Annotated in this window: 45 protein-coding genes, 3 tRNA genes and 1 CRISPR repeat array (1 of these 49 only partly in view); of the genes, 22 read left to right on the plus strand and 26 right to left on the minus strand. The window is 45.9% G+C overall.

All coding sequences use genetic code 11. The annotated features are described in order from the left end of the window. Nucleotides 1–53: 53 nt before the first annotated feature. On the plus strand, nucleotides 54–884 hold the full coding sequence (locus JNN12_10970) for a hypothetical protein (protein ID MBL7978852.1): 831 nt from the start codon (nucleotides 54–56) through the stop codon (nucleotides 882–884). Nucleotides 885–1,090: 206 nt separating this feature from the next. Continuing rightward, nucleotides 1,091–1,744, plus strand: coding sequence for a hypothetical protein (locus JNN12_10975; GenBank protein ID MBL7978853.1), 654 nt, complete (start codon nucleotides 1,091–1,093; stop codon nucleotides 1,742–1,744). Nucleotides 1,745–1,756: 12 nt separating this feature from the next. On the opposite strand, the gene JNN12_10980 is transcribed toward JNN12_10975, so the two are convergent. Both JNN12_10980 and JNN12_10985 read right to left on the minus strand, forming a co-directional pair. Then, nucleotides 1,757–2,809, minus strand: coding sequence for a DUF72 domain-containing protein (locus JNN12_10980; protein MBL7978854.1), 1,053 nt, complete (start codon nucleotides 2,807–2,809; stop codon nucleotides 1,757–1,759). Between the two features lie 954 nt (nucleotides 2,810–3,763). After that, nucleotides 3,764–4,828, minus strand: coding sequence for a flippase-like domain-containing protein (locus JNN12_10985; protein ID MBL7978855.1), 1,065 nt, complete (start codon nucleotides 4,826–4,828; stop codon nucleotides 3,764–3,766). A gap of 243 nt (nucleotides 4,829–5,071) precedes the next feature. On the opposite strand from JNN12_10985, the gene JNN12_10990 reads away from it, so the two are divergent. The 4 genes from JNN12_10990 (at nucleotide 5,072) to JNN12_11005 (ending at nucleotide 8,204) form a co-directional block, all read left to right on the plus strand. Beyond that, entirely contained in the window at nucleotides 5,072–5,542 is a 471-nt protein-coding gene (locus JNN12_10990; GenBank protein MBL7978856.1) for a 6,7-dimethyl-8-ribityllumazine synthase, read from the plus strand. A gap of 81 nt (nucleotides 5,543–5,623) precedes the next feature. Further along, nucleotides 5,624–7,942, plus strand: coding sequence for a hypothetical protein (locus tag JNN12_10995; protein ID MBL7978857.1), 2,319 nt, complete (start codon nucleotides 5,624–5,626; stop codon nucleotides 7,940–7,942). 103 nt (nucleotides 7,943–8,045) lie between these two features. Then, a tRNA-His gene (locus tag JNN12_11000) sits at nucleotides 8,046–8,122 on the plus strand. 10 nt (nucleotides 8,123–8,132) lie between these two features. Then, a tRNA-Glu gene (locus JNN12_11005) sits at nucleotides 8,133–8,204 on the plus strand. Between the two features lie 128 nt (nucleotides 8,205–8,332). Here the strand turns inward: JNN12_11005 and JNN12_11010 are convergent. The 3 genes from JNN12_11010 to JNN12_11020 form a co-directional block, all read right to left on the minus strand. Continuing rightward, nucleotides 8,333–10,216, minus strand: a complete 1,884-nt coding sequence (locus tag JNN12_11010) for a class I SAM-dependent methyltransferase (protein MBL7978858.1) — start codon at nucleotides 10,214–10,216, stop codon at nucleotides 8,333–8,335. Between the two features lie 86 nt (nucleotides 10,217–10,302). Then, a complete protein-coding gene (locus JNN12_11015; protein MBL7978859.1) occupies nucleotides 10,303–12,438 on the minus strand; it encodes a helix-hairpin-helix domain-containing protein in 2,136 nt (711 codons plus the stop codon). Nucleotides 12,439–12,466: 28 nt separating this feature from the next. Beyond that, entirely contained in the window at nucleotides 12,467–13,303 is an 837-nt protein-coding gene (locus tag JNN12_11020) for a hypothetical protein (GenBank protein MBL7978860.1), read from the minus strand. Between the two features lie 166 nt (nucleotides 13,304–13,469). On the opposite strand from JNN12_11020, the gene JNN12_11025 reads away from it, so the two are divergent. Continuing rightward, nucleotides 13,470–14,324: a DUF4835 family protein gene (locus JNN12_11025; GenBank protein ID MBL7978861.1), complete on the plus strand. Its 855-nt coding sequence runs from the start codon at nucleotides 13,470–13,472 to the stop codon at nucleotides 14,322–14,324. Between the two features lie 34 nt (nucleotides 14,325–14,358). After that, nucleotides 14,359–16,740 carry an alpha-glucosidase C-terminal domain-containing protein gene (locus JNN12_11030; GenBank protein MBL7978862.1) on the plus strand — a complete coding sequence of 794 codons (2,382 nt, stop codon included), beginning with the start codon at nucleotides 14,359–14,361 and terminating at the stop codon, nucleotides 16,738–16,740. An 86-nt stretch (nucleotides 16,741–16,826) separates the two neighbouring features. Here JNN12_11030 and deoC read toward each other — a convergent pair whose 3' ends face one another. Then, nucleotides 16,827–17,768 carry a deoxyribose-phosphate aldolase gene (gene deoC / locus JNN12_11035; protein MBL7978863.1) on the minus strand — a complete coding sequence of 314 codons (942 nt, stop codon included), beginning with the start codon at nucleotides 17,766–17,768 and terminating at the stop codon, nucleotides 16,827–16,829. Nucleotides 17,769–17,834: 66 nt separating this feature from the next. On the opposite strand from deoC, the gene JNN12_11040 reads away from it, so the two are divergent. Next, nucleotides 17,835–18,566, plus strand: coding sequence for a hypothetical protein (locus tag JNN12_11040; GenBank protein MBL7978864.1), 732 nt, complete (start codon nucleotides 17,835–17,837; stop codon nucleotides 18,564–18,566). A 59-nt stretch (nucleotides 18,567–18,625) separates the two neighbouring features. On the opposite strand, the gene JNN12_11045 is transcribed toward JNN12_11040, so the two are convergent. Next, nucleotides 18,626–19,501, minus strand: coding sequence for a DUF3078 domain-containing protein (locus JNN12_11045; GenBank protein MBL7978865.1), 876 nt, complete (start codon nucleotides 19,499–19,501; stop codon nucleotides 18,626–18,628). 91 nt (nucleotides 19,502–19,592) lie between these two features. After that, nucleotides 19,593–19,772: a histone H1 gene (locus tag JNN12_11050; protein MBL7978866.1), complete on the minus strand. Its 180-nt coding sequence runs from the start codon at nucleotides 19,770–19,772 to the stop codon at nucleotides 19,593–19,595. A 247-nt stretch (nucleotides 19,773–20,019) separates the two neighbouring features. Between JNN12_11050 and dnaE the strand changes: the two genes are divergently transcribed. Then, complete coding sequence (gene dnaE, locus JNN12_11055) at nucleotides 20,020–23,472, plus strand: DNA polymerase III subunit alpha (protein ID MBL7978867.1); 3,453 nt, start codon at nucleotides 20,020–20,022, stop codon at nucleotides 23,470–23,472. After that, the gene (locus JNN12_11060; GenBank protein MBL7978868.1) at nucleotides 23,472–24,023 is read left to right on the plus strand and encodes an NUDIX hydrolase; all 552 of its coding nucleotides are present in this window, start codon (nucleotides 23,472–23,474) and stop codon (nucleotides 24,021–24,023) included. The genes dnaE and JNN12_11060 overlap by 1 nt, the downstream gene beginning before the upstream one ends. A gap of 79 nt (nucleotides 24,024–24,102) precedes the next feature. Here JNN12_11060 and JNN12_11065 read toward each other — a convergent pair. The 7 genes from JNN12_11065 to JNN12_11095 form a co-directional block, all read right to left on the minus strand. Next, nucleotides 24,103–24,175 (minus strand) — tRNA-Phe (locus JNN12_11065). 83 nt (nucleotides 24,176–24,258) lie between these two features. Continuing rightward, nucleotides 24,259–25,131: an NAD(+)/NADH kinase gene (locus JNN12_11070; protein MBL7978869.1), complete on the minus strand. Its 873-nt coding sequence runs from the start codon at nucleotides 25,129–25,131 to the stop codon at nucleotides 24,259–24,261. A gap of 2 nt (nucleotides 25,132–25,133) precedes the next feature. Beyond that, entirely contained in the window at nucleotides 25,134–26,567 is a 1,434-nt protein-coding gene (locus tag JNN12_11075; GenBank protein ID MBL7978870.1) for an aldehyde dehydrogenase family protein, read from the minus strand. Nucleotides 26,568–27,191: 624 nt separating this feature from the next. Further along, nucleotides 27,192–27,461, minus strand: a complete 270-nt coding sequence (locus JNN12_11080) for a hypothetical protein (protein MBL7978871.1) — start codon at nucleotides 27,459–27,461, stop codon at nucleotides 27,192–27,194. A gap of 15 nt (nucleotides 27,462–27,476) precedes the next feature. After that, nucleotides 27,477–27,782, minus strand: a complete 306-nt coding sequence (locus tag JNN12_11085; protein ID MBL7978872.1) for a hypothetical protein — start codon at nucleotides 27,780–27,782, stop codon at nucleotides 27,477–27,479. Between the two features lie 12 nt (nucleotides 27,783–27,794). Next, entirely contained in the window at nucleotides 27,795–28,076 is a 282-nt protein-coding gene (locus tag JNN12_11090; protein ID MBL7978873.1) for a site-specific DNA-methyltransferase, read from the minus strand. Nucleotides 28,077–28,185: 109 nt separating this feature from the next. Then, complete coding sequence (locus JNN12_11095; protein ID MBL7978874.1) at nucleotides 28,186–28,458, minus strand: hypothetical protein; 273 nt, start codon at nucleotides 28,456–28,458, stop codon at nucleotides 28,186–28,188. Between the two features lie 386 nt (nucleotides 28,459–28,844). Here JNN12_11095 and JNN12_11100 point away from each other — a divergent pair, with 386 nt between their 5' ends. After that, nucleotides 28,845–29,396, plus strand: coding sequence for a heme-binding domain-containing protein (locus tag JNN12_11100; protein ID MBL7978875.1), 552 nt, complete (start codon nucleotides 28,845–28,847; stop codon nucleotides 29,394–29,396). On the opposite strand, the gene JNN12_11105 is transcribed toward JNN12_11100, so the two are convergent. The 4 genes from JNN12_11105 to JNN12_11120 form a co-directional block, all read right to left on the minus strand. Next, a complete protein-coding gene (locus tag JNN12_11105; GenBank protein MBL7978876.1) occupies nucleotides 29,397–30,797 on the minus strand; it encodes a HAMP domain-containing histidine kinase in 1,401 nt (466 codons plus the stop codon). A 6-nt stretch (nucleotides 30,798–30,803) separates the two neighbouring features. Next, nucleotides 30,804–31,481 (minus strand): response regulator transcription factor, encoded by a 678-nt coding sequence (locus JNN12_11110; protein MBL7978877.1) that lies wholly within the window; start codon nucleotides 31,479–31,481, stop codon nucleotides 30,804–30,806. A 232-nt stretch (nucleotides 31,482–31,713) separates the two neighbouring features. Continuing rightward, complete coding sequence (locus tag JNN12_11115; protein ID MBL7978878.1) at nucleotides 31,714–32,625, minus strand: dihydrodipicolinate synthase family protein; 912 nt, start codon at nucleotides 32,623–32,625, stop codon at nucleotides 31,714–31,716. Nucleotides 32,626–32,630: 5 nt separating this feature from the next. Next, complete coding sequence (locus JNN12_11120; GenBank protein ID MBL7978879.1) at nucleotides 32,631–33,875, minus strand: amidohydrolase family protein; 1,245 nt, start codon at nucleotides 33,873–33,875, stop codon at nucleotides 32,631–32,633. Nucleotides 33,876–34,883: 1,008 nt separating this feature from the next. Here JNN12_11120 and JNN12_11125 point away from each other — a divergent pair. Beyond that, nucleotides 34,884–35,045, plus strand: coding sequence for a hypothetical protein (locus JNN12_11125; GenBank protein MBL7978880.1), 162 nt, complete (start codon nucleotides 34,884–34,886; stop codon nucleotides 35,043–35,045). A gap of 303 nt (nucleotides 35,046–35,348) precedes the next feature. After that, a CRISPR array of direct repeats spans nucleotides 35,349–36,464; the repeat unit is 35 nt; unit sequence GTTTTGATCTCTTCACTCAGAGTAGTTCCCCGCAC. 336 nt (nucleotides 36,465–36,800) lie between these two features. On the opposite strand, the gene glmS is transcribed toward JNN12_11125, so the two are convergent. From glmS to JNN12_11155, 6 genes are all read right to left on the minus strand, one after another. Beyond that, entirely contained in the window at nucleotides 36,801–38,633 is a 1,833-nt protein-coding gene (glmS, locus tag JNN12_11130; GenBank protein ID MBL7978881.1) for a glutamine--fructose-6-phosphate transaminase (isomerizing), read from the minus strand. Between the two features lie 203 nt (nucleotides 38,634–38,836). Beyond that, nucleotides 38,837–39,871, minus strand: coding sequence for a 3-deoxy-7-phosphoheptulonate synthase (gene aroF, locus JNN12_11135; protein ID MBL7978882.1), 1,035 nt, complete (start codon nucleotides 39,869–39,871; stop codon nucleotides 38,837–38,839). Nucleotides 39,872–39,982: 111 nt separating this feature from the next. Next, on the minus strand, nucleotides 39,983–40,879 hold the full coding sequence (lptB, locus tag JNN12_11140) for an LPS export ABC transporter ATP-binding protein (GenBank protein ID MBL7978883.1): 897 nt from the start codon (nucleotides 40,877–40,879) through the stop codon (nucleotides 39,983–39,985). A 1,647-nt stretch (nucleotides 40,880–42,526) separates the two neighbouring features. After that, nucleotides 42,527–43,111, minus strand: a complete 585-nt coding sequence (locus JNN12_11145) for a hypothetical protein (protein ID MBL7978884.1) — start codon at nucleotides 43,109–43,111, stop codon at nucleotides 42,527–42,529. Nucleotides 43,112–43,116: 5 nt separating this feature from the next. Beyond that, entirely contained in the window at nucleotides 43,117–44,361 is a 1,245-nt protein-coding gene (locus tag JNN12_11150; protein ID MBL7978885.1) for an FAD-dependent oxidoreductase, read from the minus strand. Nucleotides 44,362–44,388: 27 nt separating this feature from the next. Further along, nucleotides 44,389–45,390 (minus strand): 4-hydroxyproline epimerase, encoded by a 1,002-nt coding sequence (locus tag JNN12_11155; protein MBL7978886.1) that lies wholly within the window; start codon nucleotides 45,388–45,390, stop codon nucleotides 44,389–44,391. A 237-nt stretch (nucleotides 45,391–45,627) separates the two neighbouring features. Between JNN12_11155 and JNN12_11160 the strand changes: the two genes are divergently transcribed. From JNN12_11160 to JNN12_11200, 9 genes are all read left to right on the plus strand, one after another. Beyond that, nucleotides 45,628–46,278, plus strand: coding sequence for a hypothetical protein (locus tag JNN12_11160; protein MBL7978887.1), 651 nt, complete (start codon nucleotides 45,628–45,630; stop codon nucleotides 46,276–46,278). A 558-nt stretch (nucleotides 46,279–46,836) separates the two neighbouring features. Beyond that, a complete protein-coding gene (locus JNN12_11165; protein MBL7978888.1) occupies nucleotides 46,837–47,508 on the plus strand; it encodes a hypothetical protein in 672 nt (223 codons plus the stop codon). A gap of 268 nt (nucleotides 47,509–47,776) precedes the next feature. Beyond that, nucleotides 47,777–49,261 carry a peptide MFS transporter gene (locus tag JNN12_11170; GenBank protein ID MBL7978889.1) on the plus strand — a complete coding sequence of 495 codons (1,485 nt, stop codon included), beginning with the start codon at nucleotides 47,777–47,779 and terminating at the stop codon, nucleotides 49,259–49,261. 115 nt (nucleotides 49,262–49,376) lie between these two features. After that, nucleotides 49,377–49,823, plus strand: coding sequence for a dUTP diphosphatase (gene dut / locus JNN12_11175; GenBank protein MBL7978890.1), 447 nt, complete (start codon nucleotides 49,377–49,379; stop codon nucleotides 49,821–49,823). 18 nt (nucleotides 49,824–49,841) lie between these two features. Further along, complete coding sequence (locus JNN12_11180; protein MBL7978891.1) at nucleotides 49,842–50,822, plus strand: CDP-alcohol phosphatidyltransferase family protein; 981 nt, start codon at nucleotides 49,842–49,844, stop codon at nucleotides 50,820–50,822. Then, a complete protein-coding gene (locus JNN12_11185; GenBank protein ID MBL7978892.1) occupies nucleotides 50,815–51,666 on the plus strand; it encodes a mechanosensitive ion channel family protein in 852 nt (283 codons plus the stop codon). Before JNN12_11180 ends, JNN12_11185 begins: the two co-directional genes overlap by 8 nt. A 19-nt stretch (nucleotides 51,667–51,685) precedes the next feature. Further along, the gene (ftsY, locus tag JNN12_11190) at nucleotides 51,686–52,636 is read left to right on the plus strand and encodes a signal recognition particle-docking protein FtsY (GenBank protein MBL7978893.1); all 951 of its coding nucleotides are present in this window, start codon (nucleotides 51,686–51,688) and stop codon (nucleotides 52,634–52,636) included. 148 nt (nucleotides 52,637–52,784) lie between these two features. Then, nucleotides 52,785–54,134: a GWxTD domain-containing protein gene (locus JNN12_11195; protein ID MBL7978894.1), complete on the plus strand. Its 1,350-nt coding sequence runs from the start codon at nucleotides 52,785–52,787 to the stop codon at nucleotides 54,132–54,134. A 280-nt stretch (nucleotides 54,135–54,414) separates the two neighbouring features. Beyond that, the gene (locus tag JNN12_11200; protein MBL7978895.1) at nucleotides 54,415–55,926 is read left to right on the plus strand and encodes a bifunctional metallophosphatase/5'-nucleotidase; all 1,512 of its coding nucleotides are present in this window, start codon (nucleotides 54,415–54,417) and stop codon (nucleotides 55,924–55,926) included. Between the two features lie 291 nt (nucleotides 55,927–56,217). On the opposite strand, the gene JNN12_11205 is transcribed toward JNN12_11200, so the two are convergent. Next, nucleotides 56,218–57,671: the 3' portion of a tandem-95 repeat protein gene (locus tag JNN12_11205; protein ID MBL7978896.1), read on the minus strand. Its footprint extends 7,873 nt past the window's final position; the window shows 1,454 of its 9,327 coding nt (coding positions 7,874–9,327); its start codon lies off the right edge, out of view; its stop codon occupies nucleotides 56,218–56,220.

Consider the following 57,671-nt stretch of genomic DNA (forward strand, 5'->3'; position numbering starts at 1 on the left):
ACATTCTTTTTTTTACTCCTGTTTATGCCCAACATCGCGATCTACAAACCGATTTGTTACAGAATCTACTTCCAGAGGTGGCTTATGTGTCTCCCACCCTTCTTATTCCCGCAGCTACACATAAGCCAAAACATGTAGCGATCGCTTTTTTGGCATCGGCGGTGGTTCCGGGAGCAGGTCAAGTTTACAATCGGCAATTTGTAAAATCTGGGGTGTTTTTTGGAGCAGAAATCACCTCGATTGTCCTCCAACAGAAATGGCAGCAAGAAGGAAATCAGCAATATGCGTTGGTCAAACAAACCGCACATCGGGGCTGGAGCATCATCCGATATGCCGAGTGGTTGAATAAATTTTCCGGGTATGCAGGACCTAAAATCCCCATTTCCTCTACGATTCGCCAAATAGACCTCACCAACCCGGCCAAATGGACCGACTCCGAGCGTCAAACCGTGCGGGAACTCTTCAATGCCGTACGAGCCGCCGAAGATCAGTCCAAAAACCCGAAAACGGGTGCTGCATTCTCTCATAAAATCCCCTTCTTTGGCGAACAACAATACTATGAACTGGTAGGTAAATATTATCAATATAGCCCCGGATGGCCCGATTACAACGGTGCGGACGATCCAGATGAGAAAGTGGAGGGGGTTTACGTGAATGCATCGGCTCAATTTTTAGCCTATGCCCAATCTCATGGGGCTTCGCAAGCCCAATTACGAAAAGCCTCACGTACCAGTACGTTGATTGTTTTAAATCATTTTATATCGGCTTTTGAAGCAGGTATCTCTGCACGCCTTCACAATCGTAAAATTTCTGCCACACCCGTTGCCATGTTTACCGATTCCGGAGACTGGGTACCCGCACTCACCATGTCTTTTAAGTGGTAACTATTTATTTACTTCCGTTATGTGAAAATTCCCCCTGCCACATACCAGTAAGGGCCAAAAGATTAAACTGGTTACCTATGCCCATTTGGTATTATTTGCAAATGGACACATTTCTTCTTATCATCTTTTTTCACCTCACCTTGAAAAGTAGTTCATACAGCCTTTCAGCGCGAAGGTGCTAACATTCATTCCAATCTACACTCTCAATGAAAACAAGCGTACCACTCTTCCTTCTTTTCATTTTGGTCGTGCCACTACAAGCACAATGGTACGAAGAAAAGGACGAAACACCAGGCCTCTCTTTTATTGGCGGAACAAGCAACAAGGTCATGTTTGACAACGAAGATGGGACTTTTTACACTGATATGCGAGCTTTTCAAGCCGGAATTGCCAAGGCGACCTTTCGATTTCATGGACATGCACAAGCCAGCAAAATGCTACTCATCACCCATCAGACTGCAAAAGCACAATACCATGATGGGTACAAATCGCTCACCATGACCAATGCGGAAGCCCATTTTCTTGGCGCTCTTTCATTGGGTCATTTGATTTTTGCAGGTGTCGAAGGAGGTATTTATCTCGCTGTTCCACTTGTGGTTAATGGCGAAACAGTACGAACAAGTGTACCTGCTTTTAGTAAAGCATACGAACGTCCCTACTTTTATCAGGGATTTATTGGGGGTGGAACGGTTGGCCTAAAAGTGGGTGGGGTGATTGTTGCTGCACACGGAAGGGTTAATATACCCTTTATAAAGATTTATAAACCCCAACCAGAAGTTGAAGACGGTACCAAGATCACTCCTCAACTCCTTAGGGCGGAAATGTTGCTGTTTTCCATTACGATTAAAGGACGAGAGTAAATCACAACAACTTCAGGCGTGCTTCCTTTCCGCAAAGTCCAAAAATCGGCTGGCGATGGCTTGGTTCAGTGCAGGCGAGTTGCCCCAAGCGCGGTTATTGGCAATAATGTGCAAAACCTTCGATTGTCCAATTGCCTGATACGCCAAGGCCGTTGCTTCATTAACCATTGCAAAGGCTCCAGCCGTCTGGGAAAGTTCCGGAACCGCCTTCTCGAAAGGGTACGCCAACCGGAATGCCTCGGCATAATTCATTTTGAGTGGGGTAAGCAACCGAAGTACGGCCTGACCATCTGCGGCAGAAAACGCACGGCCACAACGATCCCATTGTTCGCGAATAGGGGGCAAATATGTCCAATGACTAAAGACAAATCCAATCCCACGACGATGCAACAGATCAAAATAAGGGGGTAACAAAAGGTGTTCTGAACGAATTTCGATGTGGTGCTGCACGTCATCCGGCACGTCTCGAAAAAACGCATCTAACTCAGCAATAAACGTTCCCGGCAATGGTGCTTCTGATTTTCTTTGATATTCCTGTTGCAACAATACGCCTGCAATCCGATCGCCAAGCAAGTCCATCAATGGCGCTAAAAACATTTTTACATACCCTAATGCGTCTAAATAAAATGGATTCTTTTCGTACATCACAGGCCCACCTTTCCGCGACCGCCGGATGATACGAGCAAAAAATTGTTGCGGTGCTTTTACCAAAAAACGGGCTTCGGGTGGTGCATGTTCAATGTATTGTAATAAGTTATAATATACCGCTGTGGGCTTTCCATCTGGTTCTAAAATGGCACGATAAAACGTAAAATCCGTTTCTAATGTAGAAAAGTGCTGAAAATAATCAGTGACTGAGGCGATAGGAAGGGTACGCTCGGTAAAACTTCCGGTATCCAATTTTTTGGTACGTGTTTCTACTTGGTCCTGCCATATTTCGGGATAAATTTGTCCAATCCATGCCGCATAACGGTCGCTCGCCGTTCCAAATTTCAGGTTGGGATGGACGTCATTCAGTTTATACTGCAAAACTTCGGCACGTCTTTCGGAAAGATCACGATACATTAATTACGATTTTAAATTCCTTTGTAAATTGTCTCGCTATAAGCCAATAAATACATCACTTTTTGCGCTCCCGCCACCCATAAGTGTAGGCTCCTTGATGTCAATCTCGATATCAATGGCTACACAAGGATTGTGCATGGAAAATAAGAAGAAAAGTGGCTATTAGAAATATTAAACAAGAAAACGATAGGCGATTTTCCTTTTTTACCATTCATCAGTCGAAGATCGTCCATAAATTTAGCCTTGTCCAAGAAAGTTACTTTTGCAAGTAGAAGCGCAAATAAAAGATTTGATTGAACCTATTTGAAAATGGTAGCCATAAGGTTGCCGTTTTGTATTTTGTGCGGTTGTGGAGCGGTGGAGCATGGTGCAGCGGCGTGGCGTTCAAAAAAAGTAACGCTACACCCTACTAAACAAGTCATACTAAAGTAATAGACCGAGTAAAATGTTTCTCTGAAGAAAAAGTGTGCCCTAAACTACTAACATTTTTCCGACATCAAGGCATCGGATTTGATGTATATATAAAGCGAAATAGACAATTTTTATTATAAATTAATTTATTATTAATAGGTGAAAGTCATTCGATTGCGGTAAAAGTAGATAGTGTGCCTCATAAATGCCACATTGATGACCATATTGAGCGACTGAAAAAGTTACAAAAATCGCCAAGCTGTGCAGTGAAGGGTTCAACCATGTATGGCGCGGTTGCGGGTATGATCGTGAAGGACGAAGTAGAGCAATATGCCACCAAGAAAGGTTTTTATCTAATCAAAACGAAGAATTAAAATGTAAAAATTAGCAATCAACCTGACTTCAAGCCTGCAAAACGGGAAATACTGAACGATAAAGCCTAAACCTAAAAACGGTAACCACTTGGTTGCCGCTTTTTATAAGGTAACGAGTCGAGGTTTTATACATACCAACTCTTACGAAAAACCTTGCTTAGCCTCCATATTATTTTCGGATTGATTTTTCCCCCATTGTTTTGGCAGTCAAAAATACACCAATGATAATAAACATGTAAAATCCGATAAAGCGCCAAGCAAAAAGTGTGGGTGCAACATAGGCGGCTCCCAATAACGGTGTCATAAAAACCGTATAGGCTGCCTCAATACCACCTGCACCACCCGGTGTAGGCATAATGATATAGCTTAGTAAAATGGCCATTGCACGGAAAATAATTTGAACCGGATTGTACACCTCGGTAATACTCATCACCACAAACAATAGTAGAAAATAACGACATACCCATAAAGAGGCCGTCATCAATACGCCTTTGACAAAAAACATCGGCTTTTCTTTGCGGATAATGGCGGCACGGGCTTGTAAAGACTCCATTTCGCGATCTGCACGCGCTTTAAAACGGCTTAAAAAAGGCAGGGAAAACAACTTAAGTACTAACCATTCCAAAATTTGAGGCCGTACCAAGGTGGCGTAGGCAAAAATGGCTGCCCAACTCATAATAACCAAGAAATACAACGAAATGGCGCCTTCCCCAATGCTCCCAACAGAAGCCGGAATGATCTCTACAAACATTGAAGCGCCCAACATAATCAGGATCGAAACCGCAAACCAGATCTGATCCAACAACATCAAGAACATCATAATACCCGATGCTTCACCCAATGGGATCCGCTGGTCTTTGTTCATATACAACGCAGCAAAAGGGGTTCCTCCGATTACCGAAGGTGTGATATTGGCATAAAAATCCCATACCAATTGGGTGCGAAGTGCCGGCACAAATGGGATGCGGCCATGTGAAACATATTTAATGCGAAAGGCACCGATTACGACCCGCAATGAAACGGTTAAAAGAGCGGCGATTAACAATCCAGGCTTAAAAACCTTTGCCAAATTTGCCCACATGCCGGGCACATACGTAAGCCAAGTGACAATCCCAAAGGCAAAAGCACTAACGAGCAACGGAATGAGCAGGTTTCGGGCATTCACTTTATAGGCACGGACCTCTTCCGAAACGATGGAAGGTACTTCGACTGGTGCTGTTTCTGATGTTTTCAAGGATCTTATGAGACGTCAAAAAGGTTGATGAGAATGAAAAAACACAAAAATATACGGCATCATACCCTTCGCATGTTCATCCATGTACCACAATCCACCAAGCATCCACATTAGAGAGTCTCCATTCCGAAAACCCAGCCTTCAACGTCGTACCCATCTTCGTCATGATTTGGGTTGGTTTTGGGGGTACAAAGCAAGTATTTTAGAAAAATCCTATCAAAAACAGACCTCCAACCTAAGAACATGAAAAAAATTGCCGGAAACCTTCTTGCCACAGATCACCACTTTGGATTGGTGGTATCGCGCTTTAACCACTTTATCACCGATAAACTACTCGAAGGGGCATTAGACGTTTTAGAGCGTCATGGTGCAGCTTCAGAAAACCTGACCATAGCCCACTGTCCGGGCGCCTATGAAATTCCATTAGTGGCGCAACAAATGGCCAAAACCAACAAATTCGATGCTATTATTTGTTTGGGGGCAGTCATCCGAGGTGCAACCTCCCATTACGACTTGGTCGCTGGACAATCAGCACAAATTGGACATGTCTCCCTAAATACGGGTGTCCCCATTCTGTTCGGTGTCATCACTACCGAGAGCATTGAACAAGCCATTGAACGGGCTGGGACAAAAGCCGGGAACAAAGGGGCCGAAGCTGCAGTTTCTGCCATCGAAATGGTCAACCTTTTAAAGGAAATAAACGCGCTTTCTTAAAAACCTTAAACCTTTCCGCTGATTGTAATTGGTTACGCCCTGAATTTTTATCACGATTCCCTTCCATTAGGGTTTTAACCAATGAAACATATTCTTATGCGCATTTTCGCTTTTCTTAAAAAGTGCCTTTTGCTATTAGGCCTTCTTACTCCCCATACTTTTGCACAAATTGGTTCATGGCAAGCCCATACTGCCATGCGGCAAATCAATGATCTTGCAGATGCAGGAACAGAAATCTGGGCAGCTACTCAAGGCGGGGTTTTTGGGTACAATGTCTCTACAGGTGAAATCCGGAGAATCACAACCATAGAGGGCCTCCACGCCCTAAATCCGACGACCATTACATACGACGACCGCAGAAAAGCGCTGTGGCTTGGTTATGAAGACGGCGCATTAGACCGGTACGACCTTGCCAGCAAAAATGTACGTACCTTCAGAGACATTGCCCGTGCCACCCAATTCACCGATCGTTCCATTGGACGCATCAAAATACAAGGGGACTCTGTTTTGGTGGCCACAGCATTCGGTATGGTCATTTTTGATGCCCAGAAAAACGAAATACGTGATTCCTATACCCAATTTGGCAATCTTTCATCCGGCATCAGGGTCTATGACATGATGGTTCATCCATTGCCCGATGGCAGAAATGGGTTTTGGATTGCCCTCGAGCGTGGAGTGGCCTATGCCCCAATGAGCAGTGTCAACCTTCGGGAGCCGCTTCAGTGGGTACTAGACCAACGCCTCCAAAATGTCACTAGTATAGGAAAATTAGGCTCAATCGTTTTTATTGGAACCAAAATGGATGGTTACGCCTTAGGTGCGACGGAGTGGGAACGCCAAGGATTTATTACAGGAGAGGTTCGCAGAATCACCTATTCCGACGATAGCATGATAGTGACCACCCCATTTTGGTTGGTAGTGGTACGTAAGAATGGGCAACGCACGCTGGTCAGTTACAGCGACTATTTTAATCTAGGCGCCGGAATTGCAATGGCTGACGGCTCCTTATGGAGCGGCGACCGGTCTGCGGGTCTTGCGCAGTTTTCTTCCATACCGCCTGCCGGTAGTACCAATGAAAAACCAACACGGGTTGTTATACCCAATGGGCCTTATTGGCAACTCTTTGCTGATTTGGAAAGCGATGCACAAGGAAATATTTATGCATCGGCATTTGCAGATCTAAAAGGGACTGTATATAAATTATCGTCCAATGCCATTTGGGAAACATATCCGAATACCGCTGTTCCCGACCTTAAAGGTAAGACATCCTTTGACCGCGTACACGTAGATGCTTTGGGAAACATTTGGACGGCCTCTTCGAGAATCGGCGTAGGCCTTCTTCAGATTCAGAAGAATGGTCAGACCACCCTATACAACGATACGAATAGCTCGCTAAGGGCGATTCCGAATCTGCCCGGCGACGTCCGTGTCGCTGGGATGTCTTCCGAGAAGGACGGAACTTTGTGGCTTTCCAATTTCTTAACCACCCCACGTCTTCATGTAAGAACGCCCAATGGTCAGTGGACGGGACTGAATGAGTTTTATGATCAATCAGGACAACGGATTGAAGGGGACTTTACCCGTGTTTTTGTAGATTCTTTTGGCAAAAAATGGGTACTCCTCTTCTATGAGGGCGGTATAATGGTCATGGACACCAAAAATACCCCCGCCAATACTGCCGATGACAAAATTCGATATTGGACGGGCAAACGTTCCGACGGCAAAGGACTGCCCTCTGCACAAGTGCGTGCAATTTGTGAAGACAAAAAAGGTGGTATCTGGATCGGCACGAGCCGAGGTCTTACGGTTTTTGTGTTTGGGAATCTTGCCACCGACTCCGACCCGAACTGGCCTTCACGGGATGGGGCCTATGTATTGCGCGAGGTATTCGTCAATGATATGGCTGTTGATGCCGCAAACCGTTTGTGGATTGCCACCACCGAGGGGGTCTGGGTAATGAATGCCGAGACCTATGAGGTACTGCACCATTATACCAAAGACAACTCCCCACTTTTTACAGATAATATTTCTGCATTGGCCATAGACGACAATTCCGGACGCATTTACTTTGCAACCGATCTTGGTGTACTCAGTATCCAAAGTGATGCTGCTAAACCACAGGCCGTTTTGTCCGAACTGCGTATTCATCCCATACTTGCAAAAGCCGAGGGTGGCGTATTACCCAATATCTATATTGAAAACCTCACCGATGAAAATGAAATCAGGATTCTTAATACCGCAGGGACCCACATCAAACAGTTCAATGGATATGGGGGACGTGTGGCCTGGAATGGTCGAGATGATGCTGGTAACCTGGTTCCATCGGGGGTGTATTTTATCGTTGCACGAAACAATAACAGCGGTGAACGCACCATTGGTAAAGTAGCTATTGTGCGTTAAGGGATTTTATTTGCTAAAAAAACGGTGAAACCAGCTTAAAATTGGTGGCCATACTTGAATCACCAACTTAAATTACCTAACTTCATTTCTCTACAAAAAAATGGAGGGTGTAGCTCAGCAGGTTAGAGCGCAAGATTGTGGCTCTTGAGGCCGTGGGTTCGAACCCCATCATCCTCCCCATTTTAGAGATGTCCAGTTCGTCTAGCGGTCAGGACTCCGCCCTTTCACGGCGGCAACACGGGTTCGATTCCCGTACTGGATACCGAAGCGCCCCAAAGGCGCTTTTTTTTTACGTTTTACCAGAACGAATGTTTTCAGGTCTATTGCTTTGCTGGCTGAAGGGTGGCAGATCAATTTTACAACTTTCCATAACACGCAAGTTTTTACGTTTTATGCCTCTTTAATCTCAAGAACAAAAAAGGCTTGTTGGTGCAAGAAAAGGCCGCTTTGTGTTGTATCCAACAACCGGACTGGAAATTGATTAAAAAACTTGTACCAGTCCGCAACCGTGCGGAAATGTAAGAACGCTTCTTGGTGTTTCATCAATCCGCCAGACCGCAAGCGATTGGCTAAGGTATCCAGAAACGTGAGTTGTCGTAGATCCCACTCAGTTTGATAGACGGATTCTATAATCAAAATGCGCTTGCGGGTAACCCGGACGGCTTCATGAAAAACTTGTGTTTGATTCTCGCAATGGTGAAGCACAAAAGACAAAACGGTAACATCAAAGGCATCATCCGGAAATGGCAGACGATGCCCGTCGTATCGTAAGAATGGCATTTGGGTACGGTTAAAATCTACAACATCTGCTAAAGAAACCTCGGCCTGTCGGTCTTGACGGATCCATTCACCCAGATACCCTTCCCCACACCCCAAATCCAATACCTGTAAGGGCAGATCCGATGATAAGACAGGAAAACCATTTCGGATTTTCGCATATTTTCCGCCCGCTCGTGAAAAGTGAACCCGCTGCAACAACCCTTTCAGGGGTAAGAGCAGCAACAATACCAGCCAGCCGCCCCAGCCCACAATCACCCAAGGCCATTGATTTTCTGTCAGATAGAAGAAATAATTACCCGTCATCATCCCACCCAACCAAATCCAGTGCCAAGGAGGAAGCGGGGCTTCTTGAAGCTGAACCGGAGTTTCGGCATGTTGATCACGAAAGCCTACATCAACCAATAACGGAATCATCGCCAAAAGCCCTAATAAATACCAAGGATGTACCGTAGTCGCTGTAAGAAGAAACACCCCAATAAAGAGGTAAAACAGGGCGGGTAATGATTTCCGTTTCATGATATCCCCTACCCAGATTACGCTGATCGTAAAGAAAAATACCATTTGTAGAAAAGGCCCCAAAGCCTTGCTTTCCTCATGCCCCATGATCTGGCGGCCCCACTCTTTCAACCAATAATACAACCCCGCCCCGAACTCAAATTGTTGGGTGTATAAATTTAAAGAGGTTCGAATATTTGTAAAGAAATCGGGATGATAATAAGGAATCAAGCAAATCAATCCTGTTAATAGTGGAATCCAAAAATAACGCCATCCGGTTCGGTTCAAAACAAACGGAATAAGCAATAATGGATATAACTTGGTCCACATTGCCAACGCAATAAAAACAAGTGCCCATTTGGGTCGGTTGATCTGTAAGGCCCAGATGGTCCCAACTAACCAAGTCACCAACATCGCTTCGTTATGCGGCTGCCCGGCCACCTCCATCAATACCAAGGGATTCCATGCATAAAGGATCAAAGACCGAGCCTGCACCATACGAGAAAGTAAAAACACGCCAACAAACTCTATACCTACGAAAACCACTTTGATGGCCCAATACGAAACCACCGAACCAAACGGATAAAAAATGGCGCCCACGCCAAATACCACCTGCGAAACGGGAGGATAAACCGTGAAATAATCTGCCGAATTTAGGCTTAGGTACAAATCAGTATTGTGTAGTGCCCCTAAGGCCGGATCATTGGGCCGAAATACAAATGGATTTATGCCTTTCCACTGCAATAAACCATCCCATATATAACGAAATCCATCGTCCGAGAGCGAAGGCAATACAGGTAGCAATACCAAGCGATACAAGATGGCATAGACGAGGACCGTTCGCATTGTCCAGTCTTGCCCGCGCCACCACGCGAAGGCCATTAGAAGTGTTCCGGCCCACGATGCATAGATAAAAACAGGAAGCGTGGCCTCGGAGCCCACAAACCACGCCATTGCACTGGTTACAACAAGTATAAGGACGGGCAATATATGGGACATAAGGAAAAAATTGTAACCAAACAATAGGTAACAAACACGGTCGAGACCCCTTTATTCCATCATTGAGGAGCGAGTGTTTATTTACCTCAAAAGCGCCACCGAATCTGGACGTTTACATCCCTTAAACGGTTTCCTTCCACTTCATCAAGACCGGAACTCACCGTTTTCCGGTGTTCATACCGCGTCGCTCCATATTTAAGCCAGAGGTCAATACCGGAAAGAGGCGAACATTTTAGCAGAACATATGCCCTTTGCCCTATACCGGAAAAGGATGGGTTGGAAAGCACGTACAAGGCGTCATTTTCGAAGGAATAGACACGGGCATCGTAGTTATCGGTCTGAAATACCGCAAACCGGACATCCATTTGTACCTTGGGTGTCACTATCCAGCGGGCATCTTGGTACATTAAGAAGCCAAATGCCGATGGTTGCTGATCAAACTGATAATGGCTAACATCCAAACGTGTGCGGGTGCGCAAGGTTTTACTAAAATCGTATTCTAGATGCAAACGGGCGGTCTGGCGATTTTGTGGCGCCACACCTGGTAAAAGTTGGTTTCTACCTATTCCAATTTTTGTGGCTTCTTCTTTGGTTTCGGTCTTGAATTGCACATAAGAACGGAGCCATCGTCTGGGTTGATAATCTACTTTAACCAAAGCCTCGTACCCTTTTGTGGGGCGATAAATATTATACCGCAACCACGGAAACTCGAATTGGTCAAAATAGGCAGAGGCGGTCCAGTTTCGGTTTAATCGGATTTTAAGGCCCGTATAAATGCCTTTTTCATTATTGGTTTCACCTGCTCTCTCACCAAAAGCATAGCCATATAAGCTATTAAATTGGGGTGCAAAATTTCGTGCCAAAACCAAGGTTTCCACTCCTGGACTCATTCTAAAAAAGATCCCTCCCAGCCCGCCAAATGTTCCATCTCCATCTCGGCTTAACTCCCCAAAGCCATAGATTTTCCCAATCGTTTGATTAAAATAAAGGCTAAATTGTGTAGTTTCTTTTCCAGTAAATGCAAAATATTGGTATGCATTGTCTTTTGTTGCAAAGGGCTGATCAAATAAGACATAATAGCCCGTTGCCCCTACCATGCCTTTTTTGTATTTCCACTCCAGCGCACCGCCCAATGTTTTTTCATTCAGCGTTCCTTTTTTCTCCAGCTCCGACTCGGTCCGATGGTATCCAGTGTCATAAATCGAAAAAACCTCACGTTCTTCGTCCGAGAGAGAATCCGGCACCACAGAGGCATCACGGTCTCGGATGGAGCCAAAGGCAGACAAATTGAGGGTTGGCGAAAGTGCAATGGTCGCACCAACTCCTCGAAAGAACCGATTTTCATCCGTGGAGCTATAGGGCAACACGCCGCCCCCACGTCGGATAATCGAACGTGTGGTCTCGGTCCCTTTACCAAAACCGGAGCCTCGCCATTGCGCTACCCCTTGCCCAAAAGCAGTCACAAAATCTCCAATCACCAACGAACGAATCCGGCCCATATTGCGAATGGCCACGTGGCCTGCCAAGAAGTCATACCCCAATATTTTCTGATTCGGATCCCATTGAAACGCTTCTCCAGGGTCTTTGTCGGCCGTAAGGGCAATGCTCACATTCCGGCGATATGTGGCTTTAAACCGGGTGACCATTCGATACGGACTTCCCAGATAGCGGGTTCCGGTTTTTTCGGGGTCATACCCCGGCCCAAGATCTAAACGGCGGCTAGCACGTTGAATAATATCATACCGCATTCCTTGGGTTATGGTTTGGAAAGAGGGGACCAGTGGGTATTTGGGCGGCGTTTTCCGTCGGGTTTCCAAGACTTCACCAATGGTGATGTAGGGCCTGATGTTTAACAAAATCTCCGCACTTAGCCCGGGCACATTCCGCAATTCAGGAATGGAACTAAACGGACCATTAACATCTCGATACGAAACAATCGCTTGTGCAAGTACAGCACCCAAATACGGAATCTGGGCAAAATCTGCAGCAGACGCGGAATTGATTTCTAGCGGGTTTTCCTGTAGTTCCGTTAGGATTTCCAGCAAACCTTCCTGAATGCCTTCTGCATCGTTTGCATCTTCCAGTACCGATTCTACATCGGGATCCACCTGGGTGGTATCTCGGTCTTGGGCCCAGCTTTGTGCCGTAAACGTAAAGCAAACCATCCCTAATAAGGTCATTTTCCTAAAAGGGGGCGAAAGTATGACATTGATGATCCACATATTTACGAAGGTTAAGCATCCAGACAAATCAGAACCCCACCGAAAAAGCAACAGAAGGGGTCCAACCTAATGTTTCATGTCGTTCAAAAGCAGCATCCGCTCCCAAACGCCCAGCCTTGAACCCAACACCAGCCGCATATCGCACAGGCGCCGTAGAAAACCCAGAACGTAAGGTGAGTGATTTAACCGGACTGTATTCAAAGCCACCACGCACCGAAACGGGAAAACGGACATCTTTTTCAGCATCTAATAAAAAACGGACATCCGGCAGGGGTTTATATGCCAGACCTACGGCCAAGTTACGGGGCAACTCCTCCCCATTGGTATATGTCGCTTTGTTTAGGTTAGATATTCTAAAACCTATCATTGTACGATCGGTTAAGGCAGTCAATCCACCAATTCCGACGGAAAACGCGCTGCCATTGCCATAATTGGAGATGTTGAGCATGTGGTACTGAGCCGTTGCACCAAGGTAAAATTTTCGTTTAGAGCCAAATCCAAAACCGCGTGCAGCATGTAGCCGAAATTGGGTTTCCCGAAATGCCTCGAACCCAAACGACCCGACATTTAGCCCCAGAGACAAGGCATTCATTGGAAGACTGACGGTTAAAAGCCCATGACGAAGTTCTGCCATACCAAAGCCCTGTGCCGCAGAAAAAGAGACCTGCCTTAGGGCAGACTCACCCAAAGCGGCAGGATTCAATAGGCCGGAAGTTTCGCCTACCAATGCCACCCCAGCCCCCCCTACACCAAGGCTACGAACGGGAGCGGTCAAGGGTTGGGCAGGCAAAACTGCGGGTAAGAGGAACAACAGCCACAGTGCAGGCGTTTGAAAAAAGGTTTCACACAAAGTTTTGGATTTCATATTGGCCTCCTTCTATACCTTAAAGATACTTCCCTAATTTATGAAGTTTGGGCTACCATTCACACAAATTCATGATCTCTACGACCATTAAGGGCCCGACACAATGTACCAAAAAATCTGTCTGCTAAAAAATTCCATCTTTTTTTTTACGGCAACTCTCTTTCTGTTGCCAATAACCGCATTACAGGCGCAAGAACTTCGTTGTAGCGTCTCGGTTAATTATAACCTACTTCAAGGAAATGATTTCACCTTTCTGCGCGATATACAGTCCACATTGGAACAATACATCAATGACCGGGTGTGGACCGAAGACCGCTTCGAGAAAGATGAGCGTATCTCTTGTTCCTTCGGACTTACTTTTACCAAAGCACAAGGTATTGATAGATTTGAAGTTACCTTAGATGTAACGGCAAGCAGGCCCGTTTATCAATCGTCCACCGAAACCACTTCCCTTAAATTGGTGGACAATGCTTGGGCGTTTTCTTATGTGCCCAATCAAGCCATTGTTTTCGACCCAAACCGTTTTGACCCTTTGGCCTCCGTCATAGATTATTATGCTTTTTTGATTCTCGGTTTTGATTATGACTCGTTTTCAGAACAAGGGGGGACGCCCTTTTTTGAAAAAGCCCGCCGAATTGTCGAACTCGCCCAAACGCAGGGTGGATCCGGATGGCAATATGGAGGCACTGAACGTACACGGGGTGTGCTGATTCAGGAATTACTGGATCCCCGCATGAAGCCCTTACGTCAGGCATCGTTCGATTACCACCATCATGGTTTAGACCATTTCCTTCAAAACCCCAATTCGTCTCGCCAACGGGTATTGGAAACCCTCAGCCAATTAGAACAACTCAGTCAAGAGAGTACCCGAAAGCATACTTTCGAGTTGTTCTTTGCGATGAAGTCGCAAGAATTGGTTTCGATCTTTGAAAATTCCCCCTTTTCGAGTCGAGCATACAGTATCTTACTCAAGGTTGATTCCGGACGATCGAATACCTATGACCGATTAACGGCCAACTAATTCAACCCGTTAACCACCCTTTTTTCACATTCTCATGCGACTGAAATCCATCCATGTTGTGCTGGTCTTCTTCGCCTGCATCACATCTGCATTTGCCCAAATCCGTGACCCTTTTGATGTACTCAACCTCACGGCAGGCGAATCTGTTACCCTTCCCATTTCGGATTTATACTATCTGACCCGTTACAAACCTACGTTCTCCCCGCCTAAGGGTATCCGAGTAACGGTTGACAACCGCCAACGGGTAACCTTTTCCGCAACCGAAGAGGCTGAAGGCTTCCGAACAATTTCTTTCCGCGAAGGCAGTTATCGCTACGACTTGCCTGTGCGTGTTACGATCAAGCCTCAGCGAACGTTTTATTTTAAGCCTGTGAATAAGCCTCAGAAAATTACTTTATTCGGCTCGTTCAATGGCTGGAATCGAGACACCCTCCCCCTGACTGATCCAGAAGGGGATGGCACGTTTTCTTGTACCGTCTCCTTAGACCCCGGTAGCTACGAATATAAGTTTTTTGTGGATGGAGAAGAGGTACTGGATCCGGAAAACCCAGAAAAGGCCCCCAATGGATTTGGCGGATTCAATTCTGTTCTTCGCGTACAACCACGTCACAACACCAAAACGTTTCTTCATTTTGGCACATGGCGAAAGACCGCCACTGGCTCCCAATTTAGCTTCCTCTATGAACGTGCAGGCGATCCCATCCCGCTTCAGAAACAACATGTGGTGGCACTTTTAGACAATCGCCAGTTATCCGCCACACAAATCAGCATCAACGATCATACGGTCATCCTTCAAATTCCCAATGATGACATCGAGACGAATCAATTATTGCGAATCGCCATAACCCAAGATGGCCTCAGTACGCCCGTTAAAGAGGTGTTTCTACACTTCGGAAAGCCCCGAAACAACGAAAGCCCATTTATTTGGCAAGATGCGACCCTCTATTCCCTAATGATAGACCGTTTTAAGGACGGAGACCCCGGCAACAACCGCCCTGTCATTGGCGACTCGTTGCATCCAGAGGTTAATTATATGGGAGGCGATCTGAAAGGTGTCCTCCAAAAATTAGAGTCGGGTTATTTTGACCAACTTGGCGTCAATGTATTATGGCTTTCGCCCGTTGTGGACAATGCAGAAGGTACTTGGGGTAAGTCGGCGATTAGTGGCTCTAAGTTCACGGCTTATCATGGATACTGGCCGACCAATTTAGAAAAAGTGGAAGATCGGTTTGGTACGTTATCTCTTCTCCGGACGGTTGTGCAAAAAGCACACGCAAAAGGAATGAAAGTTATTTTGGACTTTGTGGCCCACCACGTCCACCAAAATCACCCTTGGGTCAAACAAAATCCGACATGGTTTGGCCATTTATATCTTCCTGATGGACGTAAAAACATTGAACTTTGGGACGAACAACGCCTCACCACATGGTTCGACACATTTTTACCCACATTCAATTACCTCAACAGCCCTGAAGCCATCGAAGCCGTTGCCGAAAATGCCATGTTCTGGATCCGAGAATCGGGTGTGGATGGGTTCCGTCAGGACGCAGTGAAACATGTTCCAAACGAATTTTGGCGGGCACTTACCCGTAAAATCCGGGCTTATGAAATTGTTTCTGGAAAGCGGCTGTTCCAGATCGGCGAAACATTTGGAAGTTACGACCTCATCAAGTCCTATGTTAACCGTGGTCAATTGGATGCCCAGTTCAACTTTAACCTTTTTTATCGGGCCCGTTCTATTTTCTTGACCCCAAGTGCAGAATTTAGCCTACTCGCGGCAGAATTGGAAGCCACCCAAGCCATGTATGGCTCCAATCACCTCATGGGTAATCTTATGGATAGCCACGACCAAGTACGATATATGGCTTATGCGGATGGAGACCTGAAATTAGATGCCGACGATGCCGGACGACGTGCTTGGTTTGATCAACCCCAGGCCGATCATGCAGAAAGTTTTCGCAAGGTTGCGCTTTATATGGCCTACATGATGGCAATTCCGGGACTTCCCACGATATATTATGGGGACGAAATTGGAATAAGTGGCTCCAGTGACCCTGATAACCGTCGCATGATGCGTTTTGCCCCCCAACTGAATGCATCCGAAGCACAGCTACTTAAGGAAATCCAACAAATCTCTAACCTTCGCCGCCAATTACCAGCCCTGCGTTATGGCGATTTCCTTCCCATCAAAGCCGAACAGGGTCTTTTTGCTTTTCTCCGTTCCGATTATAACCAACGGGTCTTGGTTGTCCTAAACAAGCAGGATCACGCCCAAGAAGTTCGGCTCTCCTTGCCAAGCGTACATCGCCTGATACGGGCACAAGAACTCCTAACGGGTACTATAATTAATCTACAAAACCAAGAAATGCTCACCACCCTACCAGCTCATGGGGCTGCATTTTTTGTATTGGAGTAGGCGCTATTCACGGCAGGACAAAAAGTTTTATGCCAACATAATGGGGCATATATACTTTACAATATTGAAATCGAAGCAATAAAGTCTTAGTCTATGCTAAAATAATCCATAGACTGATACGAACCAGATTTGAGTTTTTGATATTGCATCAACACATCATTTACCAACGAAGAGGCACCGAAACGGAACCAATTGGGGCTTAACCAAGCATCTCCGAGGGTTTCTTTCACCATTACCAAGTAATGCCATGCTTCCTTGGCGGTACGAATACCACCAGCAGGCTTCATCCCAATCATGCTGCCAGTTTTGAGGAAATGATCTCGGATGGTCTCCAACATCACCAGTGTTACAGGCATGGTGGCAGCAGGTTGTACTTTACCCGTAGAGGTTTTAATAAAATCCGCTCCGGCATCAATTGCAATTTGTGAGGCTTTCCGTACCAGATCCAAGGTTTGTAGTTCACCCGTTTCCAGAATAACCTTTAGGTGTGCCGGCCCACACGCTTCTTTAAATGCAGCCACTTCGTCGAAGACATAGGCGTATTCTCCCGCAAGCAAGGCCCCACGCGAGATCACCATGTCTATCTCATCTGCTCCAGCAGAAACGGTTTGTCGCACTTCTTGCGTTCTGATATTTAAAAAAGACTGGCCACTGGGAAACGCTGTGGCTACGGCAGCAACCAATACGCCACTGTCTCCCACCGCTTCTTTTGCGATGGAAACCATCGTCGGGTACACACAAACTGCGGCGGTATGAGGCAAGTCGTGCCCAACCAAGGGCTGAATCGCCTTCCGACACATCATACGAACTTTACCCGCCGTATCCATACCCTCCAAGGTAGTAAGGTCGCACATTGAAAGCGCCATTCGGAGTGCGGCTTCTTTCGATTCGTTCTTAATGCTCCGCGTTTTAAATGAAGCAGCGCGGGATTCTGCTGCAATTTGATCTACTGAGGGAATACGGGGAAGTTGATACATACTTTTTTTCTGAATGATACGGGAATTTGACGCCAAATGCAACGATCCCATAGCAGGGAAACCGAAGCGATTTCGTACCTTATTTAAAATGATTTATCCACTAAACTCCTTTTGCAAATGAACCGTTTTTTGGATGGTTGGCACAGCCCAGCATTAAATAAGCACATGGAAATTGCCGAATATGGACACTATGGTATTGCCCTTTTGCTTTTGCCTACCGCCGCCGCCGACTACTTGGAATACGAACGCTTCTTACTCATCCGTGCCATTCAGGAGCAGATTAATGCAGGTAAAGTGAAGGTCTATTCCATCAATAGCATCAATTCTGAAAGTTGGTTAAACCGCAATATGCACCCCCGCCATAAGGCCATTCGACACCAACAATTTAATGAATACGTTTTTAACGAGGTGATCCCATATATTCGCCACCGAACAAGTCAAGACACGCCGATCATTACGTGTGGCGCTTCTTTTGGCGCGTTGCATTCTGCCAACCTTTTTTTTAAACGCCCAGACTTGATTAATGGCGTGATTGCGATGAGTGGTGACTATGACCTGACAAGTTATACCAGCGGGTATTTTGATGATGATGTGTATTTCAATTCTCCGGCTCATTATTTACCTAATCTGACCGATGAAGGCATTTTGGACCAGATCCGAAAGAGTCATCACATTCACATTGTCACTGGGTCTGGCGATTATGAGCATCCTGCAGCCTCCAAGCGCCTATCTGATACCCTCCACGCAAAAGACATTGAACACGAGTTGGAAATATGGGGCCCCGACATGCGGCATGATTGGCCGACTTGGCGGGCTATGCTACCCATTTATTTAAAAACCCGCTTCTGAACGAAAAAGCCCTGTACAATTATGCACAGGGCTTTTTTTGATGAATCGAAGTTGTTCAATCAATAAAATTTATATGAAAAGCCAACCGCTAACACCTCGCGAAACTGCACCTTTTTGTTCACATTGGTATCATGAACCAAATTTGCCTCAAAATTGACACTGATCAATTTGTTAACTTTCATGGCAATTAAGTTATCCCACCGCGTCAATGGCGCCCATTCTGCTTCGGGCTTAGACGGCTGACGAAAACTCATGAACAGACTGAGTTGGCTTTTATAATTAACATTGGTCGCCAAGTTTTTATTGAACTTCGTCAAAAAGTTAAGCCCTGCCTCCGACCGAATGTTTTCGTCGGCTTTCAAACCCCAAGCGGTTCTCAAGCCCTCGTCGCGAACAACACGCTGCTTAAAACCAATCCCCACCGATTGCGAGAAAACCGGACTGGGATCGTAGGAATAACCGATAGATTCGATAATGTCGGCGGGTGCAAACAGGTCCGATACCAAGGTTTTAGTCCCCTTCGCATCATCATATTTATAGGTAGGCGCAAATTGGGTTTTAAAGTCCAGTACGGCAGTTGGTTTAAATTTTTTTCCTGTTTCCCAGTCCAGTTTAAACAGGTAAGCAATCACATCAGTAGCCTTTCGTAATGAGAGATCACCTTGTTTAAATTGACCATATGTAAGATTAAACGTGTGGGAACGATTTACTTTTCCTTTGATATGGTCAAATTTACCAGCCAGACTTGCTGTCGCAGACAAGGTATTGACCCCACCTGCCTGCCAATTATTGTATCCAGATTGGGTAATGGAGAGAGCCGTACCCATATCTTTTTTCCAGGTTTCGGTTTTAGCATCTGTTTTAGGTGCTTCTTGCGCCCAGAGCACTGGAGGGGCAAGCATCACAAGACATATGATGAATAGTTGTTTTTTCATTGGTTCGTTATGGCTGAATGAAATAAAAAATGGCCGGAGCCTGTTTGGGGTCCGACCAGAAAATTAAGGCATAAGTAGTACCAAAAAGTACTTACTCGCCAGAGTTCTTAATGTTTTGAATTTCGGTACGAATTTCCTGCGCTTTGTCTTTGAGATCTTGCATGGCTTTGCGGATGCGTGTACCTGCGGCTTTATTGCCTTTTTCGTAGAATGCGTTGAAGTCTTTTTCAAGGGCATCTACCATGTCTTTTAATTCCTCAAATTTACTCATTGGTTTACCTCAGTCTTAAGATGATGTAGGATTGTAGCGGAAAAATGGTGGGGACGTTTGTTGTAAGTTAAATGCTACCATAGGGATGTGTCAAGTGGAAATCGCTTTTTATATATTTTTACTACCTTTATCAATCAATTTCAAAACACCAGACACGTTATTTTTACGGACGTTATGGCATTTCACTTGCACCCTTGGGGATAAATCCCGAAATTCGGGAATTCTATTTCTCTCTTTGCAAGACCTTATGCCCGAATTTTGCCACCTGCATTGTCATACCCAATACTCCCTGCTCGATGGAGCTGCCCGGATCAAAAATCTGATTGGCAAAGCCAAAGAGTTAGGAATGCCTGCGGTCGCCATCACTGATCATGGCAACTTATTTGGGGTTCCAGAATTTTACAAAACGGCCAAACAACAAGGGATAAAACCTATTATAGGGTGTGAGTTTTATATCGCACCTTCTGGGATGAAGGATAAAACAGATCGCACCAGGTTTCATCAAGTACTATTGGCAAAATCAGAAGAAGGATATAAAAATCTTATCAAATTATCTTCTTTATCCTATACCGAGGGCTATTATTATAAACCACGCATAGACCGGGAAACCTTAAAAAAACACAGTACCGGACTCATCGCCACAACTTGTTGTTTACAAGGTGAGGTACTACAAGCGATTTTAAAAAAGGGCGAAGAAGCCGCACGCCTGATCTTTAAAGAATATTTAGATATTTTTGGAGAGGATTACTATATTGAACTACAAGATCATGGTATTCCGGAGCAAAAGCGATGTAACGAGGTCTTGTTGCGATGGGCCACCGAATACAAGGTGAAGACCATTGCCACAAATGACGTTCATTATGTAAAACAAGGGGACTCGGAGGCGCAGGATGTTTTGCTCTGCCTGCAAACAGGAAAAGACCTGAACGATCCCAAGCGGATGCGTTTCGAGAATGATCAATTCTTTTTCAAAACCACCGAAGAAATGCAGGCTGCTTTTCCCAGCCTGACCGCAAAAATCCGAGATGCCTCCTTAGACAATACCCGCGAAATTGCGGATAAATGCGACCTCACCATTCCGATGGGGAAACTCCTGATGCCCAACTATCCCATGCCGCCAGAATATGCTGGCGATATGGATCGCTATTTACATGACCTGGTTTTTGAGCGTGCCCAAACCCGCTATCCCCGAATGACCGAAGAGATTCGAGAACGGCTTACTTTTGAACTTTCGATTATCAAGCAAATGGGTTTTGCGGGCTACTTTCTAATTGTTCAAGATTTTACTACGGCAGCCCGCAAATTGGGGGTAAGTGTGGGGCCAGGACGTGGTTCGGCGGCAGGCTCGGCTATTGCCTATTGTTTGGGCATCACCAATATAGACCCGCTGGCATACAATCTACTCTTCGAGCGTTTCCTGAATCCAGAACGGGTTTCCATGCCCGATATAGATATTGACTTCGATGACCGAGGACGAGGGAAGGTGATTGACTATGTGGTGCAAAAATATGGCCGTGAAAGCGTGTGCCAGATCATCACCTTTGGTACGATGGGTGCCCGATCTGTCATCCGTGATGTGGCACGTGTCATGAATATACCGCTTTCGGAAGCCGACCGGATTGCGAAACTGGTTCCGGAAGGTCCAAAGGAAAACCTGCATACCGCACGGGAAAAAGTACCAGAATTTTCGTCCCTCTTCCAATCGGGTGACGCCAATATTCGGAAATTGATGGAATTCTCGACGGTTTTGGAGGGATCAGCCCGCCACACCGGAATCCATGCGGCTGGGGTTATTATTGCACCAGGAAACGTGGGGGAGTTTGTACCTGTGGCCTTGGCAAAGGGTAAATCGGGCGAAGAAGACATTGTTACCACGCAATATGAAGGGAAATATGTTGAAGATTTTGGGCTTTTGAAAATGGACTTTTTGGGCCTCAAAACCCTTACCATCTTGAACGACGCCCTTCAACTCATTAAGGAAAATTATGGGAAAGAGGTAGATTTAGACAAGATTCCACTCGACGATCTCAAGACCTTTGAAATGTTTCAGCGGGGCGAAACAGTAGCCATTTTCCAGTTTGAAAGTTCGGGCATGCGTGAGTATATGAAACTCCTTAAACCCACCGACCTCAACGACCTAATCGCCATGAACGCCCTTTATCGGCCAGGCCCGATGGATCTGATCCCCAATTACATCGCCCGAAAACATGGCCGTGAACCCATAGAATATCCGCATCCGATGCTGGAGGAAGTGCTTAAGCCCACCTTTGGCATTCCGATTTACCAAGAACAGGTCATGCAAATGGCGCAGGTTATGGGTTCTTATACCCTCGGTGGTGCCGATCTTCTTCGCCGTGCGATGGGGAAAAAGAAAAAAGAGGAGATGGATGCCCAGCGGATTACGTTTCTAAAAGGTGCACAAGGCAATCAGGTGGACGAGACGACGGCCAACCAAGTCTTTGACATGATGGAAAAGTTTGCCGGATACGGGTTTAATAAGTCTCATAGTGCGGCCTATTCTGTGGTGGCCTATCAAACAGCTTATTTAAAAGCCAATTATCCCTATGCTTTCTTGGCCGCAGCGATGACCTCGGAAATGGGAGACACCAAAAAATTGGCCATTGTTTTGGAAGAAGCCCGACATCTCGGACTTAAGGTCTTGCCGCCTAATATCAACCACAGCCAAGCCGCATTTAGTGTGGAAGGCGAGGCCATCCGATTCGGCATGGCAGCCATCAAGGGGGTTGGAACGGGGGCCATAGAAATCATTTGTAATGAACGAAACCAAAACGGACCATTTACTTCGCTCCACGATTTGGTGAAACGGGTGGATTTGAGGCAGGTGAACAAGAAGACCTTAGAAGGCTTGGCCGCTTCTGGAGCATTAGATGCGTTCGAGGGTCACCGTAAACAATTCATTGCAGCGCTCGACGACGCCATTCGGTTTGCACATCAGGCCCAACTAAACCGCGCCGCCGGGCAAAATTCGCTTTTCGGGGAATTCAGTGACACGGCTATTGAGCTTACCCCGCAAATGCCTTTTATGGAACCTTGGTCTCGTGGTGAAACGCTGCGGAACGAACGTGAACTGATTGGGCTTTATGTCTCTGGACATCCGTTGGATGAATACGGCCCGCTTGTTCGAGCCTTTTCGACCGCGTCGTTCAAGGACTTAGAAAAGTTAGAGCCGGACCGCGAATACCGCTTTTGTGGCATTATTACCGAGGTACAAAAACGATATGCAAAAAATGGTAAGCCATTTGCTTTTATCACCTTAGAAGATTTTGAAGGCGCTGGGGAAATCACCATCTTCTCCAATCAGTTCGAGCGTATTGGCCCACATTTGCTGCCCGACGAACTAGTGATGGCAACGGCGAAATTAGAAAAAAGGGAACGTGGGGTCTCGCTGATTGCCAAAGACCTTGTGCCCATGTGGCAAGCCCAAGAACGCTTCATCAAGTCTATCTTGTTGCGACTGAACCCAGAAGCCGTGCCCGCCGAACACATGCAAAAACTAAAAGAAGTTTGCGACCAAAATAAAGGAGGGACACGACTCTACTTCGACCTGCTCAACCCTGTTTCTGGGAGGGCCATTCGGCTTAAAAGCCGTTTGTGTGTTATAGACCCATCACCGGAAGTATTACGCACCATGGAACGTATTTTTGGTGCGGAAAACGTTGTTCTACAAGGAGAAAGCTAATGGATCAACTACGAGAAACTTTTTTACATCGCGAGGTTTTGGTAGAAGGCAAATTATTGCATGTTTATCGCGATACCGTCGCCCTCTCCGACGGCAGCGAGAGCATCCGCGAGTGGATAAATCATCCCGGCGCAGCAGCCGTGGTCCCCCTTTTTGACGATGGAACAACGCTGCTTATCCGGCAATTTCGTTACCCGCCTCAACAGATATTTATTGAACTCCCTGCCGGAAAATTGGACATACCCGGCGAATCGCCTTTGGATGCCGCCAAACGAGAATTGGCAGAAGAAACCGGGCATGATGCACTACAATGGGATTCTCTAGGTGCGTGTTTTCCTGGTATCGGTTATTCAAACGAGATTATCCACCTTTTTTTGGCCCGCAGCCTCCGTCCTTCAACCATTGCCCCCATTGCTGGTGAGTTTTTGGCCCCTTTTCAAATCCCCTTGACCAAGGCTGTGCATATGGCCTATCATGGGGAAATTACCGATGCAAAAACGGCTATAGGGCTATTACGGGCGGCTGCATTCCTTAGGCTGACAGATGGGTAACAGCGCGGTAAGTAGTTTCTCGCTTCAGCATCTGTTATAAAAAAGCCTTGCTTCTGGAAAAGAAACAAGGCTTTTAGGGTGGTCGAGGACGGACTTGAACCGCCGACACAAGGATTTTCAGTCCTTTGCTCTACCAACTGAGCTACTCGACCATTTTTGCTTAGGAACAGCAATATAAGAACAATTCCAAACAGTGTCAATCCATTTTACATCTTCACGTTCATTTGAAACTTGTTTAAGCCCGAACGTGTACGCCCCATCCCAATTTCCCCCGCAATGTTGCGAAATAATCATGGCCCTCTAAAATCACCAGATTAAACGTATGCTTGGCCTCATGTAAAATCAATCGGTTAGAGGAGGCGCCTAAATGTTCCACCTCCCCATCTACCACTAACATATATGGACAATCACTCTCCGGTATATTAAGTTCCAAGACCGCCGTATGGGGTACGACCAATGGCCGCATCGTGAGGGTGTGGGCCGCGAGGGGCGTTAGGGAAAAACAAGCACTTCCAGGTACCATAATGGCCCCGCCCGCCGAAAGTGAGTAGGCGGTTGATCCCGTAGGCGTTGCAACGATAAGGCCATCTGCCCAATAATTACACAAATGCACCCCATTAATATGGGCATTGATGTTGATCAGAGACGCATCCGGACCTTTGTTGATAACAAACTCATTAAGTGCCCACCGGGGCGTAGTATCTTGGGGCAAGAGCAGTTCTAACGCCATCCGTGGCATAACTTTATATTGCCCCAGTCGGATTTTTTCGAGGGCAAGTTCAATGTGCGAGACCTCCATATCCGCCAGAAAACCCAATCGTCCAATATTTACCCCCAAAACGGGCGTACCGTGGGGTGCAATCAGGCGTGCAGTATTGATAATGGTTCCATCCCCCCCAAACGACAACACCATATCGGTCTCGTGTAGGGACATTGTCGCTACCTGTTCCGCCAATAAAGCCGATATTCTACCACGCTCTACCAATCCTTTTGCCAACGGCTCATACAGTTTAAAGGCCAAGCGCGATTGTTCAAACCAATCTACAGCCCGCATCACCGGATCCCACAGCAGTTGTTTATTGGTATTTCCTGTAATGCCAAAAGTCATGATTATCCAGCAAAAATGTAGGTTGTCTTAACCGTTGTGTAAAATTCTTTCGCATGACTCCCTTGTTCACGTGCGCCATAACTGGACGCTTTTGTCCCGCCAAAGGGCACATGATAATCCACCCCAGCGGTAGGAAGGTTAACCATCACCATTCCAGCCTTTGCATGGTGCTTAAAGTGATAGGCATGTTTCAACGAGGTGGTACAAATTCCAGTGGAAAGGCCAAATGGGGTGTCATTGGCCACATATAAGGCTTCTTCATAGTCTTTCACCCGGATAACACCTGCCACAGGCCCAAAAACCTCTTCCCGATTGATCATCATTTCATTCGTCGTTTCTACAAAAAGTGTAGGGGCCAGAAAAAATCCCGGAGTTTTTCGTTGAAGTGTCTGCCCCCCAAAAGCCAAACGAGCGCCTTCACGAACGGCTTGCTGGATGTAATGAAGGTCTTTTGTCAACTGGGCCTCATCCACAACAGGCCCCATCTCCACGCCCGGCATCCGCGCATCGTCCACTTTTAAGGCTGCCAATTTATTTACCATCGCTTCTACAAACCGATCGTGAATCCCTTCAGAAACAATGAGACGGCTCGAAGCCGTACAACGCTGGCCAGTAGAAAAGAAGGCTCCATTTATGGCGCAAGCAACCGCCGTATCCAAATCGGCATCATCCAAAATCACCAATGGATTTTTGCCACCCATTTCTAATTGTACTTTTTTATGAAAGGCCGCACAGGTGGTGGCGATCTCTTTACCCGTGTGAATGCTTCCCGTGAAGGAAATGCCAGCAACATTCGGATGCGCCACCAAAGCCTTTCCGACAACCGCTCCTTTTCCCATCACCAAATTAAATACACCTTCCGGCACACCCGACTGATGAATAATATCGGCCAAGGCCCATGCACACCCCGGAACCAACTCCGCAGGCTTAAAAACAACCGTGTTTCCATATGCCAACGCCGGAGCAATCTTCCAGGCAGGGATCGCAATGGGGAAGTTCCACGGCGTAATAATTCCTACTGCCCCTATCGGTTCGCGGGTTATTTCCACCTCGATGCCCGGACGCACAGAGGCCATTTTCTCGCCAGATGGACGCAGGGCCTCTCCGGCAAAGAACTTAAAAATATGTCCGGCACGGGTGGCTTCTCCAATGCCTTCGGGCAAGGTTTTACCTTCTTCACGGGCAAGGAGATTGCCCAGTTCGTCTTTTCTGGCCAGAATTTCGGACCCAATTTTATCCAAAAGGTCGAATCGCTGTTGTGGGGTACTTCTCCCCCACGAGGAGGCCGCAACATGCGCTGCCTGTACTGCATCCTCTATGTCTTCGAGGGTACTGAGGGCATAGTGGTCTATAACGTCATTGGTATCCGACGGGTTAATATTCGCTTGGACTTCGTGGGGAGTACGCCATTCTCCGGCAATTAAATTCGGCTTCATACAGCTTTTGAGCGGGTTGGTTGGGTGTGAAAGGCAGAAGATAAGGCGGGAATCTCAAAATTCCGACCCTGCTTTTTATGAACTACTATCTGCGCTACCATCTTGGTAGGCTTGTCCATGCAAAAATACAAAATGCAGAAGGCCATACGCTGGGTATCGGTGATCATAAAGCCAATCCTTGCATAATACCCCTCCCAAAGAACTATTTACTTTCTTTTAGAAAAACATAATTCCTTGCAATTGTGGCCTCTTATACTGAACTTGTTGGGCTTTTTTTTCAAAGAAATTTATGCCCAAATTTGTTCCGCTTGTGTCTTCTTGCTATTACAAAACAGCAATTATCAAGAAGTTTTTTTATAAAAAATATTTTTGAGATGAGCACAACCTTCAAATAGGTATTTTTCTATTTTTACTATCAATCTTAAGAATGATTATTAGACATTCGTAGTTTATGTATGGCGAATTCAAATTTTGATAAAACTAAATTTACGCCGAATTAAAATGAATCAACTTTCCCGAATCTATTTTTCCTCAATCTTTACAAAATTCATTTGGAAATTCTCTTGTTAATTTGTTTATTACTTGCGAATAAGACTTTACAAAATTATCACTCTTTTCTTTAGATCAATGGCCAGTTGGTTCGATTATATCAATATATAATTCTGGAACTCCTGAGATAAACTCCCAAAATTTTTGACCGCAATATTTGTAATAATCTCTTTTATCCGGATGATTATCTTTTCCATAACAACAACCATTTATCGCATTTATAATCAATTGATAATTACTAGTCCTCAATGTTTTCTTAGCTACCTTGAAATCAGAAATCATTTTTGCTATTTGAGAACTATTACCCCAACTAGGGTCAGACTTGATTGTGACAATATTTCTAATACCATTTTTATCAAATTATAAATCAATACCTTTTATGCTGGATTTGTATCCACCATAAACTTTGTGGTTAATAGAAATAGCGAGACCTTCGAGCCAATCTCCAAAAATTGTCTCTTCATTAGACGAAATATGGGCATCTAAGATCCCTCTTATAATTTGCTCTGCCGTCAATACATTTTTAGCCTTAAAAAGGTAAGGGTTTTTTCGTTGTAAAACTTTTGACAGTTTAAGGCCATCAAGGCTTTGAATACGTTTTTGATGGAAAATACCGATATTTTGTTCAATATATTGTGATACTTCATCAAGGTTCAGAGCCTTCATATTTTTAAATATTTATAAAAGATATAATTCAACAGGATTTAACTGTTCTTTAACTAACTGGTAATACGCTGGGATAATTTCAATGCCTATTGCATTTCGTCTCATTCTATTGGCAACAGTAATGGTCGTTCCAGAACCCATAAAAGGGTCTAATACGGTATCATGTTCTTTGGTGAATAGCTTGATGAACCATTCAGGAAGTTCTTCAGGGAAAGCAGCACTATGGTTTTTGTTACTGCATTCGGTGGCCAAGTGCAATACATTGGTAGGATAAGCCTTTCTCTCTCTAACCAATTAGAAATATTTTTTCCAAATCCACTTCCTACTTTTGAATTGTCGCGAATTTTATCGGTATTAGAGAGTTTTTTCAATCTTGACTTAGCCCAGTCTCCCATAGGAACCATCACCTTTTCTTGATACATATTAAATTTTCTATTTTTATTAAATTGTAGAAGTCTTTCCCATGCATCCCTAAAACGATTAGGCCATTTACCGGGGTAGCTATTTTTTTGTGCCAAATAAATTCTTCCATCCAAAGCCAGCCTTGTTTTCTCATTTCTAATATAAGTTCCATCACATAAACACTTCTTTCACCATCAACAACTTTTTCTTTGATGTTTAGAACAAAAGTACCAGTTGGTTTAAGAATTCTTAGAAGTTGTTCAGAAATAGGCAAAAACTATTCAACATATTTATCTGTAAGAATACCTCCATAGGCATTTTTTCTTTGATCAGCATAAGGAGGAGAAATGACTATTAAATCTACGGAATTACCAGGTAAAAGGCTCAGTTGTTCTTTGCAATCACCTAAATATAAATTTGTTTTAATTTCTATTTTATTAACGAACTTTAATTGAAAAAACATTCACAAATTTGAATGTACAGAAATTTTAATTCATCATGCATAGTATAAGAAATTAGCACCACTTTGTCAATATTTTTTACCTATGATCGTCGTTCTTGGACTTTCTATCACAGATGAAGTGGGTTCTAATGGTTCTCTCATTTTATGGGCACTACATTTGGGTACAAGCAACAATGACCTACTAAACGGAGAATACCATGAAAAAGAAGCTAAGTTGGGTACTAATGACAGTTTTAAGTATTTTTTTATTGATGCAGCTCATCCCCATTGACCGAGAAAACCCTCCTATAACGTTAGACATGCCTGCGCCCAAACCCGTTAAGGACATCCTAAAACGGTCTTGTTACGATTGTCATTCTAACGAGACCGAATGGCCTTGGTACAGTTACCTTGCACCTGTAAAGTTCATGATTCGTCATCATGTAAATGAGGGAAGAAGTAAGGTTAATTTTTCCACATGGGATCAGCCGCAAGGGGAAGAAAAAGCAGAGGTTCCAGAGGAAATTATAGAAGTGATAGAAAAAGGCGAAATGCCCACTTGGGATTATATTTTAATGCATCCAGAAGCAAAGCTAAGTGCTAAGGATGTGGCAGTCTTAAAGGAATGGGCGGCTACGGTTGGCAAAGGAGGCGAAACAGGAGATGTGCGCGGTGATGAAACTGTTCCAGATGCTAAACCTGCACTAACAAGCTCTAAAGACACTACTTTGGTGCAAAAGACCAAAGATACCGACGATGATGACAACTAATTATGGTGCTTTAGGCGATTGAAAGTACAGGGTAACGGTTGTACTTTTGTTGGGTATGGATGAGACCGACCATTGGGCATGGTGTTTCTGAGCAATTTTATTGACCAAAGCCATGCCCAGTCCACTTCCGGGAATGCCCTTAGCACTCATGCTTTTAGCACGAAAAAAGCGTTTCCCCACATGCGGGACGTCTTCCGGTCGAATACCCAAACCTGTATCGCGAACCAGGAGCACGGGCGGATCGTAATCCAAGCGTACTTCTATGGTCCCACTTTCCGTATATTTTTGTGCATTGTCTAAAATATTTTCTACCATTCGTTTTAGTAATTCGTTATCCCCTACCACTTGTACATCGGGTTGAATATCCATTTTTAGGACAATCTTCCGATCTTTTAAGAGGGATTCTATATCTAAAGTGGCATCCAAAACAATTTTAGAAAGATCGCAACAATCTCGGAGCGTTTCATCGGCGGTATGTTCCAGCCGTGCCAGCTCTAAAAGGCTCCGCACCATATCGCGCATCGCACCCAGTTCTACATGAAGACTTTTCAGGGTTTCTCGGTAGTGTTCAGCCGTTCGTTCGCGCCGGAGGGCCACTTCTACGGCCCCCACTAAGGCGGTTATGGGCGTTTGCAATTCGTGTGCGGCATGGGCAGTAAAGGCTTCCATTTCATCGAAGTTTTTCTGGAGGCGACTCAGCAAATCGTTCAATGTTTCAGTGAGTTGAAGCGTTTCTACGTCGGCTCCTGGAAACGAAGGGATTCGATAATCTCGTGTATGAAGAGAGATTTTTTGTGCTGCATCCGAGATAATTTCAACCGATTCGGTGGCCCGATGGGCCAGTTTCTTCAACAAAAACCACCAGACGATCATTGCCACCAAAACAATAACGGCTAAACCTATCAACCCCAGGCCATAAATATGGCTTCGATCCACTTCATATTGCCCGATCTGGATATACCCAATCAACCGACGATCAGGATCATAAATCCCCCGCGTTAAAAAAAGCATCCGGTATCCGGTACGATTATCGGTGAAAAAGCCATCTTTCTTTACCAAAGAACGGGGATATTTCCGGAGAATATCTACATTGTCGGAAGCAAACAACAAGGTACCATCAAGACGGAATAATTGCACAAATTGCGGATTCTGGCGTGGATGCGCATGTGTATGGTGCGGCTCCGTCCAGTGGTATCTCGGCGGCACTACCCGACCTTCGAACTGTATGGCTGCCGATATTTCGGCCAATTCATCTTCTAAAACGCGGCGATCGGAGAAATGAAACGTTGCGACAATGCTTCCAGCGGTCAAAACAAAAATGAATAACAACGTTCCCAAAAATGTAGGAAGTAGGGTTTTGACGAGCCGTGTTCGGAAGTGTAATGGTTTTTTGGAAGGCATCTCTCTTTAGTCCGGATTAAAACGATACCCAACCCCACGAACCGATACAATGGCCCCGGTACAGCCAACCGTTTGCAGTGCTTTACGCAGGTATCGAATATAAACTTCTACCACATTTGTATTGGGTTCAAAAGGCATTTGCCAGACCTCGCGGTAGAGGGTTTCGCGGGGAATATTTTGGCCCGCATGGGTGATGAAAAAGTGCAACAAGTCGAATTCGCGGGGGGTAAGGTTAATAACTTCGTTTTTATAAGTACAGGTGTGTGAATATGGATCTATGGTGAAATGCCCAGCCTGCATTTTGGTATCCCCTTGTTGTGTAGAGCGCCGATAGAGGGCTTCTAAGCGGGCAATTAACTCATCAAATGCAAAAGGTTTGGGCAAATAATCATCTGCCCCTGCACGTAAGCCTGCCACACGGTTTTCGATGGCGTCTAAGGCGGTAAGCATCAAAACTGGTTGTAAAGGGCGGATTTTACGTACTTCCCGGCACACGGTTAGGCCGTCAATGTCTGGCAAACGTAGGTCTAAAATTAGTATATCGTATTGTTTATTGGCTATTTGCTGAAGGGTTGAAGCGCCATGTGTGTGCCACTCCACATCGTGGCCTTCTTCTTTTAGGCCTTGTAGAATGAATTTGGCAATTTTAGGCTCGTCTTCGCATAGCAAAAGGTGCATTTTCATGTGGTATCCATTGGGGTGCTAATGTGGCTTTTTAGCATATGGACGCCCTGTTCAAAAACATAGCGCCGCGCATTATTCGGTTTAGTCATGTAAAAATACGTTTCGGTCTGGGTATTGATGACTGCACTTTTATAAGGCAGCGTGTTTATGTTGATTGTGGTTATAGAGACCATTGATGCAGCCACCAAACCATTAGGCCACAAAAATGTGACCTAATTGATGTCATAACCTTTTAGCAATCTGGCCGATTTTCGAGCGCTTTCCGGACGATGGCTTCCACCTGTTTGCGTTCGGTTTCTGGCATAGGCAAACGTGGTTCCCGAACCAAGGCATCGTTTTCTTTACCAGAAACCAAGGCTTCGGTAAACTTGATGTAATGCACAAAACGTGGGGTCACATCAAGATCTAACAGAGGACGAAACCAGCGATAAAGGGCGACCGCTTCTTGTACCCGTCCGGCCATTGCATGTTCATAAATGGCCACGGTTTCTTTGGGAAAAGCACAAACAAGCCCGGCCACCCAACCAATGGCCCCCGCCAACAGGCTTTCGAGGGCGATATTGTCCACACCAGTAAAAATCTGGAAGCGATTGCCGCACTGGTTTAGAACGTCGGTAACGCGGCGCACGTTGTCGGAGGATTCTTTTAGGGCGACCAATTGCGGAACCTCGGCCAATTCGGCAAACATAGCAGGGGTTACATCCACTTTATATGCCACCGGATTGTTGTACACCATAATGGGAACGGATGCGGCTTTCCCTACAGTTTTAAAGTGATGCATGGTTTCGTGGGCTTCTGCCGGATAGCGCATTGGTGGCAATACCATAAATCCATTCGCACCTAATTTTGTGCCCGCGTCCATAAACTGAATCACGGCTTTTGTGGTTGTTTCCGCCACGCCTGAAAGCACCGGAATGCGGCCATCGGCCACACGAAGCGCAATTTTAAGGGTCTCTAATTTTTCCTCGGTGGTCAGGCTGGCATTTTCGCCCAATGAGCCATTTACGATAATGCCATGTACGCCAGCAGCCATTTGTTCGGCGAAATGCTGTTCCATACGGGCTATATCTAACGAAAAATCAAGGGTAAACTTGGTGGTTACGGCAGAAAAAACGCCCTGCCACGGGGTTCCATTCATGAGGATATAAATTAAGGTTTAGGGGTTACTGAAAGGTACACTTTACCACCTTTCATGACGAATGTAATTTTTCTAAGGGCTGAAATCTGTTGGGTAGGGTCTCCTGAAACGGCAATCAGATCGGCCCATAAGCCCGGTTTTATGCTGCCCAGTTCTTTTTCCAATCCAAATATTTCCGCGTTTCCGGAAGTTGCACTGATCAAGACATCCAAGGACGACATTCCATACTCGACCATCAATTCCATTTCTTTGACATTCTCACCGTGCGAAAACACGCCTACGTCGCTTCCCATACAGATAGGGACTTTTTGGCGGAGGGCACTTTTAAAACTTTCCTTTTTGGCTTTTACACGAGGCGGATCCGGTTCTTGGCCTTTTTTCCAACCGGAATACTGAGCAAGGGCCTCTACAGCCGCCAAGGTGGGGCACAGTGCAACATGGTTATCGGCCATGTATCGGAAAACATTTTCGGTTCCAGCATCCCCATGTTCAATGGTTTGTACCCCCGCTTCGATGGCCCGCCGCATTCCTTCCTCGGTAGCCGCGTGAGCGGACACCCTTCTTCCCGCACCCGAAGCCGTTGTAACAATATAACGCCACTCTTCCGAAGTAAACGTCGGTTTTGCTTCTCCACGCAGCCCCCATCGGTAGTCGGCATAAATTTTGATCCATTCCGCGCCCCTGCCTATCTGGTCCCGAACAACTTGTATCAACCGCTGGCCATCGGCCTCTTCCGCCCCTTGTGGCACGTCATAGGCAAACCCCGTCCGTTTTGGGGCATAGGAACCTGTTGCAATAATGGCTTTTGAAGCAATGATAAGTCTGGGACCCGCGATAATTCCTTTTTCAAGGGCTTGTTTAAGCCCCCAATCCGCATATCCAGCCCCCTCCGTCCCCAAGTCTCTTAGCGTGGTAAATCCGGCCAATAAACTCGCTTTCAAGTGGTTGGTTGCCCGAGCTACCCGCTCCGCTTCGGTCTCGTTCAGCACTTGTTCATTCCACGTGGTTTCGTTATAGGGATGGAGCAATACGTGGCTGTGACCCTCAATTAATCCGGGCAACAAGGTTTGGTTAGGTAAAGAAATTTGCTGTGTCTCTTTATCAATTTCAAGCTCCGCAATGGGGCCAACTCCCACAATACGATCTTCTTTTATCAAGACTCCCCAGCCCTTACGAATCATGCTATGACCATCAAACAACTGGTCTGGAAATAACAAGATGGACTGTGCCTGTGCAGGAAGCACGAGGGCTAACATAAAAATGAAGCATACAAAAATTCGGTTTACCATGCGCATTCGGTCCAGTCAAATGGGTTGGAGTGAGCCAGCAAAATACAACAGACAACCGCATAAAGCCAATGAAGGGTGTTTTCTCTATGGATTACCTAATCATTTTAAAAAAGCAAGCGTTTTTTTACGATAACCGCTTAAGAAATGAAGATGGTTCTCGTTTATCGCCTACCCTCTTTTCACAAGACACGACAAAAAATCAAGATAAACCATGCCTGAATAAACGTTTCATATCCACCAGTGCGGTTCTTTTGGGATAGATAAACAAACAAGCTCTTGGTCATGACTTTTTTTGAAGGAAGAAAAATACTATTGTATTCTTCATTTAAAATCACAAAAAATCTAAGTACATGACAAAAAATATATACCTACTATTTTTACAGACTATATGAAAATATTTATCTAAAAGACCGCCTACATCCGGAAGCATACAAAAAAACCGGCACATCGTCCGGCTTTCTTGTATTCCCTTTTCCCATTATTCCTCAAACTTCTTTTTCCGGGTAGCCCAACCCGTTGGTGGTGGGTGGGTGGTGACTTAGTGGTCGTGTGGTTTGGTATTGGGGGCTGATTCCTGCGGGAAGTTCGTAGTATCTTGTCCCATCGGAATCAACTTTCGGTGAGAAGTTCCAAAAACCAGCCCACTCCCGCTCGTTTACTTCGATGAACCCCGTCCAACTTTCGATAAATTATCCATTAACTACGATTAACTATAAAATAACTACCGGCTCCAAGGCTATCACTATGCCACAAGACCAATGACGTAGGGCTATTCGGATGTAAAGGGGATTTCTCTACAGCCCAGAAACGGACGGCATACAAAAAACGACTCGGTGGACAAATACCGGAAGGCGTTGCGCGGAGGGGAGTTCCCCGCTTGAAAAGGGGCGTAGCCCTGACCTCTTCGTAGGAAACAAGGAATCAAGAAACGAAAAAGGGGCGTAGCCCTGCAATCTTCGTAAGAAACAAGGAACCATGACACGAAAAAGGGGCGTAGCCCTGACCTCTTATATCCAATCACCACCCTTTGAAAAGACCCACACGCAACCGGACAAAAACCTTCGGCGCGACGAAACTTCCCGACGTTGCGCGGGGGATGTACCTTCTGTTGAGACGCAACCTAAAAAAGGAGCGTAGCCCTGACCTCTTCGTAGGAAACAAGGAATCAAGAAACGAAAAAGGGGCGTAGCCCTGACCTCTTATATCCAATCACCACCCTTTGAAAAGAACCGCACGCAACCAGACAAAAACCTTCGGCGTGGCGAAGCATCACGAAGGCGTTGCGCGGAGGGGAGTTCCCCGCTTGAAAAGGGGCGTAGCCATTTTTTGTAGGAACCACGAAACCAAACCACGTAGAACGGAAATCTTATATCCAATCACCACCCTTTGAAAAGACCCACACGCAACCGGACAAAAACCTTCGGCGTGGCGAAGCATCACGAAGGCGTTGCGCGGAGGGGAGTAGTTCCCCGCACGCAAAACTAAGGTTTGAAGCCTTGAATAAAGAGGCCATAAGTTTTGATCTCTTCACTCAGAGTAGTTCCCCGCACGCTTTATGAGACATCTTCTTTGGTCTGGAGACTCTAGTTTTGATCTCTTCACTCAGAGTAGTTCCCCGCACCTTTTAACGCCAAAATCCAGAAATACAGCGACGGAAGTTTTGATCTCTTCACTCAGAGTAGTTCCCCGCACAAGTCGCTGGAAAAGAACTTTGCCGCGAGGTAGGAATGTTTTGATCTCTTCACTCAGAGTTGTTCCCCGCACCTGCAGAAAATGTTTATGAAACTTTTGTTGAAAGAGAGTTTTGATCTCTTCACTCAGAGTTGTTCCCCGCACGCAACAGGTCTTACAACTACCTGGTACGCATTTGGAGTATTGTTTTGATCTCTTCACTCAGAGTTGTTCCCCGCACGAATGCATGAACTTTACTGTAAACTATAAAACATATGTTTTGATCTCTTCACTCAGAGTAGTTCCCCGCACACCTTGGAAGTTTCTGGATGGGGAGGAATAAACGGACAGTTTTGATCTCTTCACTCAGAGTAGTTCCCCGCACTCTGTGTGAAAACCCTTTCGCCGAGATTCATACTAAGTTTTGATCTCTTCACTCAGAGTAGTTCCCCGCACCGGGTATACGTACAGTCGACGTTGCGACTGCATAAGGATGTTTTGATCTCTTCACTCAGAGTAGTTCCCCGCACAAGTTTCAAAAAAAATGTCATAGTCTCTCGACGATTTAGGTTTTGATCTCTTCACTCAGAGTAGTTCCCCGCACCAGTTGAGCGACGGTTCCGAGCTGCCAGTGACAGAGATGTTTTGATCTCTTCACTCAGAGTAGTTCCCCGCACTTTGATCGCCAATCCTAAAGTTTTCATCCTAAGTTTTGATCTCTTCACTCAGAGTAGTTCCCCGCACGTTTTGACTGGGTGCGATTCTAGCACACCTCAAGGTTTTGATCTCTTCACTCAGAGTAGTTCCCCGCACGCGTAAAAGCTTTCATGAAAGCCCTAATAACACAACCGTTTTGATCTCTTCACTCAGAGTAGTTCCCCGCACAGTAGGCAAAAAATCCCATTAAAAAACAAGCACTTACGGGGAAGAATGGACGAATCAACAAAAAAAGTACGGGGAACCGTCCGGAAAGTACAAAAAAAGCCCCCAAAGATGCAAGAAACGGCTTTAAAAAACAAGTACTTAATTGGTACGGACGAATGTAAAATGGCCTAAGTACTTATTTTTTAAAGACAATCCTTTATTTTCAGAAATGACATTTTCGATTCGTCCATTCGCACCAAATCTATGCACCACACCAATGCATTCCAACACCCAACATTTTTGCAACAAAAAAGCGGCCCCATCTGGAGCCGCCGTAAAAAAATCGGTACACGATCATCATTCCACCGTCACACTTTTGGCCAGATTCCTTGGTTGATCCACATTACACCCGCGTAGCACCGCCACATGATAGCTCAGGAGTTGGAGCGGGATCACGGTCAGGAGCGGCATCAGAAAGTCCACGGTATGGGGTACATGAAAGACCTTTTCGCAGAGGCGGTCTAAGTCTTGATTGCCTTCATCGGTAATGGCCACGATCGAGCCTTTACGTGCGCGGATTTCCTCCACATTCGAGACCACTTTGTCATAAATGGCATCTCGGTTGGCAATCATAACCACAGGCATAAACTCATCAATGAGCGCAATCGGGCCATGCTTCATTTCGGCAGCGGGATACCCTTCTGCATGGATATAGCTGATTTCTTTGAGTTTAAGTGCGCCTTCCAAAGCAACGGGAAAGTGGTATCCACGGCCCATGTAAAGAAAATTGGAGGCATAGCGATACATGGGTGCCAGTGCCCGAATGTCCTCATTGAGTTTCAGCACCTCGGTCACTTTTTCGGGGATTTCCGCCAATTCTTGTAGATAAGTGGTCATTTCGGCATCGGTGATGGTGCGGCCCTGTCCCATCCGGAGGGCAATCATCGTCAGTACCGTCACCTGCGCGGTAAATGCTTTGGTAGAGGCAACGCCAATTTCCGGCCCGGCATGAAGGTACACCCCGGCATCGGTTTCGCGGGCAATGGTAGAACCCACGGCATTACAAATCCCCAATGTAAGCGCTCCTCGGCTTTTGGCTTCACGAACCGCAGCCAAGGTATCGGCGGTTTCACCACTTTGCGAAATCACCATCACCACATCGTCTTTAGAAAGAATCGGGTTGCGGTACCGAAACTCACTGGCATATTCTACCTCCACCGGAATACCCGCCAGCGACTCTAGGAGATATTCTCCCACCAAACCGGCGTGCCAAGAGGTGCCACATGCCGCAATGACAATGCGTTTAGCGGCCAAAAGGCGATCCATCACATCCACCAATCCACCTAATTGGATCATGTTCTCTTCCAAACGAATCCGCCCCCGCAAGCAATTCCGGATAGATTCGGGTTGTTCCATGATCTCTTTCAGCATAAAATGGTCGTATCCGCTTTTCTCGATGGCTTCCAGTTCCATTTCCAGTTCATGCACCTCCGGTTTGAGTAATTGGTTGTCTAAAGTTTTGATTTCAAACCCACTTCTGCGTACCGTAAGCACATCTCCATCGTTCAGATAAACGACCTGCTTGGTATATTCGACCAATGGCGAGGCATCTGAAGCCAAAAAATACTCTCCCTCTCCAATCCCTAAAATCAACGGGCTACCATTTCGGGCGGCGATCAAGAGGTCTGGGTCTTCATGAGAGATCAGCACAATCCCATAGGTTCCTTCCACCTGCGTTAGGGCTTGCATCAGCGCGGTATCTAAGGAAAGATGCGTGGTATTTTTGACATCTTCAATCAACTTCACCAATACTTCGGTATCGGTCTGGCTCGTAAATTGATAGCCTTTCCGGATCAATTTTTCGCGTAGTGCCGCATAATTTTCGATAATTCCATTATGCACCATTGCAAATTGCAGATTTCCCGCCATGTGTGGGTGTGCGTTCACGTCATCGGGTGCGCCGTGCGTGGCCCATCGGGTATGACCAATACCTAATTGACCAGTCACCGGATTTTCTGCAATCAGTTTGGCCAATTCTTTGACCTTGCCTTTTTTCTTGCGCACATGAAGCGCGCCATTCACCACTGCAATCCCGGCCGAGTCGTAGCCGCGGTATTCTAGGCGTTGAAGGCCGTTTAACAAAATAGGGGTTGCCTCACGAGGGCCGATATAACCTACGATTCCACACATATACGTATAACAATTTAGGATTTACAAGAATTTAAAACAGTTTGTAAAGGATAAAGGGAATGGAGGTGTGTGCAGCGTGGCACAAAGGAAAATTGCTTCAGAAACGGTTTTGGATAAGCAGAAAGATACAAGACTTCAACGTCAAAAGCAAATAATAAAGCCAGCGCCCTTTCCTCCTTAGAAAAAGCGCCGGGAGATCTTTTTTACGCCGCTAAGGCTGGCTCGGGGAGTGTACGTCCAACAATTTGGGCAATCATCCGCAATTCCTGCATCATTTCACGGAACTGATTAAAATAGAGTGATTGCGGGCCGTCACTCTTCGCTGTTGGTGGGTCTGGATGGATTTCAATCATCAACCCGTCGGCCCCTACCGCAACACCTGCACGAGCGAGCGGTGCCACCTTATCACGAATGCCCACACCATGACTGGGATCTACGATGATGGGTAAATGGCTTTTTTGCTTAATCACTGGAACCGCCGAAAGGTCTAATGTATTGCGGGTATAGGTCTCGAAAGTACGAATTCCGCGTTCGCAGAACATGACGTGTGGATTTCCATTGGCGATGACATATTCCGCGCTCATGATCCATTCTTCAAACGTCGAAGAAAGTCCTCGTTTCAGAAAGATGGGCTTATCCACCTTTCCCAATTCACGCAGCATGGAGAAGTTTTGCATGTTTCGGGCACCAATTTGCAAAATGTCTGCATATGTGGCAACAATTTCGATTTGGTTAATTTCCATGACCTCGGTAATCACCTTGAGTCCATGACGATCGGCGGCCTCGCGCATCATCTTAAGACCAGGAACGCCCAACCCTTGAAATGCGTAGGGAGAAGAACGTGGCTTATAGGCCCCACCGCGTAAAACTTGTGCGCCCGTTGCCGCAACCACAGCGGCGGAAGCTTCTATTTGCTCCTCACTTTCTATAGAACAAGGCCCAGCCATGATAATCAATTCATCACCACCAACCGAAAGGCCATCCACGTCTATCACTGTATTCTCCTTCTTCCAAGTTCGGCTGGCAAACTTATAAGGCGTAGTGACCCGATAGACATCGGAGACACCCTCTAAAACCTTGATATGCCGGATGTCGAAATCCGGTTTTACGCCAATGGCGCCTAAGACTGTTTGACGAACTCCGGTAGAACGGTGAACATCAAATCCATAGCCATTAAGTTTCCCGATCACCTCTTCTACTTGTCGTTCCGGGGCATCGGCGTTCATGATTACGACCATGATTTCCTTGTTTGTAAAATGTATTATTGGAGTAAACAGGGATTGCTAAAACATAATACAATGCAGGCAACCCACGAAACAAACCCTATCCGGGTTGAAAACGCTTTTATCTTATAAGCGATACCGTTCGAGCGAAAAATTCTCACCAAGATAACTTTTCCGTACTTCTTCGTCTGCCGCCAACGTTTCGGCTGTTCCATGTCGCAGGATTTTTCCTTTATAGAGGATGTACGTCACATCGCAAATAGCCAATGTTTCATGCACGTTATGATCCGAAATCACCATGCCGATGTTCCGGGTTTTGAGGTGAGCCACAATGCGTTGAATGTCTTCCACGGCAATTGGATCCACACCAGCGAATGGCTCGTCCAAGAGCAAGAATTTCGGTTGGGTGGCCAATGCCCGCGCAATTTCGCAACGCCGTCGCTCCCCACCGGAAAGCATGTACCCTTTCGACTTGCGGATGCGGGCAATCCCAAATTCCTCCATCAGCTGTTCAATACGCTGGTTTCGTTCTTTTTTGGAGATGGGTTGATATTCCAAGACCGCCTTCAGGTTGTCTTCCACCGAAAGTTGTTGAAACACTGAGGCTTCCTGGGCGAGGTAGCCAATCCCTAACCTTGCCCGTTTAAACATGGGAAGTTTGGTAATTTTCCGATCGTTTATGAGTACATCGCCTTGGTCTGGGGTCACCATACCACACATCATCAAGAAAGTGGTTGTTTTTCCTGCGCCATTGGGGCCAAGCAGCCCCACAATTTGCCCTTGCTGCACCTCCACATCCACCTGATCCACGACGGCTCGGCGACGATAGCGTTTTACCAGCCCCCGTGTATGCAGCACAGCAGGACGCAGCAGCCCCGATTCAACGGTTTCGGTGTTTGGTTGTTGTTCGTTTTCCACGTGGCTTTTCAGGCGTTTGTGATACAGGATTCGGTATAACGGTTTCGACCTGTTTGCGTTCCGGCGGCAAGTTGATCCGTTTTCGGATCCACCTCCATTGCTCATCCGTTACCGGAAATTCCTTGTATTGAGGGCGTTTATCTGGTTGCCAGTTAAAACCATTTAGTTGAAAGTTTTCTGGGATGATCTCGGCGTCATAAATTACACCATCAGGCTTTAAGGCATCCAAAGTTTTAATATTTTCTTTTTCAAAAGTCAAGTAAAGTTGGTCTGATTTTAGCTGAATACCTTGTGATAATTTTTTTTGATCATTTTTACTAAAATATAAAGCTTCTGCTTGTGGAAAAATAGTGACCGAACGTAAGGTATCTTGTTCAAAAAAACCAAATAATTTTTTTCCTCTTAGTTGATTTATTTTATTCAGAACAGAATCCATTTGCGCAACAAATGCATTCCCAAAAACGGATAACGAATCCGGCTTTCCGTCTTTTAATACCATCCGAAGGGTATCACCGGAAATTTGGTTTTGCCGAGACCACACCAAAGGGGCGCCAAACAATTGGATCTCTTCTCTAAAATCGGGTTCTCGATTCCATTTAGTGTATCGGCTTGAGTCGGAACGTGCGGCAAAAGTCCCTTGGCGCATCCTAGTTTGACCCCGAATGACCATATGTTGGTAACCTTCCTCTGGCTCATTCACTTCCAATATCCGTGCAGCCAACAATAGCGTATCCAACACGGCTGTATCTTCTTTTGTAGGCTTTAGCCGGACCACCAATGGGTTTCCACGAAGTACCGAGGATTTGGAGGCATTGTTGTGGTATAAAGAGCCACCAAACAAAAAGGTTCTTGCTGGTTGTACCGTTTCAGTGGCTTTCCGGGCCATTTTTTTTTCGTATCGCTCTAATTTAATTTTCCCACGCGCAAAAGAAATATCGGTCTTACGGTTATGTGTCACGGAATCGGCTTGTAGAAAAAAATCGGGGTGTTGGAGTTCCACATTTCCATAAAAAAAGGCTTCTTGTAACTCACGATAATATACACCTTTGGTGGCTGTTAGCACCATTTTATCGTCCATCAAGCGGACATTTCCTTCAAACTCGCCCCATTTATAGGTAGTATTGTATGAACCTTTGGTGGCCGTAAGAATTGTTTTTCCATCCACTAATTTCACGTCCCCCTCAAAATTCCCCCATTTATCTTGATTAGAAAAACGGCCCCGTCGAGCGGTGATGACGGCCGTACTGTCTATGATACGGGCGCCAGTGGTAAAATGTACCAATTTCGTTTGGGCATCATACTCGCCGGCTGTTGTAAAAATGCGGGTTTGACCATTGGAAACACGGATATTTCCAGATGCTTTGGCTTGCTTATTAAGTGTATTATATACAATTTGATCGGCAGTGAGGGTGTCACCATTTTGTACCATCCAAACCTTTCCACGCAGGGTAATTAGATTACTATCAAACCGTTCCACCACTTCTTGGGCACGAAGCAAGGTATTTTCCTGTCGGAGCGAGACGTTACCCCGTAGGGTTCGGGAGGTGGTAGTACCAATGGTTTGGTCTGCATTCAGGATATCCACCAATTTGCCAATGGGGCCACTTCGGGTTTGTGTGGTATCTGTCGTCGCTACCGCATTGGGTGTGGGATTTGGCCTGATCTGTGCCAGCACCCACGATTCCGGTAGCACTACCCCAACAAGCAGCCATCCAGACAAAAAAAACACCCCCGGCCAACATTTGTTTTTCTTCATAATCCGCTTATCCTTACCTGTCCGGTGAGTTTTCGGGCGCTGTAATTGGTCATACTTTCATCCGTCACCAAGTCATAGACCTGCAATTGTTCTTGATCCGAAATCATCCGAACCAATCCTTTTGCAGAGAGTTTTCGGGTTGCGTTGTCCCAGATAAGGTGCTCGGCCTGAAGGCGTCGGCCTGTTGCTGTTTCCACCTGCACGTTCCCAGTCGCTGTAAGGTGCAACGTTGCTTCCTCGAACCGGAGTTTGTCCATACTGATGTTGGCGGAAGGCTTTCCCGATGGATCGAAAAGGGCCACCCGCACGGGTTTTTTGGATTTCCCAACTCCCAATAACGCAAAAACAGAATCCCCCCGCTCGAAGCGTGCCATACTTCCTGCTTGTACCCGCAGTTTAGGCTTTCCATCTTCCAAGATTTCTAAAGAAACATTTTCTATTTCTTGGGTGGGCTTACGTGGATCCGGCAACTGGGGTTTAGTGGTGTCTATGTCGGAAAAACGACAACCGGCAATCACCACCAAGAAATATAATTTACCATAACGGAGATAGGTTTTATTTTCTGACAAAGGGAATTTCATACATTTTAAAATCGTTCAGGGGCAAAGGGCAAAGGGTCCATAAATGGCGTTTTCCCACTGATTAAATCAGAGATTATTTTTCCGGTTCCTGTGGCAGTGGTTACGCCAATCATCGCATGGCCTGTGGCCACCAACACATTCGGGAAGGCCTTCAACGGCCCCACCAAGGGCATTCCATCCGGTGAACAAGGTCGTAAACCCATCCAAGAAGTAGCCTGTTGTACTGCCATGGCATCATAATTGGTTAGGTATTCCTGTGCGGCGTTTTTAATGGCCTGTACCCTCCGATGGTTTACGGAGAGGTCCATTCCGGTCAGTTCCATCGTCCCAGCATACCGGATTTCGTTCCCAAAAGGCGTAATGGCCACACTTCGCTCGCTTAACAAGATGGGCATTCGGGTTAAGGTCCCCGTTTGAGGCAGGGTAATGCTATAACCTTTTCCGGGTTGAATTGGTAGTTTAATCTTGAGCGCCTGATTTACTTCTTGCGACCAAGCCCCCATTGCGAGCACTACATAATCCGCTTCAAATTGTTGATGTGTGGTTTGAACCTTTTTAATTTCTTTTTTGCCCAATTCAAAACCATTTACCGTTGCCTTTTCTATTATTCTTCCCCCATTTGCGCGGACATATTCGGCTAAATGCACCATCAACTTGGCGGGATTTAGGTGCGAATCAATTTTAAAAAAGGCCCCACCCTTCAGGTCTCTACGGAGGGTGGGCTCCATTGTACACATTTCCTCCAAATCCAAAACCCGTGCCTCCATACCAACCTTTTGTACCGCTTCCACTTCATGAATGCAGGATTTTAGACCCGCATCTGTTTTCGCCGCAAAAATTAGGCTTTTTTCCTCGAACCCCACCCTATCTCCCAAAGCCTGGTTCAATACTTTAAACAGATGTAGGCTCTCTTCGCATAGTGTACCTAATATTGGCATACAGCGGTTTACATGTGCTTTGGTTGCATACGAACGAAACGCCCATAGCCACCGAAACAATTCGATCTCTATACGGGGCTTGATATAGAAAGGACTTTCGGGGTCTAACATCCACTTTAGACCCTTACGAATCACACCCGGCGCGGCGAGTGGAACTACATGGCTGGGCGTTACCCATCCTGCATTTGCCCAGGAACTGCCTTTTCCCACTTCCGCTTTTTCGAGAACCGTCACATCATGGCCTTCCTGCAAGGCATAATAGGCCGTACATAAGCCAATGACTCCTCCGCCAATGATAACAACTTTAGACATAAACAGTTGTTTTTATTGAAAATATGTTTAGCCTACCGAAAATCCAAAAGCATAAGGATCGTCATCCGGATCAATGGTAATGGTATTCCATCCGGTAATTTTGGCCCACCCTTCTATACTCGGAATAATGGCTTTAAACGGCCCCACTTCGGTCTCGGATTCCACCCTGCCTATAAAAAGGCTTCCAATAATGCTTTCATGTACAAAGCGATCCCCCACTGCCAGTTTCCCTTTTGCCGCCCATTGTGCTATACGTGCCGAAGTACCCGTTCCACACGGCGAGCGGTCTATGGCTTTATCTCCATAAAAAACGGCATTGCGTGCGTGTGCTTCAGGATTCGTCGGTTCACCCGTCCATTGAACATGCCCCAGTCCTGAAATGCGCGGATCGGTCGGGTGAACAAAGGTATATTTTTGGTTAAGTGCTGTTCTTAGCAGTGGACTAAACCGCAACACATCTGCCGCAGTAAACGCGCCAAGACCGGGAAAGTGGGCTTGTGGCTCTACGATCGCATAAAAATTCCCCCCATAGGCCACATCGCATGTGATGGTACCTAAGCCTGGAACATCGGCTTCGAGGTTGGGGGCATACAAAAAAGAAGGAACATTAATGATCCTAACAGAACGTACTTTACCGTTAGATAACGTGTAATGGGCCTCTACCTTTCCGGCAGGCGTCTCGATGCGCAATAAACCCGGGGTTTTTGGTGTTACCAAGCCTTTTTCGATGATCACCGTGACGGTTCCAATGGTTCCATGACCACACATGGGCAGACAACCACTGGTTTCGATAAACAAAATTCCTATATCTCGGTTGGGATCTGCGGGGGGATATAAAATGGAGCCAGACATCATATCATGACCACGCGGTTCAAACATCAACCCCTTCCGAATCCAGTCGTAGCGGGCCAAAAAATCCAACCGACGCTCGGCCATGGTCTCGCCCGCCAAAAATGGGCCACCACCCGCCACTACCCGTACCGGATTGCCACACGTATGGGCATCAATACAAAAAAAAGTTGAAACCATGTCAGCAATTTCCAATTACACGTATCAAAAGGGATCTTGTTTTTTAGTTTTTTTATTGCTAAATTTACAGACCCTTAAATTAGATCATCGGTGCATAAAATCAAAATCTCTTTCTGACCAATGCCTTTAACGACCATTTCCTTTCAGTAAGATCGTCCATTATCCACCACGCATACCAAACAGACCTCTTTTTTTACCAGCATTAAATAACCCCCCAAACAATAACTTCCAAAACACATGAACACAAACATGAACGTAAGCCTGACATTTCGTCGGATGCTATCCCTCTTTATACCGGTTTTTTTGGGACTTACCTCCAATGGCTGCGACTTCCTCGCTGAAAAATTGGGCGTGGATTATGTAACCGTACCCATGGATAAGTTCGCTACGGACTTGCCCGTTGCAAATGGTTCTATTGGATACTCCTCCGGCGAAGTCAATCTTGGGAGCGTGACCCTGCCTAAAGTGTTTGAAGCCGATGAAATCCGCATAGCAACCGACCAATTGGTCTTTACCGAAACGACCGATACGCTGGGCAAAACCGCTGCCCAAAATGGAAAGGTACGTATAACTATCAATATTCAGGGGTATTGCGCTGGACAAGCCACCTTGACCATTACCAATAGTGTGGTCTCTGCCATATCGTCAAACCCTATTCCCATTGGTCAATGCGCACAACTCGCAAGCTATCACGCCGCCCTCCCCGCTTCTGTAAAAGCACTCTTGGCAACCGATTACCTCACCTTAACAACAGCTAAAATCCGTGAAGCCATTAATACGGCCATTCGCGCCCTTAAGGTTAAAGGAACGGTCACTGTAGAGGTAGTAGAAGGGACGATCCGAGGAAAATTCACCCTGAAAAAGGCGGATGTTCACTTGGATTTCTAAAGTCGAGTAATGCGTTTAGTTTAGGGGTGTTATCACGAGCACCCCTTTTTTGCCTTGTATAATAAAATAGCTACCTAAAAGGTGTTTCGCAGCCTATCATAAATTCGGACATACGCTTTGGAGGTATTTCTGGTCAAACAGGCCAAAGTGACGTTTCTCCATTTTCCTTTTAACCCCTTGATGCACCGCGACAATGCAAGGATACATCGTGCTTAGGTTAGTAACGTTTTTTTCTCGCCAGATTGTAAGTGCGCGATTTGATTATTAAGACCATCTTGCATAGGCACCGAAAGCCGATCTTCTGTAACCATCCGAACCAAACTTTCACAGGTATTGAACTCCTTACAAAAAAACAGACCCTATTAAATAATTTAATATTGTACAACCCAATCTACGCCTTATATTCAATCCGATTTATCATTATTTTTTCTTTCAATTCATCTTATGCCTTAAAAGACCCCACCGCCTATAGATCTTCATCCATTTATCAACACCGAAGTAAATAGCAATCGTCTTTTTACTATATAAACAACCCATAATTTTTAACTTTTGAGACACATGAACACAACTTTGAACGTAAACCTTGCGTTACGTCGGATGGTATCCCTCGTTGCTTTGGCATTCTTTGCATTCACCTCCAATGGTTGCGACTTCATTGCTTCTAAGCTTGGAGTGGATGAGGTAGATGTCCCTACCAGCTCATTTGCCAGTTCGGTTAATCTTGTCCCCGACCAAACTACTTTGGTTGAAGGAAAGGTAAATTTGAGCAGTGTAAAACTACCTGACATATTTGATGTGGACGAAGTCATCCTCTCTCCAGATTACTTCACCTTTACCCCCTCCGCCGCAAGTGCTTTAGGAAAAACATCGGCAAGTGGACAAATTATTCTGCTTCTTTTGGTGAACAACCTTCCAGTTGCATATGCAACGATTACCATTAAGGACGACAAGGTCACAGACATTACCCCAAAAGAGTTAAAACTTACAGCAAAGGTACTAAAGGCCCAAGTGGATGCAATGATTGCTAAAACTCCAGAGCCAAACAGAACGAAACTAGGAAACGCAATAAAAGCTAGTGGATGGGAGACGTTGACTTTAGCGCAAGTCGTGGCTGCGATTAATCAGGCGGTTAAGTCTGCAGAACCTACTGTAAGTGTTGCGCTCCTACCCAATTCTACTATAACAGGAAAATTGAATGTGAGTAAACTTAGGTTCGGTTTAAAATTCTAAGGGTAGTGTTTAAAAGATTAATAGAGGGTTGTGTTTTTTTGCGCAACCCTTTTTTTATGTACAGACGAATCCTCGTTGATCTATCCAACAATCAATCGTTCCTTGCCTATCTTTTAAAGAAGACTTATGGCAAAAAATGTGTAGGGGCTGCCGCTCATTTTGTCATCGTCTCAAGAACGCTTGCCCTTTCCTATACGCTTTTTTTGGCTTATCTTGGTTAGACAGGCCAAATTGGCTTTATCCTTATTCTTTACAAACCGTTTTTTCTATGAACACTACCCAAGATACGTCGTTCTTTGGGCATCCACGCGGCTTAGCGACGTTGTTTTTCACCGAGATGTGGGAGCGATTCAGCTATTACGGCGGTCGTGCCCTGCTTATTTTATACATGACCGATCAATTGGTAAATGGCGGACTTGGCTTCACGGTAGCCGATGCAGGAGCCATTTATGGACTTTATACCGCCTCGGTATATCTAACCAACCTACCCGGTGGCTGGATTTCGGACAAGTTCTTGGGTGCGCGAAATGCCGTTTTTTATGGGGGTATTATTATCGCCCTTGGAAACGTGTTGCTGGCATTTCCGGGACTTGGCTTTTTCTATGGCGGATTGGCATTGATTGCATTGGGAACGGGCTTGCTTAAGCCCAATGTGAGCACGATGGTTGGTTCGTTGTATGACAAAACAGACAACCGCCGAGATGCCGGATTTTCAATCTTCTATATGGGAATCAATTTAGGTGCCTTCTTAGCCCCATTGATTGCCGGATACATTGGAGAGACGATCAATTGGCGTTATGGCTTCTTGGCCGTAGCTGTGGGGATGTGTATCGGCTTGGTGCAATACAAAATGGGAGACAAACACCTTGGGACTGTAGGGCACTTTATCCCACCCTCCACCAGCGAAGAAGCCGCTAAACAAAGGAAGTCACTTCTCATGGCCATACTCTTTCTGGCGGCCTCTTTTGCAATTCCTTATTTACTTCATGTTACCGGATCTATTCAGATTACCATTGACTGGATTAAGACCGCCATGACCTATGTATTTATTGCAATCCCGATTGTTTATTTCGGATTTTTATTCCTCAGGGGCGGGTTTACGAGCGATGAGAAGAAGCGATTGGCTGCTATTTTTGTTTTCTTCGTCGCAGCGGCTCTGTTCTGGGGCTCGTTCGAGCAAGCTGGTTCTACCCTCACCCTCTTTGCAGATCGCCACACCAACAACCAAATATTCGGGCTTCCCTTCCCCACCACTTGGTGGCAATCGGTTAACTCCATCTGGATTATCTCGTTGGCGCCTGTCTTTGCCGCACTCTGGCTGTATTTGAACAAGAAGAATTTAGAGCCTTCCACCCCGGTTAAGTTTGGATTAGGCTTGTTGTTTGTTGGTCTTAGCTTCCTTTTATTGGTCATTCCAGCCAATGCCATTGTTGCATCTTCAGACGTAAAAGTGGGTGTTATGTGGCTGTTGACGGTCTATCTTCTACAAACCATAGGAGAGCTGTGCTTAAGTCCGGTGGGGTTGAGCACCATGACGAAATTGGCCCCCGAACGCGTGGTCGGTCAGATGATGGGGGTATGGTTCCTTGGTGCTGCCGTAGGCAATTTTATTGGTGGTAATGTGGGTGGATTATTCGAGACCTACCCCCTTAACAGCCTATTCTTGGCCGTAGCAGGTACCTCTATTGCCGTTTCGGTGGTGATGTTTGCTTTAGTACCGTGGGTGAAGAAGTTGATGGGCGATGTAAAATAATATCTTCAAGAATCAGACTTGCGATTTTAGGATTTGCAACATAATGGCGTAACTTCCGTTCTTGGGGGTTGCGCCATTTGTGTGTCGCTCCGTATTCAAAACCAACGTTGTTGTTATGGTTATACCCATTGAAATAACTCCAAACGGGTTAGACTTGCCGCTGCCCCGATATGCAACCTCTAAGAGTGCTGGAATGGATCTTTTGGCTGCTATACCCGCCGAAGAACCTGTTATATTAAAACCGGGTGAGCGTGGTTTAATCCCTTCTGGCTTAAAAATAGCCCTTCCGGATGGTTACGAAGCACAAATTCGCCCCAGAAGTGGTTTGGCTTTTAGGTTTGGCGTCACCATCTTGAACGCTCCGGGTACCATAGATGCCGATTTTCGGGGCGAGGTAAAAGTGCTACTCATCAATTTTGGTAAAGAGCCTTTTATTATTCATCGTGGAGACCGGATCGCCCAAATGGTTATTGCCCCCTATTCCGTCGCTTCTTGGCAGTTTGTTTCACCGTTGGACGAAACACCTCGTGGCGAGGGTGGATTCGGCCATACGGGTATATAACATAATCGGATTCAACAAATGGAAGAATCTGTTAAACAATTGGATTTAGGCCGTTTTTGGACGGCTCCGAATATATTGAGCATCAGTCGTGCGGTGGTGGTAATCCCTATTATGTACCTCATCATGACACAAGGACCCATTTCTTGGCTGGCGGGATGTGTGTTATGGGGCATCGCATCCGATTGGTTAGACGGTCAGGTGGCCCGTTGGACGAATACGGTATCCGGCTGGGGAAAGGTATTGGATCCCTTGGCCGATAAAGTGGCCGCGATTGGGATTGTTTTTGCATTGGTTTGGGTGGGTGCCGTACCTCTCTGGTTAATGGTGATTGTGGCTGCAAGAGACCTCCTCATTGTTTCGGGGGGTATTTTGTTATCCCGAAAAATTGGCGAAGTGGCAATGAGCATTTGGACAGGGAAAGTAGCGGTTACGGTTCTCTCACTTATGGTGCTTTCGGCGATTCTGAAGGTACATCCGGCCATCACCCTCATCTATACCCAAACCGCCGCTGCGCTTTTCATCTATTCCTTTTTCCTGTATGCGCTTCGGGTATGGGGCTATGTCCGAACGGGAAAAGATGCCACCTTCGGCCAACTATTGGATGCATACGCCAACGAAATTACAGTGGCTTTGCTTGCAACCTTTATGTACCTAAGCCCAGCCCAACAGTTTGAGGCCCTTTTACCTGCCTTCATGTGGCTCTCTTGGGCCTGTGTAATGACCTGCATTTTGTTTGGTTGGAATGCGTTTAAAAGAAGGCAGCGGATATTTTACCCCAATGTTTTACATCTTCCCGTAGCAACAACTTTTTTGTATGCACTATACCTGATGTTAGAGCCTGATGCAGAAGTAGTACGATACGGCCAATGGCTTATTTTGGGCTTGATGGCCTATGCCTACTTTCTTTTTATCATTGCTTCTTTTTGGCGCTATAAGCCCTTAGAGTATATTCAAAAAACAGTCCCTCCCACACAAGAACCCTCCACCAAACATGATTGAGTGGTTTCGTATAAATATTTCTGGCGACCATGCCGAGGAATTACTGATTTCAATGGCCATTCTGGTCGTTGGTTGGGTGATCCGTAAATTGACAGGTGAGGTTTTGATTCGTAAGATCGAAGACCCACACCATCGGTTCACCATCAACCGTCGTGTGGGCCGAAGCCTAGCAATTGCCACATTGGTGCTGGTGGTGGCCATCTGGTTTCCAAACCTGAAAGAAATTGTGGCGATCCTGTCCCTTTTTGGTGCGGGTTTGGCCATCGTCAACCGAGAAGTGATCCTAAGTATGGTGGCATGGCTACACATCATTACCCGCCAACCCTATGGTGTGGGCGACCGTATTGAACTTAATGGTGTTTCTGGAGATGTTATTGACATCAGTTTATTGGTCACCACCATGATGGAAACCCGTGAATGGGTACAAGGAGACCAAAGCACCGGACGCATTATGCGAATCCCGAATAACTGGGTTTTCCTCTATGCCGTCAAAAACTACACCCAAGGGTTCGAATATATTTGGAACGAGCTTTCGGTTACGGTTTCTGATAAAAGTGATTGGAATATGGCACGGGAGATCATGATGTCTCTGGCGCAAGAATCATCGTTTATCGTAGAACATCAAGTTAAATCCCAACTCAAAACCATGACGCAGGAATACTTGGTTTATTACAGTACGCTTACACCTTTTGTTTATGTTGCTACGAACGAACGTGGCATCCAGCTAACCCTCCGATATTTATGCAAAGTCCGAAACAGGCGAGGAAGCGAACACGCCATTATGCTTCGTATCTTGGAGGAATTTGCCAAAAACCCGTCCATTGAGATGGTATTTTTTAAATAGCCTAAACCAATAACCTCCCATGGGATTTTTTGATCGGTTCAAAAAGCGTGATAATGAAAATTTAGAACAAGGCCTGGAAAAAACCAGAACGTCTTTTCTTGGAAAGCTCAACACCATGATCCGAGGTAAGGACAAGGTGGACGAAGAAGTGTTGGATGAACTCGAAGGTATTTTGGTAACCAGCGATGTGGGGGTTAAAACCACCATCGAAATCATCCAAAAAATTGAAGAGCGGGTGGCCCGAGACAAATACGTGAATACTGCCGACCTAAACGGCATCATTCGTTCGGAAGTGGCAGAGCTTCTGCTTGGTTCCACCTCCGAACGTCCGGCAGATTTTGAGGCCCCACTTCCCCATAAGCCACATGTCATCATGGTTGTTGGGGTGAATGGGGTTGGTAAAACTACCTCCATTGGTAAAATGGCTTATCGCTATAAAGAAGCCGGAAAACAAGTCGTTTTGGGCGCTGCAGATACTTTCCGTGCTGCAGCAACCGAACAGTTGGGGATTTGGGCAGACCGTGTGGGCGTCCCCATCATCAAACAAGGACAGGGCGCAGACCCAGCTGCAGTAGCTTTTGACACGCTGGCTTCCGCCAAGAAGCAACAGGCAGATGTGGTTCTGATTGATACGGCTGGTCGGCTTCACAACAAAGGTGGCCTGATGGATGAACTCTCCAAAGTAAAACGGGTGATGGATCGTCAGATACCGGGCGCTCCACACGAGGTGTTGCTGGTTTTAGATGCCTCGGTTGGTCAGAATGCCTTACGTCAAGCCGAAGAATTTACCAAAAGCGTGGAAGTGACGGGCTTAGTTCTAACCAAGCTTGATGGAACCGCCAAAGGGGGAATTGTCATTTGTATCTCTAACGAGTTTAATGTACCGGTGAAGTATATTGGCGTTGGCGAAAAAGTGGAAGACCTTCAGGTTTTTGATAAACGCACTTTTGTCGAAAAGATATTTGTTTAGGCCTGTCAGACCCATTCAGCAGGTTAATTCGACGGCTCGACTTTCGCAAAAAACCGTTCTTACACTAGTGACCTCCCTACGGCGCCAAAGTTTGTAATTTCCTTTTGGAAACGAATCAGCACCTTCCCAATTTTTTCTTGGTGGAACCATGATGAGAATACTTTCGCTTCGAAACGCCTTATTGTTTGTGTTACTGGCGCCAGTACTTGCCGTTACCAGTACCGCACAAAGTGTTCCGGAATTTGATGTGGACTACGTGAGTACGCGAACAAATCGTACAGACCGAACTAAGGTAGATTTTTTTACCAAAATCGCGTTGAACCAGCTCAAATTTCTGAGTCGCAGCGGACAATTTGTGGGGCAATACGAAGTCACAACAGAGGTTTTTGAAACCAATAGCAAAGGACAGGCCATACGGAAGGTTCTGAGCAATAATTGGGACCGAACTGTGCAAATTAAAAACTACGCAGAAACGCAAAGTGATCAGATATTTGATTTGACCACCAACTCATTGGAGCTACAGCCGGGTAGCATGATGGGGCAAGTGACCATCGAAGACAAAAATTCTGGCAAAACCTTTGTCCGCGAATTTGCTTTATTGGTTCGCGGATTTGGTGCAGAAAACAAACCTGTCACCATGAGTGATCTCTCGTTGGTAGATGACTACAGCCCGAACCGCACCAACTTTACGCCTAATGTTTCAAACACATTGGGCAGCGACCGGAGCGAAGCCATTTTTTACTTCGACGTATTTGCGAAAGAATCCATTTCTTTAACCGTTTCGTATAGCGTGCAACAACTCAAAAACTCTGCCCGCCGTCCTTCGGTTCGCAATCTTTTGAATTTCCGTCCAGATGGATCCAACTTAGAAACCGTAGGTGTGGCCAACTGGAATTCCAAACCACTCCGAGTGAAACCTGGTGAAAATTCGGGTGTAGTGAATATCCCTTTGAAAGACCTTAAAGCCGGGGCATATCAAATAAATGTGTTATTAAAAGGTGAAAAAGGCGAGACTTATGATGCTGCCGCCAAAGTCTTCCATATCCAATGGATGGGCTTAGATCAACAACTGAATGATATAGATCGTGCGATTTCCCAACTACGTTATATTGCCAAAGAAAACGAAATTTCTCAGATCCGTAGCCAACCTACGCCTGCCAAACGGGCCGACATGTTTATGGATTTCTGGCGAAAGCGCGATCCAACGCCCGGTACCAAACGGAACGAGGCGATGGAAGAGTATTATTACCGAATTTTCCATGTAAACCGAAATTTTGGACGTTTTAATGATGGATGGCAGACCGACCAAGGCGAGGTGTATGTCCGATTTGGAGAACCCACGTTCATTCAAAAACACCCATACAATTTTGGATCTGCCCAAGCATACGAAGTTTGGTACTATGAAAACATCGGAAAAAAATTTATTTTTATAGATAAATCCGGTGTAGGAGACTATAAATTACTAAGACCTATATGGGATGAGCGGAATCGGATGTAATAATGGCTGAGTTATATCCGTATTTTGGTCAACTCATTTCGGAGAAAGGGCGCTGGTGCTCCAGTTGGGCACGGGGGCCCTTTTTTAATTTTGAGAGAACCAAGCTGCACAAAGATTGGAACAAACCTTCACACCATGCTGTAATCAAACGAAACGGGTTTCAGCACCATCCAAAAACCAAATAAGCAGTTAGCCTTTTTTCTTTGTCAACAAAAGGTTATCTTCTATTGAAGATTAGATGTGTTCCTTCACTACCCTCTTTTAACAAACCCAATTAAATATGTTACGCGTACCGAATATGCGCAGCATGATGGTTTACTCCATCATCGCCCTCTTCTTGGCTACTTCCTTTTCATTTGCCCAGACGACACCAAAGACCGTTGACAAAAACATCATCCGGTTGAATATCCTACAAATAAATGACGTCTATGAATTGGCTCCCATCAGCGGTTATGGCGGTTTGGCGCGGGTTGCGGGCCTAAAAAAGCAATTGCGTGCCCAGAATGGAAATACATTACTGATGATTGCGGGTGATTTTTTCAGCCCTTCAGCACTTGGAACGGCAAAAGTGAATGACGAGAGACTCATGGGCAAACAAATTGTGGCCACGTTCAACACCATAGGATTGGATTATGCCACCTTTGGGAACCACGAATTTGACATTACCGAGGAGCAATTCAAAGCCCGGATGTCTGAGTCGAAGTTTAATTGGGTATCCTCGAACGTTACAAACCAGAACCTGCAACCATTCCCCAAAGTCCCCACTTCGCAAATCATTCGGATACAAAATCAATTTGGCCGCATGATGAAAGTAGGTCTTTTTGGTGTAACGATAGATAGCAATAAAAAGCCATACGTAGCCTACCAAGACTATATGGAGAAGGCACAGGAACAAGTGGCCATTCTCCGACCCCAAGTGGATGTTTTGATTGCACTTACGCATCTTGATATAGCCGATGACATTCGTTTGGCCGAAACCCTTCCTCAGATAGACCTCATCATGGGCGGGCACGAGCATGAAAACATACTAGTACGGCGTGGATTGGATCTTACCCCGATTGCGAAGGCCGACGCCAATGCCCGTTCTGCTTATGTACACCGAATCACCTACAACCGAGCCACAAAAAAACTTTCTATAAGTCATGAACTCAAAATCTTAGATGCTTCTATTCCGAGTGATCCAGCTACTGAGTTGGAAGTCAATAAATGGATTGAAGCAGGATTTGCAGGATTCCGGGCAGAAGGCTTCGAGCCGCAGCGCACGGTTGTCACCACCAATGAATCTTTGGATGGCCGCGAGGTTTCTGTACGGAACTATCCGGGCACCATGGGTACCAGAATTGCCGATGCCATGCGTGCGGTGGTTCCAAACGCAGATTGTGCCTTATTGAATGGCGGCTCCATTCGGATTGACGACGTTGTGAATCCAGGACCATTGGTGGAATACGACATCATCCGTATCCTGCCTTTTGGAGGACAAGTGCTTTCCAATACCATGAAGGGGGGCCTACTTAAAAAAGTTCTCCTGCAAGGCTTGGCCAATAAAGGGAAAGGAGGATTTCTGCATCATAGTGGCATTACCCGCGACGGTGAAAACTGGTTGATCAATGGTTCGCCTTTAGAGGAAAATAAAACCTATACTGTTGCCATGTCGGACTTTTTAGTATCTGGGCGTGAAACGGGCTTGGATTATCTGAAAGAAGGAAATCCAGACTTAAAAATTGGTGCCAAACATGGTGACATCCGTTTGGCCTTGATTAGCGAATTAAAACGGGTTTACGGACAAAATTGATGTCGCGTACCTAAGTGAAAGACGAAAAAAGGGCTGCCTCGTGATAGGAGACAGCCCTTTTTCAGCTCAGAATACTGCAGAAGCACGGCAGCGGTGGGTTACGTGTTTCCGGAAGGAATGGGGCGGTTGGTATTGAGGACGCCTTTTCAGGTTACCTGCCATCCGAAAGAAGAACCAGATCTCCTTCAGACAATTGAAAATTCGTTTATCAACACCTTTTCCCCGTCCTTTCTTCGATGAACCCCCTCATTTTTTCGACGAAACCGCCTTCTTGTTCGTTAAAACAAGCTATTAGCGCCTCACCACCATTCGCAACGATTTCGCAGCCGAAGCCGTTTCCATCCGGACAAAGTATAAGCCATTGGGTAATTTCTCGGTATTTAGCGACAACCGATGCTCCCCAGAATCAAAAAGCGTATCATTGGTTATGGTCTTCACTTTTCGGCCCAGCACGTCATATAGTGCGACCCGAATCTGTTCGCTCTGTGCCAACTTGAACGAAATTGTCGCCTGTGCCTGAACCGGGTTGGGATAGACCGACAAGAGGCCTGTTTCCATCGGAACCTGATCTTCTTCAATTCCAACACTTGAACCTGAAACCGTTACACGAGCATAATGGGTGCCCCCAACCCCATCTCCAACCACATAAAAGAATTGATCATTGCCGGAAAGTCCCTGATTAAATATATATTGCAAACGCCCATCAGGTTGCCAAATCAGTTTCCCCTTCTGTGCCCCAAAGACCCCCAAAACCCTTAAGCGGTCAGCATCAGGATCGCGGTCGTTGTCTAATACATTGATCGTATATGAATGATCTTTTTGGAGTACAAGTACGTCCTCTTTGGCGATTGGGGCGGAATTGGTTACTGGATTAAGGACAAATGCACGGGTCTGGCCATTTAAAAGACCATAGCCCACAATGGCTCCGTTCCTATTAACATCTCTCGCCTCCTTCAATACCCATCCCGAATTGGCCGGAATAAGGCTATTGAGGTCGAAGGTTTGGTCATCCAACCATAATACCGCTCTTGTACTCAGTGCTGCGGTGGTATAGAATTTTTCCATCCGGCCAGAGAAAGCCACTTGATGTGGATGGATGTCTGGGAGCAAGCGGTCTGCATGCGTTTTATCAAGAAGTGAACCACTCAACGTGCCAGCACCTACAATCCAACCCATATCATTGATCCCATAAGCTTCCGAGAAGTTACCGGAAAGTGAGGGTAATGGAACTACGGCATTATCATCCCAGCGAATGGCGCGCACGTTGTCTCCTGCTTGGCTACTACCAACCATCACGTTAAGGTTGTTGATGCGGTAGGCCCGGCTGTCTCCGGCAAAAACCGTAGTATTACGAAACGCTTGGGCTGCACCTGCGCCATCATAGACCAAACCCGCCACCACACCTGCCAAATTAATATCAAAAGCTTCACTTTGGGGCTTTTCACCAAAGTTGTGTATGTTTTCCATTTTTCCCGCAAAGGTGAAGGCCTGCATATGATTATTGTTATCAAACGAAGCGCCTACGACTTTACCGTCGTTCGAAACTGCATTTCCGATGCTAAATCCACCTCCCAAATGACCCAAAAACTGGATGGGCGCCAATGGGTCGGATGCACGCCATAAGAAAGCTTCATCTGTACCTCCGGGAGCACGCATAAATCCGGTGACGATACCCGTTTCGCTAAGCCCCAAAGCCTGGCCCACCGAATTTCCTAACAGCGTCATACCTTTGCTATTCCAAAAGA

Source organism: Bacteroidetes Order II. bacterium (genome assembly GCA_016788705.1).
In the GTDB taxonomy this organism is placed as follows: Bacteria; Bacteroidota; Rhodothermia; order Rhodothermales; family UBA2364; genus UBA2364.

What these genes read in the sequence shown, in the direction of transcription:
- deoC (MBL7978863.1), bottom strand. Translation starts at nt 17,768, where the DNA reads ATGGGATCGTTGCATTTGGCGTCAAATTCCCGTATCATTCAGAAAAAA.
- ftsY (MBL7978893.1), top strand. Translation starts at nt 51,686, where the DNA reads ATGGGATTTTTTGATCGGTTCAAAAAGCGTGATAATGAAAATTTAGAA.
- JNN12_11120 (MBL7978879.1), bottom strand. Translation starts at nt 33,875, where the DNA reads ATGTTAGCCCTCGTGCTTCCTGCACAGGCACAGTCCATCTTGTTATTT.
- JNN12_11020 (MBL7978860.1), bottom strand. Translation starts at nt 13,303, where the DNA reads ATGAAATCCAAAACTTTGTGTGAAACCTTTTTTCAAACGCCTGCACTG.
- glmS (MBL7978881.1), bottom strand. Translation starts at nt 38,633, where the DNA reads ATGTGTGGAATCGTAGGTTATATCGGCCCTCGTGAGGCAACCCCTATT.
- JNN12_11160 (MBL7978887.1), top strand. Translation starts at nt 45,628, where the DNA reads ATGAACACAAACATGAACGTAAGCCTGACATTTCGTCGGATGCTATCC.
- JNN12_11030 (MBL7978862.1), top strand. Translation starts at nt 14,359, where the DNA reads ATGCGACTGAAATCCATCCATGTTGTGCTGGTCTTCTTCGCCTGCATC.
- JNN12_11045 (MBL7978865.1), bottom strand. Translation starts at nt 19,501, where the DNA reads ATGAAAAAACAACTATTCATCATATGTCTTGTGATGCTTGCCCCTCCA.
- JNN12_11060 (MBL7978868.1), top strand. Translation starts at nt 23,472, where the DNA reads ATGGATCAACTACGAGAAACTTTTTTACATCGCGAGGTTTTGGTAGAA.
- JNN12_11195 (MBL7978894.1), top strand. Translation starts at nt 52,785, where the DNA reads ATGATGAGAATACTTTCGCTTCGAAACGCCTTATTGTTTGTGTTACTG.
- JNN12_11150 (MBL7978885.1), bottom strand. Translation starts at nt 44,361, where the DNA reads ATGTCTAAAGTTGTTATCATTGGCGGAGGAGTCATTGGCTTATGTACG.
- JNN12_11110 (MBL7978877.1), bottom strand. Translation starts at nt 31,481, where the DNA reads ATGAAAATGCACCTTTTGCTATGCGAAGACGAGCCTAAAATTGCCAAA.
- JNN12_10995 (MBL7978857.1), top strand. Translation starts at nt 5,624, where the DNA reads ATGAAACATATTCTTATGCGCATTTTCGCTTTTCTTAAAAAGTGCCTT.
- JNN12_10990 (MBL7978856.1), top strand. Translation starts at nt 5,072, where the DNA reads ATGAAAAAAATTGCCGGAAACCTTCTTGCCACAGATCACCACTTTGGA.
- dut (MBL7978890.1), top strand. Translation starts at nt 49,377, where the DNA reads ATGGTTATACCCATTGAAATAACTCCAAACGGGTTAGACTTGCCGCTG.
- dnaE (MBL7978867.1), top strand. Translation starts at nt 20,020, where the DNA reads ATGCCCGAATTTTGCCACCTGCATTGTCATACCCAATACTCCCTGCTC.
- JNN12_11015 (MBL7978859.1), bottom strand. Translation starts at nt 12,438, where the DNA reads ATGTGGATCATCAATGTCATACTTTCGCCCCCTTTTAGGAAAATGACC.
- JNN12_11200 (MBL7978895.1), top strand. Translation starts at nt 54,415, where the DNA reads ATGTTACGCGTACCGAATATGCGCAGCATGATGGTTTACTCCATCATC.
- JNN12_11105 (MBL7978876.1), bottom strand. Translation starts at nt 30,797, where the DNA reads ATGCCTTCCAAAAAACCATTACACTTCCGAACACGGCTCGTCAAAACC.
- JNN12_11040 (MBL7978864.1), top strand. Translation starts at nt 17,835, where the DNA reads ATGAACCGTTTTTTGGATGGTTGGCACAGCCCAGCATTAAATAAGCAC.
- JNN12_11050 (MBL7978866.1), bottom strand. Translation starts at nt 19,772, where the DNA reads ATGAGTAAATTTGAGGAATTAAAAGACATGGTAGATGCCCTTGAAAAA.
- JNN12_11010 (MBL7978858.1), bottom strand. Translation starts at nt 10,216, where the DNA reads ATGTCCCATATATTGCCCGTCCTTATACTTGTTGTAACCAGTGCAATG.
- JNN12_11085 (MBL7978872.1), bottom strand. Translation starts at nt 27,782, where the DNA reads ATGAAGGCTCTGAACCTTGATGAAGTATCACAATATATTGAACAAAAT.
- JNN12_11075 (MBL7978870.1), bottom strand. Translation starts at nt 26,567, where the DNA reads ATGAAGCCGAATTTAATTGCCGGAGAATGGCGTACTCCCCACGAAGTC.
- JNN12_11180 (MBL7978891.1), top strand. Translation starts at nt 49,842, where the DNA reads ATGGAAGAATCTGTTAAACAATTGGATTTAGGCCGTTTTTGGACGGCT.
- JNN12_11170 (MBL7978889.1), top strand. Translation starts at nt 47,777, where the DNA reads ATGAACACTACCCAAGATACGTCGTTCTTTGGGCATCCACGCGGCTTA.
- JNN12_11100 (MBL7978875.1), top strand. Translation starts at nt 28,845, where the DNA reads ATGAAAAAGAAGCTAAGTTGGGTACTAATGACAGTTTTAAGTATTTTT.
- JNN12_11070 (MBL7978869.1), bottom strand. Translation starts at nt 25,131, where the DNA reads ATGACTTTTGGCATTACAGGAAATACCAATAAACAACTGCTGTGGGAT.
- JNN12_11145 (MBL7978884.1), bottom strand. Translation starts at nt 43,111, where the DNA reads ATGAAATTCCCTTTGTCAGAAAATAAAACCTATCTCCGTTATGGTAAA.
- JNN12_11165 (MBL7978888.1), top strand. Translation starts at nt 46,837, where the DNA reads ATGAACACAACTTTGAACGTAAACCTTGCGTTACGTCGGATGGTATCC.
- JNN12_11185 (MBL7978892.1), top strand. Translation starts at nt 50,815, where the DNA reads ATGATTGAGTGGTTTCGTATAAATATTTCTGGCGACCATGCCGAGGAA.
- lptB (MBL7978883.1), bottom strand. Translation starts at nt 40,879, where the DNA reads ATGAGCAATGGAGGTGGATCCGAAAACGGATCAACTTGCCGCCGGAAC.
- JNN12_11155 (MBL7978886.1), bottom strand. Translation starts at nt 45,390, where the DNA reads ATGGTTTCAACTTTTTTTTGTATTGATGCCCATACGTGTGGCAATCCG.
- JNN12_11125 (MBL7978880.1), top strand. Translation starts at nt 34,884, where the DNA reads ATGACACGAAAAAGGGGCGTAGCCCTGACCTCTTATATCCAATCACCA.
- JNN12_10975 (MBL7978853.1), top strand. Translation starts at nt 1,091, where the DNA reads ATGAAAACAAGCGTACCACTCTTCCTTCTTTTCATTTTGGTCGTGCCA.
- JNN12_10980 (MBL7978854.1), bottom strand. Translation starts at nt 2,809, where the DNA reads ATGTATCGTGATCTTTCCGAAAGACGTGCCGAAGTTTTGCAGTATAAA.
- aroF (MBL7978882.1), bottom strand. Translation starts at nt 39,871, where the DNA reads ATGGTCGTAATCATGAACGCCGATGCCCCGGAACGACAAGTAGAAGAG.